We start from the raw sequence: 57671 nt of genomic DNA on the forward strand, positions 1-57671 counted from the left end.
GCGGCTGATACTGGTAGGCGTTATCTTTGGCGTGTTGTTTCGCAGCTTATCAGCGCTGGTTGCACGGCTCATTAACCCCGATGACTTCGTGGTTGTCCAATCGGCCAGTTACGCGCAGTTTAATACGGTTAATCCGCAGCTTTTGGGCATTAGCTTTGTTATTTGCGTCATCAGTGCACTGTTTATCTGGCGCTGGCGCTATCAATGCGATGTCTTGATGCTGGGCAAACCACAAGCAATTAACCTTGGTATCAACTATCAACGCCTTGCATTCGGGCTATTAACCGTCATCGCAGTATTGGTCGCGACGGCAACCGCCTTGGTCGGTCCGGTAACCTTTTTTGGCTTACTAGTCTGCGCTTTAACCAATCGCATCGCGCGGCACATGTATCATAGCGAGCGCCTGATATTGGTCAGTTTAGTAGCGATGATTTGCTTAGTACTCGGTCAGACGGTATTTGAGCAAGTGCTGGGTATGGCAGGGGTACTGTCGGTAGTGATTGAATTGGCAGGCGGCTTGGTCTTCTTAATACTAATTTTTATGACTCAGCGCCGTTAATTATGGCTCAGTAAGACTGCACGGATCAAAAAAACTTTAACGACAAGATATATAAATACATACGGATGCTAGTGGAATAAATTTTTGCAGCCTCTGTCTGCATCGGCGCAGCAAGCGAAAAAAACTTATTCCAGTAGCGTTATAGCGTTTTGAAATCGGACCAACTGTATGATTAAACTCGATAATATCTCCCACCATATTGGCAAACAACAAATCCTGCATGACATTACCTTGTCTTTACCACCCGCACAAGTGATTGCTTTAATTGGCCCCAATGGCGCAGGTAAATCGACCTTATTTTCGGTAATGGCACGACTGCAACCGCTACAGTCAGGACGGGTAAGTTTCGCTGTAGATAATGAGGAACGTGATATCGTCAGCTGTCATGCTCGAACACTGTCTAAAACGGTGGCCATGCTCGGGCAAGACAACCAAGTACAAGGGCGATTGCGCGTGCATGAGCTGCTGATGTTTGGGCGCTATCCCTATCATCAAGGGCAGCCAACGGCGAACGATGAGCAAAAAGTGCAGGATATTATCGAACGCTTTGAGCTAGAACCATTAGCCGAGCGTTTTTTATCGACATTATCCGGTGGTCAACGGCAGCGCGTACTGATTGCGATGATTGTCTGCCAAGATACGCCGTATTTATTACTTGATGAGCCGCTAAATAATCTAGATATGTACCATGCTGGGCGCTTGATGCGTGAGCTATGCGAGCTGAGTCATAGCCAGCAAAAAACGGTGGTGATTGTCCTACATGATATCAATCAAGCGGCGCAATTTGCCGATACTGTGGTCACGATGAAAGCAGGTCAGGTAATGGCCGTTGGTAAACCTGCCGATGTCATTACCCAAGAGACGATGAAGGACCTATATAACGTCGATGTGACGGTATTAAATCATCAAGGTCGGCCAGTAATTATAGATACGGTTTAAAGGTATAAACATCAGTTTTATCTCAATTTTTGTAAAACCTTCAAACGTTGCTGTCTACCCTTGGCCCATAGATACACACCTGTACCAGACAAGACCACCACCGCTAACCCAATCAATGCTAAGAATATTTGATAGGCCAAATGACCTATGCCGTGACTGATATGTCCCATATGCAGCGTCGATAACCATCGATCAGCTTTAGTGCCAAATGAGCTTTGATAACCGAAATTAACCTTTTCGACTTTGCCAGTCGCCGCATCGACAGTGATAGACGAAGCGCCGCTATCAGTACCTATATCCTTATCCATTTTAAAGCGCATCTGCCATTGATTGTCCTCTGCTACCCAGCGTATGCCCAATAACTGCTGCACGGTTACCCCATTATTTTGCGCGGCAATATTCGCCTGCTTGCTAACATACTCAATACTATTGGTCTTATTGACAATATCAGCAGTTGCGTTGATAACTGGCATAACATTTGGGAGAACTTGCGCGCCCGATTTATCTGGTTTATATGACTTACCTTTTTCTTTGCTTTCTTTACCTTCTCTGCTTTCAAGTCCGACCACCACTTGCATCATCGGCTGATAAACTTGCTGCAAATTAAAACCGACACTCGACCACGCAATGACAAATAGCATCAGCCACAACCATAAACCAAAGGCGTGATGCACATCATAATTGAGCTTAAAGGTGTTGGTTTCGCGGCGGATTTTCCATGCAGGTAGCCAGCGTTTTAATACAGAAGCGCGTTTTTTAATTGTTTTTCGATGCGCCGCATGACCCTTCTTCACGGTACGTGGCAAGGTTAAATAAAAGCCAATAAAGCAATTAATCGTCCATAGCAGTGCAATCACACCTAGCAGCAGCTTACCAAAATTACCGAGCAATAAATCACGGTGCAGCCAAAACACCTTCCACATAGTATTGCGCCACGCCCATTCATCTTTATCACGCGTCCCTAATATATCGCCATTATAAGGATTTATATAAACCTCTTGAAACGGCGCTTTGGGCTGATTTTTAGCGCTTTGACCTCGGACTCTATCGACTGAAAATACCGCAGATTTATCCGCTTTTAATGACGTTGGCATACTAGAAAAATTGTACTCTGGATAGGCGGCGACCACCTTATCGTGCAGGGTTGCAATAGGAAGCTGTGGCGCATCTTGCCGCTCAATCTGAGCCAATTGATGGTTAAACACATTATCCAACTCGTCATGGAAAGCCAATAACGAGCCAGTAAAACCCGCTATGATTAAAAAACCTGCCATTACAAGCCCAGTATAACGATGAATCCAAAGGCAAATACGGCGCATATTCAATGCAAAAGAAGATAATGAAAGTGAAGTCATGAGTGCTGATTCTTTATGAATATACAGGGTTAATGGTGCTACAGTCGAAGCGTAATTTTTAAAACAAGACAGTACAATTTCCGAAAAATGGCGATAAAAAAGCCAGCTCTTTTTTATAAAAAGCTGGCTCTTTTGCTACTAAAAAATAAATGCAGGCTTAAAACTGATAGGTTAAAGAAGCTTTGATATTACGACCTTTTTCAAAGTCAGTAGTAACATCATCAATCGGATTTAGACGAGATGAGTGGCTCGCATAAGCTTCATCGAAAAGATTATAAACGCCAAGCGTGGCTTTTAATCCATCAACTTGTTTTGGCGAATAGTTCATAAAGATATCATGAACATTATAGCTTGGTTTTTCAATGTCATTTTCGCCAGTATTTGGCATCACTGAAGCGACATAGGTACTGCGCCAGCCGATATCTGTGGTCTCTGTTGGAGCATAAGCCAGATTGACCATATATTTATCGCCTGATTCTGAGCTGCTTCCGGTCACTGACGGAATACTGTAGCCTGTGTCTTCACCTTTACTACGTGCGCGCGAATAGCTCAAACCCATACTAAAGTTATTCATTTTATAGTCAGCGGCGAGTTCAACCCCTTTAATTTTATAATCTTCATCTTTGTTTATTGCGCCTTGGCAATTACTTCCAGGTTCTGGTGCACAATCCAAGCCTGAACGTACAAACTCAATATAATTTTCGATATCGGTTTCAAAGTATTTACCGCTTAACTGTAACGCATCACCGGCTACCGTTAGGTCACGCAAGGTTTTAACAATACCAACCTCAGTATTAGACCCTTCTTCTGCTTTTAAGTCGTTGTTAACAACAGTTCCAACACCATTTCGATTAAAAATCGCTTGACTCAAATCAGGACCATTAAATAACTGCGTGTAGCTGGCAAATACTTGCGTTAGTGGTGCAATCTCATAGCTTGCGGCAAGTGCACCGACGACATTATCATAGGTTTTGCCACCAGCGATAAAATCAGGAGATTTGTAGCGGTCATAACGTACACCAGGCGTTAGGCTAAATTTACCCATTTGCCATTGGTCTTCTAGATATACAGAGGTGTTTGTTGCTTCATCTCTACCGCTCACCGGTATCGTAGTACCACGCTCTACACCATGGTAGTCAGATTCTTTTTTATAATGCTCTACACCAGCGATCAATTTATGAGTACCGGTAATACCCTCAAAGACACTACTATCAACTATACTAGTATTTTGTATTTTAGCGCCTGTGGTTTTAACCTGTGCATCAAACTCGAAACCTGGGTTTTTATTATAATCAGAATCGCGCAAAATACGGGTTTTGGTCTGATAAACATTGGTATCAACATCAATTAACTTGCTTGCCGGATTATAAGTATAATCTAGCCCATAAGTATCGCGTTTAACTTGTTGTGGTATTGGGGCGTCATTACGACTAGGAAAGTCAGGACGGAATGGGAAAATACCTTTCTTTTCAGTACTGCTAAAGTTTGCACCAATATGATGATCATCCGCAATATAAGCACCAGCTTTTAATAAAATATTTTCACTTTTACTGTCTTCAAACAGCTCACGACCGTTACCATCCTCGCCCGAATTAGTATCACGCTTGCCATAATAAGCCAGTAAGTCAACATTGTCCGTTGGTGCAGCAAACACCGTCGCTGATGTTAATAACTCATCATTATTACTGGCATAACCTGCGTGTAATTTGGCACCTATTCTTTGACCCGGTTTTAGCAAGTCAGCCGCATCAACCGTTTTAAAGGCAACCGCACCACCAATGGCATCATTTCCTAGCGTCACTGAGTTATTACCGACCGCGACATCCGCTTGCTTGAGCAAGTCAGGATCAAGGGTCAAATCGCCCATATGATAAAAAAGTTTACCTTCTTGACGGGCACCATCGATAGTGACTTTCAGGTTGCTGTCTTCAAGACCACGAATACGAATACGCTGATTGACTGCTGAGGTGCCACCTACGGTAACCCCAGGAACGACATTCAAAAAATCGCTCAAATGGCTGGCTTGCTGCGCTGGAGTATAGTCTTCGACATAAACCCCATCTTCTTGGACTTTTTCGCGGACTGAGCTATTGGCGGTCACCGTGATGGTTTGTAAGGTGGTACTAGGCAATTCCTCCGCCGCCATTGCCATCTGTGACCATAAAACAGCTGAAACCGTCATGGATAAGACCGTTAATTGATTAGAAAATGTTGCTGACTTAACTTCACGCATAACACACTCACTTTACTTACTATTAGGATTGAAGGAATTAAGAGCCACTTTTGAGAATTTATTTAAGAAGTTTTTTATAAAGCTTATAAGGACTTTACTCTACAACGACCGCTCTACCACTGCGCTAAAAAAATCTGTATCACCTATAAACTTGTAATACTCATTAATCTGCAACTCGTATTGCGAATCACATAGGTAAAGTTAATGATAATTATTAGCATTTAAATTATGACAGGCATAATAACGAAGTATTAACAATTTGGCAATAAATAATGTGAGAAATTCACTTCAATGATTAGGTTGTGAATGTAAGCATGCAATAAAGACTTGCTATCCATTCCCTATAAACAATTGATAATCTCAGGGTTTTTATCTAGAGAACTTGGACTGTGCGCTTTTAAGCTATCATTATTGCGATGTGAATAAATCTACGAGTATGAAAAAAAACGTTGCAATAGCAGAGCCTTTCACTATACCCTTAGATAGCTGACCAATTAGTCAGGTTTTTATTACAATGATTGGCAATCTTGATAAATAATGGTTAGGTATGATTATTTATTAGCACAAGGATAAGTGCGATTTTCTGTTGGCTACTGGATAGATAAGCAATATAAAACATTCTAGCGAGGGCATTATTTTTGTCGACTCTAGGTAGTGATGATATTGCTGAGTAAATGCCGCAGAGATTGGACTAAAAGTCACTTCAGGAGGAAGCCGAGATGAGTGAGCACACTCAAGGGAACCGCGATTTATTATATGGTTTGCACGATCGCCCCGCCCCTGCAAAAGCCTTTTTAGGCGCAACCCAACACGTACTTGCGAGCTTTGTCGGCATCATTACGCCCTCATTAATTATAGGCGGCGTGCTAGGTTTAGGAGAACACATCCCCTACCTCATCAGTATGTCTTTGATGGTATCAGGGGTTGCGACTTTTATTCAGACCCATAAAGTTGGACCCGTAGGCTCTGGATTGATGGCACTACAGGGTACCAGTTTTGGGTTTTTAGCGGCGGTATTGGCAGCAGGTTTTGTGGTAAAAAATAAAGGCGGTAGTCCAGAGGAAATTCTCTCTGTGATTTTTGGGGTCTCGTTTCTCGGAGCATTCGTCGAGATTTTCTTAAGCCAATTTATTACCAAGCTTAAATCCTTGATGAGCCCTATCGTGACGGGTTGCGTGATTGTCACTATCGGACTTTCATTGACTAAAGTAGGTCTGACCGATTTGGCAGGCGGCGTCGGAGCAGAGAACTTTGGGAGTATGCAGAACCTATTGCTCGGTGGCGGTGTACTGGTCAGCGTGGTGCTAATCAGTATTATTGACAATAAAGTTATTCGCTCAAGTGCCATCTTTATTGGGCTAATGCTAGGCTTGATTGCCGCGATGTTTATGGGTCGCATTGACTTCTCATTGGTCGCTGAAGCCCCTATATTTACCCTACCTGTTCCTTTTAAATTCGGCTTTGGCTTTGAGTGGCAAGCTTTTATCCCTATTGCTTTTATGTATATTATTACCAGTATCGAAACCTCAGGGGATTTAACAGCGACCTCGATGATTTCAGGCGAACCCATTAAAGGCCCGTTATATGAAAAACGTATCAAGGGTGGGGTGTTAGGTGACGGGGTTAACTCGCTGATAGCCGCGGTGTTCAACACCTTCCCAGTGACGACCTTTAGCCAAAATAATGGTGTCATTCAGATGACCGGCATCGCTAGCCGATATGTCGGCTTTTATGTAGGTGCGATCTTATTTACCATGGGCATGTTCCCTATCCTCGGCGCAATTTTTACGCAATTGCCAAAGCCAGTCGTTGGCGGTGTAACGCTGCTGATGTTTGCCACCGTTGCCACTGCTGGTATTCGTATCCTATCGACAGTTGAGTTTACCCACCGTAATATTTTAATCATTGCAACGTCACTAGGCTTATCAATGGGCGTGGCCTTTGTGCCGGATGTATTCGCCCAAACGCCCCAGTTATTCCGCAATATCTTTGGTTCTGCGGTGACGATGTCAGGTATCGTTGCTATCGCTCTCGATATGATTTTGCCAAAAAATTACGGTGTAGAGTTTGATGAGCCAGAGCAACACGCTGAAGAAAAGCTAAAGCCTGTTCGTAAAATGTCTGAGAGGGCTATTGAAGGTCAGATATTATAGTTGTCATAAAATGCCATTGAGCGCAGTGAGAGATTTTTTCTGCTTTTCAATCACTGCCTTAACGATAAAGTCGTCATAACGCTCTATCGTTAAGGCGATTTTCTGTATGTACCTTTTTATTTTGAATAGACTATATAAGATATTAAAGCCCGCAACCACGCAAAATAAATGGCACTAAAAAATCAGCAGCACGCGCTTCATCTTGCTTATCGTATTTATCTTTACCCATTAAACCGACGATTTCTATCTCAAACTCGGCATAGCGTTGCGTCGTTGCCCAAATCAAAATTAATAATTGTAATGGATCGCTAACACCAATCTTGCCTTGTTCATACCAAGTTTTCATGACCTGCGCCTTATCAACTGCCCATTCTTGCATCGTCGTTGACATAAAGTCGTGCAAGTGTGGTGCTCCGCCAATGACTTCAAGTGCAAACAGCTTATGTTGGTTTGGGTGCGCAAATGCTTGATGCAGTTTCGTGCGCACGAATTTTTCGATCACTTCCTTGGGGTCACTCTCGACTGTCATGGTCACCAAGCCCTCATTCCACTCTTGGATGATAGAGTGCAATACCGATTGGTACAGGTTCTTTTTATTTTTAAAATAATAATGAATATTGGCTTTTGGCAGCTCAGCTCTATCGGCAATACCTTGCATCGTCGCCCCGCGAAAACCTTGTAACACAAATTCTTCTTCTGCGGCTGCTAAAATGACAGCTTGATTGTGCGCACGAATGTCTTGCTGATTGCGCTGGACATTTTGCTCTACAAGCACTTCTGAACTCTCTGGTGTATTAACGTCGTTATTGTGCGCCGTGTCTTTTCCAGTTGTAATACTTTTAGTCGTATCTTTTTTAGTTATAACACTTTTAATTGTATCGCTGGTGGCCATGATTAGTAACGCCTGTAATGATGTTCAATGAGTGACGATGCGCCAATGTAGGTTTATATTTTAATAAAGCGTAAGGCTTATGGCCTGATTTTTATGAAATATATCTCACTAAAATAAATTATTTGCATAAAGTAGTTGACCAAATGGTCAGGTTTAAGGAGAATGGTTAATATTAAAGCAATTACTGATTGATGCATACCCATTTAGCATGAGATTTTTCATCAATAGATGCTAATCAATAGATATTAGCATGCCGCTATACATCAATATCAGCTTATTCAGCCCTATGGATTGGGGACAAAGGAAAAGGATGCCACTGTGAAATTATCGCTACAGCAATTTAACCACCTAGCGCCAGCCGACGCGACCTCACACCTATTGACCTGTTGCACCAGTACAGCGTGGGCAAAAGAATTAGTCAGTAATCGTCCTTTCACTGATATAGATAACTTACTTACTCATAGTGACAACGCGTGGCAACAAGCACAATCCAACGAGGCCAATTTGCTCGAGGCTTTTGACGGCCACCCGCAAATCGGCAACGTCGACTCACTAAAAGAAAAATACCGCAACACTCAAGACAGTGCCGCGCATGAGCAATCAGGCGCAAACGATGCCGAGGATGAGGTGATTGCCGCCTTGGCGCAAGGCAATCAAGATTATCTCGATAAATTCGGCTTTATCTTTATCGTGTTTGCGACTGGCAAGAGTGCCCAGCAAATGCTGGATTTATTGTTAACACGCCTGCCAAATAATCGCGCTACTGAGCTGGTCAATGCCGCTGCTGAGCAAAATAAAATTACCCGTTTACGCTTACAAAAACTGCTGGGCGCCGCTTAATGTAAACGCTGCCTTACTGGTTCACTATATAAAAGGAATTATCATGTCAGGTACTCTCTCATCCCATATCTTAGATACCCATCTTGGCAAACCTGCCGCTGACATAGCGGTGACGCTACACCGCGTAAGCGCAAGCGGCAAGGCATCACTATTAGCCAATGGCATCACCAACGCTGATGGACGCGTGACACCAGACAGCTGGTCATTTAACCCAACTATTGATATTGCTGAATATCACTTAGATGTTGGACGTTATACCTTAACGTTTGATACCCAAGCTTATTTTGATACACAAAACCTAACGGCTTTTTATCCGCAAGTAGTCATCGACTTTATCATAAGTGATAACGGTCACTATCATGTACCGCTACTGCTTAGCGCACATGGCTATAGCACCTATCGCGGCTCGTAAAGGTATTACGTTATCGTTTAAAAGCACACTGGATGAAAGAACATTGGACAAAAGGACACTTGCCACATGGGCGCATATCTTCTCGATTGGGTAGCTTTATTTTTTCGCTGGTTTCACGTTATCGCTGGGATTGCATGGATTGGCGCATCTTTCTATTTTGTTTGGTTGGATTTAAGCTTGCGAAAACCGCCACAGTGGAAAGCCGATAAAGGTATCTCAGGCGATTTATGGGCAGTACACGGCGGCGGCTTTTATGAGATTGCCAAATACAAGCTTGACCCTGAAGAGATGCCGAAGACCCTGCACTGGTTTAAATGGGAAGCTTATACCACGTGGCTGACTGGTATGGCGATGCTTGCTATCGTCTATTATGTCAATGCAACAGCTTACTTGATTGATCCCAGCAAGGTCGCTTTTGGTAGTAGTATTGGTGCCATATCGACAAGCTTATTATTCTTATTTGGCAGCTACTTTATTTATGAGGTGATTGTCCGTAGCCATTTAGGTAAAAACTCGTTTATTTTTAGCACTATTATTTTTATCTTACTAGTCATTGCTTGTTGGGGTTCTTATCAATTATTTAGTGACCGAGCCTCATTTATCCATATCGGTGCCATATTGGGTACAGTCATGGCAGGTAACGTCTTCTTTGGTATCATGCCAGCTCAGCGGGCGCTTGTAGATTGTGTGCGGCGTGGCGAAAAGCCGGGTAAAGAAGTCGCCGACTTAGCATCACAAGCCAAAAACCGCTCATTGATGAACAACTACTTTACCTTACCGCTTATCTTTACCATGATTAGTAACCACTATCCGATGATGTATTCTCATGCACACGGCTGGTTGGTATTGGTCTACGTCGGCATCATCACGGCGATTGTTCGCCATTACTTTAACCAGAAGCATTTAGACAATCATAAGCCGCGCTATTTGGTTATCCCTGCTGTTTTAACCGTTTTATTGATTATTTGGATGCGTCCAGAGCCAATTGAGCCGTTACCTGCTTCTAATACTCCAGCAGCTGCCGCGCCTGCCGCAAATGACAGCACACCACCAACGGCTGGCGATGACCTAGCAAGTAACGCGGTTAATTCTGATGGCAGTTCTAATGCCAGCTCTAATGCCAGCTCTGATGTTAAGTCTAATGAAAACGTCACTGCCGAGGCAATTCCAGTGACGGCCTCAGCTGACGATGCCATCATGAATGTTGTGCATACGCGCTGTAGCACTTGCCATGCTGCGCAGCCAACTCAGCAAGGATTTGCAGCGCCGCCAGCAGGTATTATCATCCAAACACCGTCAGATATGAAAATCCATAAAGACAAAATCATTACGGCGGTACAAACAGGCTATATGCCACTGGGCAATCTGACTCAATTGACTGATGCAGAACGCCAACAAATCGTTGCTTATACCTCAGGTTTGTAGTTTTAAATGTTAGTAGCTAATTAGCGTAGCGATACTCACTCTTATGTTGCTTTAAGATATTTAGGATATATTTACAATGAGTAAAAAAATAACCAGCGATTTTAATCACGATACCTATGCACGCGACCTAAAAGGCTATGCAGGCAATCCACCGCAAGCTAATTGGCCGGGCGGTGCAAAGATTGCTGTCCAGTTCGTTCTCAATATCGAGGAGGGTGCTGAGAACAGCGTTATTCATGGCGATGCAGAATCAGAGCGTTTTTTGTCCGATATCTTAGGCACACCCTCATTTAATAACCGTCATCAGTCTATCGAATCGGCCTTTGAGTATGGTAGCCGTGTCGGTGTGTGGCGAGTGCTGGATGTGTTTAAAGACTACGGCCTGCCTATTACTACCTTTACTTGCGCTGCTGCGGCTGAAAAAACGCCGCATATTATCGAGCGCGTCTTAGAGGACGGTCACGAAGTTGCCAGTCACGGACTGCGCTGGATTACCTATCAATATATGTACCGTGAGACCGAGCGCGAGCATGTGCGTCGTGCTACTGAAATCTTTGAGCGGATGCTTGGTGGGCAGCCGTTAGGTTGGTACACAGGTCGTGATAGTCCCAATACCCGTGAGCTGGTCGCCGAGCAAGGTGGCTATATTTATGACTCCGACTCTTACGCTGATGAGCTGCCTTACTGGCTTAATGTTAAGGTAGAAGACGGTAATAAAATCGCTCGCAAGCCGCATCTGGTTATTCCTTATAGCCTTGAAACCAATGACATGCGCTTTTCGTCAAGCCCGGGATTCACTCATGCTGAACCCTTTTATCAGTATCTAAAAGACAGCTTCGATACGCTTTATGAAGAAGGTCAGCAAACGCCAAAAATGCTGACCATCGGTTTGCATTGCCGTATCATTGGCCGCGCTGGTCGCATCACCGCGCTGAAAAAGTTTTTAAAATATATTACGGACAAACCTGATGTTTGGGTCTGTCGCCGCGATGAGATTGCCAAGCACTGGTATGAAAACCATCCTGCCACGGCTGATAACACCGCTGACTGGATGTAATCTTAAATTCAGATCATAAGTTCAGACACCAATTTATCGCGGCACAAAATCATTAAGGATTATTAACCATGTCAACAAAAAGTACTTATTATGCCCCAACTGGCGGCTTACCTCCGCAAACACAACTACTATCCGATCGCGCTATCTTCACCGAAGCTTATGCGATTATCCCCAAACGTGTACTAACCGACATTGTTATTAGCTACCTACCGTTTTGGGAAGGCATGCGCATGTGGGTGATTGCCCGTCCTTTAAGCGGTTTTGCAGAAACCTTCTCACAATACATCGTCGAAGTCGCACCAAATGGCGGCTCTCAAAAGCCTGAGCTGGATACCACAGCAGAAGCCGTATTGTTTGTCGTTGAAGGTGCAATGGATATTACTATTAAAGGCGAAGCGCATCATCTCGAAGCGGGTGGCTATGTATTTTTACCACCGGCATGTAAGTGGACGCTAAAAAACAATAGCGACAAGCACGTTAAATTCCATTGGATTCGTAAAGCTTATCAGTTTGTAGACGGTATTGATGCGCCCGAACCTTTTGTCACCAGCGATCACGATGTTGCAGCGATTGAGATGCCCGGTACTAATGGTGTATGGGCAACCACCAGATTTACCGAGCAATCCGATATGCGTCACGATATGCATGTGAACATAGTCACTTTCCAACCGGGCGGTGTGATTCCATTTGACGAAACGCATGTCATGGAACACGGTTTGTATGTGCTAGAAGGTAAAGCGGTATATCACTTAAACGGTGAATGGGTAGAAGTCGAGGCGGGTGATTTTATGTGGCTGCGCGCATTTTGCCCACAATCTTGTTACGCTGGCGGACCTGGTCCATTTAGATACTTACTATATAAAGACGTGAATAGACATATGCCATTTATTCGCCCGGAACGATAAGCCATCCACAACGATAAATAGTATAAAAGCATAATCGTTAATGCGAATACGGGTCTATAGTAAATTTACTGCTACTGCCAATTAAACGACCCTATCAATTAACTAACGTTACTAATTCAACTAACGTTACTAACCCTTATTAAGGTGAATTCATGAGTACTACAATCATAGCCAAACCTTTGACTAAAGCTGAGTTTGCACCTTATGGCAAGGTTATTGAGCCGTATGATAAAGACGAAGAAACGCCTGAAAATTGTTATGAGATTAACAATGGCTACGCCAAGCGCCACCATGCTATCGCTGAGGCTAAGCTCGATGGTGGCAATGTCGGTATGAGTATTTTCTGTGCTAAAAAGCGCGATTTTCCTATTGCCTTATCAGTAATGGAATATCACCCGTTTGGTACTCAGGCTTTCTTTTCGATGAATGGTCAGGATTATATTGTCGTGGTTGCGCCTAAAGGCAAGCCGCCACAGTCTGCTGATGATTTGACCGTATTTTATGCCAAATCGCATCAAGGCGTGCAATATGACGCCTATGTCTGGCATCATCCGCTGCTTGCACTTGGTTGTGACTCTAACTTTTTAGTGATTGACCGTATCAATGGCGAAGGCAATAACTGCTATGAGCTTGATATCAATGATTGGCAAGTACAAATTGAGCTTGCAGAATAGACCAGCCAGCTAATGGCGATTAGTTGGCTTGTTATGCTTAATAGCTCAGATTTAACAAATGATACTTGTTCAATAAAAAACATTATATCGATTACTGTGGAAACATTAAGTCGGATTACTTGTTTTTCTTGTACTACTGTACTAGAATACTGAAACAAGATATTATTTGCCCGACTATTATAAAGATTACATACTATGAGCACTAACCCCTACCACAGTTTATTAACTCATCTCGCAAATTGCAGTGACAGTGCCGCTATTGAGCGGTTATTCAGTGCGCTATTGACCGATAAAGAGCAGCAAGAAATCGCCAATCGTATCCGTATTTTTGACTTGCTTGAGCGCGGTGTGACCCAGCGTGAGATATCTGAGCAACTGGGTGTTGGTATCGCCACTGTTTCGCGCGGCGCTAAAGCCATGCAAGTGCATGATGTGAGCGCTTTATTAAAGACTCATAGAAAAAATACATCTATAAAAAGCACATCTATAAAAGACGCTTAATTCATCAAAAAGCACGATTTCTTTGTGCCTGATTTTTATCTGATAAATCATTGAACTATTTTGGACATTGTTATGACCTCTGCTACTTCCAAGCCTAATCAACCTGCTGCTATTGATATTCCTAGTAAGCCACAGCGCATTAAACTCACGCAGGATATCGATTTTTTCGCATTATTTAAACGTATTGAGCGCGCTTTTGAGACCTGTTATCTGCTTGAATCATTGGGTGAAGACGGTCATATGGCGCGCCATCATGCCATTGGTTTTGACCCGGTTATGACCATTGCTGCATTGGACCGTAGCACCTTAGCGATTACTGATAATAAAACTGCTGAAACCAGTCATTATCAAACGGACAATCCTTACGAGCTATTGCGTAAAATCACCCCGCAGCACGTTATTGCCCGTGACCAAAGCGGTGGACTGGTCGGTTATCTAGGCTATGACAGTGTCAATTTCTTTGAGCCAAGTCTCAATGCTAAAGCCAGTAACGACTTTGAACCCTTTAAATTTGGTGTCTATTTAGATGGTCTGACGCTTGATAAGATGACCGGTGAGATTTTCTATTTCTATTACCCGACCGCGCAGCAAGACAATCGTATCGAGCACATCAAAGCCTTACTAGATGCGCCCATTCCAAATTATGAGCCGCCAACCGTTGAGTTTTTGGGTGATGGTATGAGCCAAGAAGAGCATGCCAAAGTCGTCATGCAAGTCAAAGAAGACATCATCTCTGGGCGGATCTTTCAGTGTGAAGTTGGCTTTAAGTCCAAATATCATATTAGCGGCGATAAGATGCCGATTTATGAAAAGCTGCGGACCGTCAATCCGTCACCGCATATGTACTTTATGAAATTTTCTCAGCAATGCATCATTGGCGCCTCCCCTGAGCTACTGTTTCGCTTACGTCAAGGTGAGATGGAAACCTATCCTCTCGCAGGCACCGCCAAGCGCGGCGTCGATATCGCAGAAGACCGTAAGCTTGCCCGCGCTTTGCTAAATGATGCTAAAGAGATAGCCGAGCACAATATGCTCGTTGACCTGCACCGTAACGATATCGGTCGCGTCGCACGCTTTGGTACGGTAAAAGTACGTAGCCTAATGGACATCAAACGCTTCTCACACGTCCAACATATCTCCTCTGAAATCGTTGGGATTTTGCATCCTGATGAAGATATGTTTAGCGCCCTTGCCAGCAACTTCCCCGCCGGTACCTTATCTGGCGCACCAAAAGTCGAAGCAATCAAAGTCATTAATGAGCTAGAGCCTGATGGTCGCGGTGCTTATGGCGGTGCGCTTGGGTCATTTAACTTTAATGGCGATTGTATCTTTGCCATTCCTATTCGCAGTCTATTTATCAATGGTGAGTCGGCTTATGCGCAAACCTGCGGCGGCAATGTTTACGACTCCAATCCTGCTGATGAATACTTAGAAATTCAGCGTAAGCTTTCTGCCATGAAAGTGGTCTTAGACAGCTTTATGACAGCCTAAACTCCCTATATTTCAGCAAAGAGCTTATGACTTATGAATGTTTTAATTATCGATAACTACGATTCTTTTACCTTTAATCTTTATCAATATATCGGTGAGATTCTGCAAACCATGGACAGTGATAAAGACGGTACTAAAGAAGCAGCCAACGTCATCGTCAGGCGTAATAACGAGATTACCTTGGCTGATGTACAAGCGATGAATCTTGACCGTATCATTATCTCGCCCGGCCCTGGTGCCCCTGATGACCCCGCTTATTTTGGTATTTGTGCAGAAGTGATAGAGGTCATGGGCAAAACAACGCCGCTTCTTGGCGTTTGCTTGGGTATGCAGGGTATCGCCCACGTATTTGGCGGTGATGTGGTACGAGCCGGCGTACCGATGCATGGCAAGGTCTCAGCCATTCGCCATGATAATGCAGGTGTCTATCAAGGCTTGCCACAAGAGATAGAAATCATGCGCTATCACTCATTGATGGTAAAGGCAGATACGCTACCAGACTGCTTAACGGTCACTTCAGTCGTTGCTAATGATGAACATCATGATTTAAGTTTGGCTGAGTCAGCGCTAGCCGGTGATGAGATTATGGGATTGCAGCATACAGAATATCCGATTCAAGGCGTACAGTTTCACCCAGAGTCCTTTGCCACGGAAGGGGCTAAGCGCTTGCTAAGCAATTTTTTACTGCAAGTTTAAATTATGCAACTTAAGTAAATTGAATTTTAAGTTTAATGGACTTGTGTTAATCCTTCATTAACGCTTTAATGATAGACTGAAAACAACAAACAAAAGGCAGCCTTTAACAAGGTTGTCTTTTGTTATTTCAGCATAGTAATGAGTGATGAGCAATAGGCAACGAGCACCAAGTCAAAAAAGTGCCATTAGCTAAAAAGCTTACACAGTTTATTGTTTAAATTTTCTAGGAAATAAAATAGAGAGCGATATGGCAAACACCGGTAGCGCAATGTCAGCGCGTCAGTCATGGATAGGCACCATTCAAATTATCACAGCCGCTGTCTGCTGGGGTACCTTGGGGATATTCTCGACCTACCTCAATCAAATCGGCTTTAGTGGCTGGCAAATTACCATTTTGCGTATTGTGACCGCTGCCTTTCTTATTCTCATTATGTTACCAAAGCTATGGCCATACCTCATTAAGCTGCGTCCAAAACAATGGCTTGGACTGGCGATACAATCGTTGATTGGCGTACTCGGCATGTCGGTATGCTATTTCTTTGCGGTCATCTATGTTGGTGCAGGTCCTGCCGTTGCTTTGCTTTATACCGCACCCGTTTTTAGCTTATTATTTTCGGCAGTTTTGCTGAATGAATCCATTACTCGGCAGTCGGCATTACTGGCGCTCATGGCAGTATTCGGTGTTGGTCTAACCATGTTAGGAGATGCGGCACAAGTCAACTGGGGCATCGTGCTTGGGCTACTATCTGGCGTATGTTATTCCCTCTATGGCGTACTCGGCAAGCGCGCGATGCACTATGCGCACCCTGCTCCTTTGGTATTTTTTACCTCTATTGTTATCAGTGCTGGCGTATTGCTTTTACTACCCGAGACCTATAAAACGTATGGGCAATTATTAACCTTGCCTTTACACACTTGGGGCTACGCCTTGGGACTGTCGTTGATTGGAACCGTCGTGCCCTTTGCCCTCTATATGAAGGCATTAGAGAAGCTGCCTGCCACTCGTGCATCGGTGTTTACTATCTTTGAGCCTTTAACCGCGATTGCTTTAGCGACGCTATTACTGCATCAGTCATTGTCATGGATTCAATATTTAGGGGTGGTACTCATTCTACTAGCGGCTTTATTTAATGCGGTATTAAATGGTACGACCACTCGTGTACCGCGTTGGTTAAGAAGACGGCAAAAGGTTTAGTCTTACGTTCTATTCGTTTTTATAAGACAAAAAAAGCCCCAACCATAAGAATATCGTTGGGGCTTTTGCTTAACAGCTGGTAAAGGTCTTAAAACCTTATTTTATAGTAACTTATTTACGCTATAAAAACTTGATTAACACCTTAAATCATTTTTATTATTGCACGATACGCTGTAAAAACGCTTGCGTACGTGGATGCTTTGAGTCCTCAAACAACTGCCGCGCGCTGCCCTCTTCGACCACCACACCGTCTTCAATCAAAACCACATGATCAGCGACATCACGGGCAAAGTTAATCTCGTGAGTCACCACAACCATCGTCCAGCCTTCAGAAGCTAACTGCTTCATCGTTCCTAGGACATCCTGCACCAGCTCTGGATCAAGCGCAGAGGTTGGCTCATCAAACAACAGTAACGACGGTTCAATAGCCAGCGCACGCGCAATACCAACTCGCTGCTGCTGACCACCAGATAGCTGAAACGGGTACAAATCCGCTTTATCCGAGAGCCCGACCTTTTCGAGTAATGCTAAAGCCTGCGCGCGTGCTTGCGCTTTACTTTGCCCTTGTACCACCGTCGGCCCAAGCATTAAGTTTTCAAGCGCGGTCTTATGCGGAAACAAATTATAAGACTGAAATACCATCCCAGCTTTACGTTGTAATGCCAGCAGGGTTTTCTTTTTAGGCTTGGTGGCAAAGTCGACCGTCAAGCTACCATCGTCGAACTTAATAACGCCTTGATCAGGAATCTCTAGCGCATTTAGACAACGCAAAAAGGTGGTTTTACCCGAGCCTGATGGTCCTAATATGACCACGACTTGACCTTTGTGAATGGTCAAATCAATGCCCTTGAGCACTTGATTACTACCAAAGGCTTTGTGAATATTACTGACTTGAATCATAAAAGTTCCTGATACGCGGTTAATGCTAAAACTGTCATAAAACGAGTAGATGAGCAGATAAACTACTTAGCCACATAGCGGTCGAGTCGGGTTTCAAGCTTACCTTGGATAAAGGTCAAGAACAGACAGATACCCCAATAAATAACCGCCGCTTCAGTATAAACCAGCATAAACTCATAGTTACGCGCGGTGATAATCTGGGCTTCTTTAAATAGCTCAGTGACCAGTACCAATGATGCCAACGACGTATCTTTAACCAAACTAATAAAGGTATTGGATAAGGGTGGCACTGAAACGCGTAACGCTTGCGGCAAAATCACATGGCGAAAAGTCTGTAGATACGTCAAGCCGACGGTTGAGCCTGCTTCCCATTGCCCTTTTGGAATAGACAAAATCGAGGCACGTACCGTCTCTGACGCATAAGCACCGATATTTAACGAGAAAGCTATAATCGCAGATGGAAATGGATCAAGCTTTAAGCCAACACTTGGCAGCCCATAAAAAATAATAAATAGCTGCACGAGCATCGGCGTGCCGCGAATGGCTGACACGTAAATGCGCGCAAGTCTATAGATAATCTCATGGAACCAGCCAGCACGCGGCACGATACGAATCAGCGCCACTGTCAGCGCAATGGCCATACCAATCGCAAATGAAATCAATGCCAGCGGTATCGAATAATAGATACCGCCTTTGAGCATTGGCCAAAACGAATTGATAACGATTTGCGCCCGCGCAGGGTCCATAAATGGCAGTAGTGCCAGTAGTTCAGCTAACATAGACGTGATAGAAGCGAGCATTATTTTTGTTGACTTATATCAGCACCAAAGAATTCTTCGCTAAGTTTGGTTAGCGTTCCATCGGCGATTAGCGCGGCCATGGCTTCGTCTAGTTTTGCAACAACGGCATCATCACCTTTTAGCAATACCAATCCCGAACCGGTCTGCTCACTAACAGGGGCTGTCAGTTTAATCTCAAGCGCACTGTCGGGGAATTTCTTTAGATAATCCAATACGGCAAGATTGTCATTCATAGTAAAGTCAGCGCGGTCTTGTTTGACCAATTGAATCGCTTGCGCCATACCGTCTACAGGGACAACTTCTGCGCCATAACGTTCTGCTAGCTCGCCATAGTTACTGCTAAGCGACTGCGCTGAACGTAGACCTTTTAGGCCTTCCCACGAGCTATAACGATTATCATCAGTCGGTGCTAAAACCACCGCGCCTGACCAGCTGTAAGCGGTCGCTTTATCATATTTTGCTAAACGCTCAGGGGTGGTTAGACTGACCTGATTGGCGACCATATCAAAACGTTTGGAGTCAAGTCCTGCCAGCATCGCATCCCACTGGGTTTCTTTAAATTCAACCTCAACGCCTAGTTTGTCAGCAACGGCACGCGTCACTTCGACATCATAACCGGTAAGCTTACCGCTCTCATCATGATACGTGAACGGCGGATAAGTGCCTTCAGTACCGACGTTGATGGTGCCGCCATTATTGATACGCTGGAGCAAATCAGAACCACCTGTTGCGGCACTGTCAGCTGCATTGGTTTCGGCGTCAGTAGTAGGTGACTGATTACAAGCGGCAAGCAGTACGGTGCTGGCGGCAAGGGCTAAAAGAGTACGACGTTTCATAAGACGTCCTTATAAAGTAGGTGAATAATGCAAAAAAGTATTAGACCAACAAATAGGGAGAAAACGAGCAAACAGTTTTGACTAAAAAATCGCGCCTATTGACTGTCATGCTTGGCTTTGGCTTCCCGATTTGAGGATGCTAAAGATATTTTTCAATACTGTTTTTATATTATGTTGCATTGGTCACGCTAAGTGACGGTTAACATTAATAATAATTTTAACCGACCATGCTGATTATGCAACACTGACTTACTCCTATACTAACGTAATTGGGTAAGGATAAACGTACAAAAACAGTGAGCATGGGTAAGATTGCTAGCATCTACTGGCTGATAAATATTTATGTCTCAACTTTTAAATAAAGCCAGCTATAAAAAAACCGCGCCTATCATATAAGATAAGCGCGGCTTTTAAGAGACAGCGTTAGTTTTTAAGAAATGCTTAGTTCAAAATCCCATAAGCACATAGCGCATCAGCCACACGCTTAAAGCCAACGATATTGGCACCGGTCATATAGTCGATATAGCCATTATCAGTCTGACCATAATTTTCTGACGCTTCAGCGGCGCAGTCATGAATGTTTTTCATGATGCACTTTAAGCGCTCATCGACTTCTTCAAAGGTTTTATATTGGCGTACTGAGTTTTGCGACATCTCAAGACCAGAGACGGCAACACCGCCCGCATTAGCCGCTTTACCTGGCGCATAGTGCACACGGTGCAGACGAACGTAATCAATCGCTTCAGCAGTCAATGGCATGTTAGCGCCTTCAGCAATATATTTGATGCCGTTTTCAACCATTAACTTGGCATCGTCTTCGTTGACTTCGTTTTGGGTCGCTGATGGAATGGCGATATCACCTTTGATATGCCATGGCTTTTGCTTGGCCAACCATTCACCACCATACACATCGACATAGTCACACAATGGCTTGCTTTGGGCTTTTTGCTGTTTTAGCCAATCAATTTTTTCTTGATCCATGCCGTTTGCATCATAAAGCGTCCCTTGTGAGTCAGATACCGTCAGTACCGTTGCACCCAGCATATGTGCTTTTTCAGCAGCATGTAGTGACACGTTACCGGCACCTGATATCAGTACCTTTTTGCCTTTGATATTGTCGTTTTGCGCAGCAAGCATACTCTCTAGGAAATAAACCGCGCCATAGCCAGTCGCTTCGGTACGCATCAAGCTACCACCAAAACCCACGCCCTTACCAGTCAAGACACCGCCGTGCTCACGCGTCAGGTTCTTATACATCGCAAACATATAGCTGACTTCGCGTCCGCCGACACCGATATCACCAGCCGGCACATCAATATCTTTACTGATGTAAGGATGCAGCTCACGCATAAAGGCGTAGCAAAAACGACGGATTTCGCTGTCAGACTTACCCTTAGGATCAAAATCAGAACCACCTTTAGCGCCGCCCATTGGTAAACCTGTCAAAGCATTTTTAAAAATCTGCTCAAACCCTAAAAACTTTAGTACCGATTGGTTGACGGTAGGATGGAAGCGTACGCCCCCTTTATAAGGACCTAAGGCATTACTGAACTGCACACGCCAGCCGCGGTTTACCTGTACTTCACCTTTATCGTTTTCCCAGTTGATACGAAAAGCGAAAACACGGTCAGGCTCAACCAGGCGCTCAAATATTTTAAAAGTATCATATTCCGGGTGGGCGTCGTATAGCGGAGCAATGGTGATTGCAACTTCTTTTACCGCCTGAATAAACTCAGGTTGGTGGGCGTAACGTGCTTCGACTTTTTCGATTGCCTGACTGATACTCATATAGGTTCCTTAGGGTAAAAATTGTAATCATGCTGATTTACACCGGCGTTTTATCGCTTAACCGCAAACGATGGGATGCAAAACGCGAGCGTGGGATTGAAATCGTGCCTATACGCTGCTGGGTGCTAGGTATAGGAACTGGTGGGATTAGAAGCCAACTGATTGTGTTTCTAAATCATAAACCCAGAAGCACAAACAAGTTTTATCTCATAACTATATATCATTTTTTTGGTGTATAAGTCTAGTAAATATCGCCATCATGAAAAGTTATAATGGACATTTTTCTCATTATAGGCTATCGACGACGTGGTCGTGAAAACTCATCGGTCAAAAAACCTTTACATTTATTTGGCTTTTTTCATGCCAGTACATAGGACGATGACATGGCATTCACTGTTTTATTTAACGGTGTAGATTATTAAAAAAGATTCAAACTGGTAAAACACACCAATACTAATCAACTTATATTTACTAATAAAAGACTGTCTAAAATAGATAGTCAAAAAAGTGCACTCAAAGGTCAAAAATAAGCAACTTTCAGCCTTTAACGAGAGTTTCTCTATATCAATGCTAATAGTAAGGGTTTATAATATTACCCGCTCATCAAAGACTATTGAAGATTTTATTCCTTCTTATTGTGTCAATTTTTCCATTTAATCACTCGTTACAGAGAAATTGTTATGCGTACAGATTCATTCCAGCAAATCTTAGAAGACCTAAACAGCTCATCAGCCGATGTGGAAGCATCTGCCCTTATCTCTAACGACGGTCTTATGATTGCATCAGCCTTGCCGACAGGCGTTGATGAAGACCGTGTTGGCGCGATGTCTGCCGCTTTATTGTCATTAGGTGACCGCGCAGGTCGTGAATTGGCTCGTGGTAGCATCGACCGTATTATGATCCAAGGCGAAAAAGGCTACGTGATTATGACCTCATCAGGCGATGAAGCGGTATTAACCATTATGGCAAAACCAAATGCCAAATTAGGCTTGATTTTCTTAGACATTAAACGGGCCTCTGAAGCCCTTGCAAAACTGATTTAATTGCTAATTTTAAAGGTTTGTCGATACAGTGTTATGCCACATTCATACGATAAATCGCTTTAGAAACAATATTTTAATAAACAACACTTTAAATGAAAATTGACGCTCTGTCTTATAAAAATTATTTAAGGTAATGCACACTGTTTATATTGAATGCTTGATTGTTGAATAGGTGGTTGTTGAATAGCTGATTGTTGAATACGTGGTTGTTGATATAGATGATTAAGATTGATACCTGCTTAGTTTCTGGGTGCCTTTTGCAAGAGTAATCACTATAAAGCCAGTATCAAGCATATATCGAGCCTTACTTAACAGTTTTAGCAGTTAAGTGTTTTATTTGAGTTTAATCATTTGGTTTCAGACAGCGGCTTATGCAATAAGTTTTAAAGATAGATGTCAGGCCATAAACTGAAACCAAATCCGCTTTTTAATAATTATTAAAATAATGATAAATAAAGGAGATTACAATGGGTTCTCCACTCCCCGACGCCATGAAGCCTGAGATGCCTGCCGAACAAGTCAGCATGACTTATCACGATGGCACTTCGCGCACTGTTTATGATACTGGTATCGAACGCCCTTACCCTGACGGTAAGCTGATTGTGTCACGTACCGATTTAAACGGTGTTTTGACGCACGTTAATGATGCCTTTGTCGAGATTAGCGGCTATGACGTCGATGAATTAATCGGCAAGCAGCATTATATTCTACGTCACCCTGACATGCCAAAAGCGGCCTATAAAGACTTATGGGCGACCGCTGCTGCTGGGCAAAAATGGCATGGCTATGTAAAAAACTTATGCAAAGATGGCAGCCATTATTGGGTGTATGCCACTGTGGTGCCAAACGTACGCCGCGGCGAAACCGTTGGCTATACTTCGGTGCGCCGTAAGCCATCACGCAGCAAGATTGATGCGGCAATCGCTCAATATGCCCAAATGAAACAAGACGAGGAAGGCTAAATCATGACGACACATAATATGTTAATCGCCCCTGATTTTTCGCCTGAGCGTTTTGCAGGCTGGCACATGTTTAACACTTTGATTCAAAAGCGTGCCAATCTCAATATGCACCTAAATATACCCGACTCGCAGGCTGAGCAACAAGGCATTATCAATCAAGGCGATATTCAGGTTATTTATGCCAATCCTTTTGATGCTGCGACCCTTATCCGTGAGCAAGGCTACCGTGCGGTTGCGCGCCCTATCGGCAAATCTGATGAGATGGTCATCGCCGCTGCCGCCAATAGCGATATCAATAGCCTAGAGGACATCAAAGCTGGCGCTACCGTGGCGATGGCCGATAATCGTGATGTCAAGCTCATTGGTTTACGTCTGCTTGAAGCGGTCGATATAGCAGAAGCCGACCTTAATTGGACGGTGACTGAGACTTATCAAGCGGCAGCGCGCCAAGTGATTAAAGGTGATGCGCAAGTGGCATTCTTTATGGCGGAGATTTTCCATAGTTTTTCACGTCTAACCAAAGCACAGCTATCAGTGCTAATCGAGAGTGATTTGGCAGATATCAGCCACGTCTTACTGATTAAAGACGGCTTCCCTGATACTGATATCTTGATGGATGCGATTCTTAATCTGCATAACGATGATGATGGTAAAGAAGCCTTGGCTGAACTTGGTATGCCGCAAGGTTTTGAAGCCATGGATGAAGAAGACGCTGAATTTATGATTGATTTGATGCAAACCTTACTTGATTAGCAGATTCATTGTTCATTGTTCATGATTCATGGTTAATTGGCATCTTACTTAAGTCATAGTGGTTGTTTAATAGCGCTAAACAATAACTGTTAAACCGCACTTATTGAATAATAGCTATGACTAACAGGACACGCTTATGTCTGATTTAGATCTCATCAAAGAAAGTGAAATGGCGGCGCGGCGCGTCTATCGTCTTTACTCACGTAAGATATTTATCGCCCCCAACAATCGCCATTTTCACGAACAACGTATCAATGCTGCCCTACTTCTAAACGAAAAAGAGCCGCTACAAGGCGCGGTGGCCGATTTCTTTTATGGCTGCTGGTATGACATCCCCTATGATGTCACCAATATGTTTACCCGCTTGCAAGGTCGCATGCTACCGCATATAGAACAAGGCTTTCGCGATTGTATTGATAAAAAAAGCTATATTCAAAAAAACAGCATGCTAGCAACGCGCTGGAGCGTACTGGTATCGCCATCGTTAAATGAACAAAGCCAGCGGCTGCGCATCAGTAGTGATGACGCCAAAGAAATAGCCAAAGATATCACCAGCGACTTGATGCTTGCGCGCGATAATCAAGACTGGGACACCATAGAGCAAATCGAAAACGAGTTTTTTGCCCATTGTATCGCGCGTCATGACCGTTTGGCCTTCTCCTTGGTGTGGTTTCGCTTGGGTAAAAGCGATTGGCAATTTGATGAGCGCTGGAATCATTGTCAGCAAAAACTTGACCAAACTAAAAATGTACAAGACGCTTAAAGCCTCAATCATTTTTAATACCATCATAAAAAATACATCTAACGGGTAGCCGCTATGTCTTCTTATTTAAACGCTGATAAAACCTATCTGACTTTGACCCCAGCCGGCATTTTTGAGGCATTTTCGCAAAGTGAACCAACGGCTGAGCAGTTATCACTACAAGACTTATTGTCTTATAACGAGACTTTGTTAGCCGCTGATTGGCTCGAGCGTTATTCTGACCAATGGCTAGACAGCTTTCTAGAGCATGGCTGGATTGAGAAGCTGTCGCTATTTTTGCCCGCGCCAAACTTGCCATTAGACCAGTTTTTACCCTATGTGGTTTCAAGCTTATCTGGGAAACGCCGTGCGGCAATTGGTTCTGATGAAGGTTTTTGTTTGGCGCGGATTGGCTATAGTCAAGAAGAAGCCGATATGCTGAGTGTGGCGGCGGCTGACTTTTCAGGCTTTATGCTGCGCCAAAAACAACGCGGCTGGGCAGTAGAAAGCCAAGCTATCTCTTTCTTTCAGCAAGTCGATTTGCTGATTCCTGAAACCAGCTTTGTATTTTTATGGATTGATGGCTCAGGCTACGTGCTTATCATCGATGGCGAACCTTTAACCAACAATCGCGCTTTTGTTGAGCTGGTATGGGCACTAAAAACCTCTGGGCTTAGATTTACGAATTAAACCCGTTCTTTATTAAAGCCATCATTAATTAAATCCGTACTGAATCAAGCTAACTTTTTCATATAAATGCGCCCTTTAACCATAAGCGGTGCATTTTTATATCTATAGCTTAAACATTATAATAATAACTATCTGTCTAAAATCGGCTTCTATTTTTTATAAAATCACACAGTAATAATAATACCCTTAGAATTAACAACAACTTGTCAAATGTTAGGTCATACTAGCGGTAACCATTTGATTATTTTGCATACTGTATAGCTATACAGATTTTTATAACATTTCCACATTCTTATATTTAAATATTGCTACATTTTCCCATCTCCAAGCGTTAACCCACCCTTTTACTAATTACCATCCCCGAAAGTGGCAGCCTTTGCCAAACCTTGCATTCTTGCTTATTTTTTAGGACAGTTTATGACTTCGCTGACTACCGTGCGCGTGCGTTATCAAACGATTGAAATTGGCAGCACCGACATCCACATTTGTACTTTACGTGACAATCAACAATTTAGTGACCCTGATAATGAGGCATCAGACCTCGGTATTTGCTCGGCGTCATGGCCGATGTTTGGCGTGATTTGGCCATCAAGCTTGGTGCTCGCCAATCATATGCTTGATTATGATATTGCGGGCAAGCGTATCTTGGAAGTTGGCTGCGGCATGGCATTATCAAGCTTATTGCTTAACCATCGCCATGCCGATATTACAGCGACTGATTATCATCCAACAGTTGAGTATTTCCTTGATAGAAATACCACACTAAATAATAATAAAGAGATTAACTTTGAGCGCTTAGACTGGGCCGAAGACAATAGCCATCTTGGCAAGTTTGATATCATTATCGGTAGCGATTTGCTTTATGAAGACCAGCATATCGATATCTTGGCGGAGTTTATTGAGCGCCATGCACTGCCAACTTGTGAAGTTATTGTCGTTGACCCTGGGCGCGGGCGCAAAAACAAGTTGACCAATAAGATGGTTGAATTTGGTTTTAGCAGTAAGCACGTTAAACCTGAGGACACCACTTATCTTGAACTACCATTCAAAGGGCATATTTTGACCTTTTCGCGTTAAAATCTGAAAAACCAATAACTTATATAATAAAAAAAGACGCCATTTCACGGCGTCTTTTTTATGCATTTTATTGCATGATTTATTGCTAGTCTCATTTATAAGTTTACGAGTTTATGAGTTTATAAGCGTCTATCCAAAGGTGGTTGCACACGTGAATACATTATTAATGAGATGCCATTAGATATCAGCTCAACGGCTAATAGGACGCCAAGAATATAGGTCGCTGACTGCGGATAGCTGGTAAATATCATGATAGCCAACGCAATCGAGATAAGCCCTGAGATTAATATCGGCACAAAAGCAACGGTTCTACGTAAACCAAAAGCCACTATCACTCTGACAATACCCGTTGCCATAAATAAGATAGCAATTACCATGGTCAAGGTTAAAATACCTTGTAGCGGGTTTTGTAGCAGCTCAATACCGATAAATATGCCAAGCACACCGCCAATGGCCGCTAGCACTTTACCCGTCGTGGTATAAGCACGGAACAGGGCAATAAACTGTAAGATACCGACAAGAAGAAAGACGAATCCAGCCAGTTGTTCAGCAGCGAAACTGGCGCTAAGAGGATTGAAAAAAGCAAAGATACCGCCAAGAATACTAATGATACCAACCACCAGCCACAATGTACGACTCATAAGACTCTCCTCCTATTTAATAAAAATTAAATTATATCGCAGAGTATTTACACTCTTGTATGACGGTCGTAATAGATTCAAATAGTCCTGTTACTATCTAAGCTTGGGCATTGCATTGTCATCATAAGCCTGCTAATCGCTATTTTACTCACACCCCTATGTCTTATCTTTCAGCTACCTAATGATAAATCATGCCATCGCAAGCACTTGCCAACCAGCCGTTGCTTGATACTTATCTTGATGGGCAAAGAGCGGATGTTTTTGCGCTTCTGCAAGCGTGAGCACTGGCGTCACGCAAGCATCAACGGCGCTAAATATTTCTTGCCAATGCGCTAATGTTTGACTGGCAAACTTTTCTGTCATAGCTTGCTCGGCTTTTTTACTTTCAGCGGTATTTGGCATAAAGCCGCGCTGCCAATGCGCATTACTATATTCAGTTAACTCTAATGTCGCACATAATAACTGCCAAAACTTTAGCTCTAACGAGCCGACTGACATATGGCGACCATCTTGGGTTTTATACAACCGATAGCAAGGTAACACGCCGCCTAAAAAATCATTCTGAGGCTCTGGGCGTTGTCCATTTATGTTTTCCATCATATCGGCAGTTGCTTTTGGCATTACTAAATGATGATATAAGCTGTGCGTCATGCTGACGGCGATATGGCGTCCGCGCCCGGTGTTTTTGGCAGCAAATACCGTGGCCAATAAGGCAATGACGGCGGTATCACTGCCGCCAGCCAAATCGGCAAACTGCATATTGGGCATGGCTTGCTCGCCTGTAGCGGTCTTTAATTGTGCCAAAGTCCCACTCATCGCCATAAAATTGATATCGTGACCCGCTTTGGCCGTCCAAGATTCAGCCGTTTCATCAAGGCCATCAGCAATCCCGTAACCAGTGATAGAGACCATGACGAGCTTTGGATTGATAGCATGTAAAGTGGCAGCATCTAAACCCATACCTAGCAGCACTTCAGGACGAAAGCTATCAAGCATGACATCGGCATCCTTGATATGGGCTTTGATAGTTTCAATCCCTGCTGCACTGCGAAAATCGATTTTTTCGCAGTGCTTGCTATGGTTTAAAGCTTTAAACAATTCACCAAACGCCCGTCCTGGGTCACCGTTTTCTGGTTCGATTTTGACAATCTCTGCTCCCAAATCAGCAAGTAATCTGGTGGCAAATGGACCGGGTAGATTACGGGTCAAGTCGACTACCTTTAAGCCGTGTAAGCAATCAGCCATCATGTCTGTCATTGAATGATTGTTAATCGAAGAGCTGGGCGTTGAATTACTATTAACCATCTGCAAACACCTCGCCTTTATTAGCCATCTCAACCAAAATCTGGGCAGGCTCAAAACGTGCGCCATACTTTGCGGCAAGTTTGCGACTACGCTCAACGAACTTCTCTACACCTGTGGCATTGATAAATTGTAAGGTGCCGCCTTGATGCGGGGCAAACCCCCAACCAAAGATAGAGCCTACGTTAGCTTCAGCGACAGAACGCAAAACCCCTTCTTCATAGCAGCGCGCTGACTCATTGGCTTGGATATAAAGTAGACGATCAATCAGCTCTTGCATGTCAGGCTGCTCAGCAAGTGGCGGATATAGCTCAGTCAGCGCGGGCCATAGCTGTTTATCATTTTGACCCTCAGCATTTTGCGCATAATCATAAAAACCTTTAGCGACTTTTTTACCTAAGCGCTCATGGTCTTTTACCAGCGTAGTAAGCACCGCTTCTGCAGGGTGGCTGACCCAGTCTTTACCCTCAGCAAGGGTATCTTTTTTGGACTGCGCCATAATCAACATCGATAAATCAAGCGAGACTTCGTCCTCCAGCGCCAGTGGCGGCATCGGCATGCCAGCTTTAAGACCTGCGACCTCGATACGGCGCGGATGCACGCCCTCGCCTAACATCGCGATGCCCTCTGACACATAAGTACCAAACACGCGCGAGGTATAAAATCCGCGACTGTCATTGACCACGATAGGCGTCTTGCCAATTTGCAGCACAAAATCAAAGGCTTTGGCTAAAGTGGCATCATCGGTCTGCGCGCCCATGATAATTTCAACCAAGGGCATCTTATCGACTGGCGAGAAAAAGTGCAGCCCGATAAATTGCGTCGGACGTTTGCTTGCTTGCGCCAAGCTGGTGATAGGAATGGTTGAGGTATTAGACGCATAGACGACTGATTCAGGAATAATTGCTTCGGCCTGCTCGGTGCACTTGGCTTTAATATCGCGATTTTCAAATACCGCTTCAATGACCAAATCACAACCTGCAATATCGTTATAAGATGTCGTGGTTTGGATTTTACTTAATAACGCTACTTTTTTAGCTTCGGTTGCATAACCTCGGTCAATGGCTTTATCCAATAGCTTTTCTGAATATTGTTTGCCTTGATTGGCGTTCTCAATACTGGTATCTAATAATATGACATTGACACCCGCTTTGGCAGCAACATACGCAATCCCTGCGCCCATCATCCCTGCGCCAAGTACCGCAACCTTATTTACTTTTTGACGCTCAAAACCCTTAGGACGTGACTGACCTTTTTTAATTTGATTAAGCTGCGTCCACATCGAGGTAATCATATTTTTCGATTCAGGCGACAGCACACAAGCGACGAAGTAATTGGATTCCACTTCAAGTCCAGCGTCGATATCGAGCAAACTGCCTTCAAAAACACAAGACATAATATGAATAATAGCGGGATAATTGCCATGGGATTTTTGATAGGCCATGGCTGGGGCAATAGACAGCATTTGCGAGTTTTTTGGCTGATTGGCATTGCCACCTGGAATTTTAAAACCCTTGATATCCCATGGCTGCTGCGCGTTAGGATTGGCTTTAATCCATGCTTTAGCTTGGCTGAGCATATCAGCTTCATCACTCGCGAGGGCATCGATAAAGCCCAGCTCCTTTGCCCGGCTTGCACTGACTATCTGACCTTGAGTCATCATCTCAAGCGACTTTTGCATGCCGATGAGGCGCATCAAGCGCTGAGTACCACCGCCACCCGGTAATAAACCTAGCTTTACCTCCGGCAGACCAAATTTGGCGGTAGGCGCATCGATAGCGAGTCGATAATGACAGCCTAACGCCACCTCAAGGCCACCGCCAAGCGCAGTGCCAGTCATCGCAGCAACGACAGGTTTACCGCATTTCTCAAGCTGACGCATGCTTGATTTGAGGTTCTCAACCAGCTCAAAAGCTTGCTCATGAGTTTGAATATTCGCCAGCTGATCGATATCAGCGCCCGCAATAAAACTGTCTTTACCTGAGGTGATAATTAAGCCTTTAGCGGATTCATCATTGATAAAAGCGTCGCTCAAAGCTGCAAACGAGTGATTAAAATTATCATCAATCACATTCATCTTTCGATCAGCTTGATCAATAGTGACGGTCACAATACCTTCATCATCACGTTTAGCAGAAAAGTTTGCCAGCTCATTAATTATTTGGGTGCAGTCCATGCTCATTATTCTTCCTTTCTGATATTAAAATGTCTTATTTAACCACTATTACTAACGATAACTTATACACGCTCAATGATGGTCGCGATGCCCATACCGCCACCAACGCATAAGCTAATCATGGCGGTTTTTAGGTTACGACGCTCAAGCTCTTCAAGGACGGTAGTAAGCAGCATCGCACCCGTTGCACCCAGTGGATGACCCATGGCAATCGCGCCGCCATTGACGTTGACTTTATCGAGTGAAATGCCCAAATCTTTTGCTGTTTTCATCGGTATCGCCGCAAAGGCTTCGTTAATCTCCCATAGGTCAATATCAGCGGCGGTCATACCAGCTTTTTTAAGCGCTTTTTGGCAAGCAGGCGTTGGACCAGTCAGCATAATAGACGGCTCAGAACCGATAACTGACGCCATAATGACTTTCGCCCGTGGACGCAAACCTGCTTTTTTACCCGCCGCTTCACTACCCAATAAACAAAGCGCGGCGCCATCAACGATACCCGATGAGTTACCCGCATGATGGACATGATTGATACGCTCAATACTGGTGTATTTATCTAATAAGACACTATCAAAGCCCAGCGCGCCAAGCTTGGCAAAAGACGGTTTTAATCCTGCTAACGTCTCAACCGTGGTGTTAGGGCGAATGGTCTCGTCTTTATCAAGTAGCAAACGCCCATTTAAATCATGCACAGGCACTACCGCATTATCATAGTAACCAGCTGCCCATGCGCTAGTAGCACGCTGATGTGATTCGGTGGCAAAGGCATCGACATCCGTACGACTAAAGCCTTCGAGAGTAGCAATGGTATCGGCACCCACCCCTTGCGGCGCAAAGCCCGTGGCAGCATTCACGCGCGGATCGGTTGCCCACGCACCGCCATCTGCGCCCATTGGTACACGGCTCATTGATTCAACGCCGCCTGCTACCACCATATCCTCCATCCCCGACATGATTTTGCTGGCTGCTAAATTAATGGACTCAAGCCCTGAGGCGCAAAAACGCGACAAGGTTACCCCAGCGACGCTTTCATGCCAGCCTGCATCAAGCACCGCAATACGGGCAATGTCTGCGCCTTGTTCGCCTACGGGCGTCACGCAGCCAAGCACCACATCATCAACCAAGCTGGTATCTAAATCGTTGTGCTGCTGCATGGCATTAAGTAAGGTGCGAACCAGCCAAATGGGCGTTACTTGATTTAAGCTACCGCCCGCTTTGCCTTTGCCGCGCGGGGTACGAATGGCGTCATAAATATAAGCCGTCTGAATCATGCTATGTCCTTATAGTCTTAAAAATTTATAATCTTAGAAGCCTGTAATCTTAGAAACTTGTAGTTTTAAAGATTGGTTTAAATGAAAAATTACATAAAGCGTGACGCCAGCTCTTTCATAATCTCATTGGTACCACCGTAGATTTTCTGTACGCGCGCATCGGCATATAAGCGCGCAATCGGATATTCCATCATGTAGCCATAACCGCCAAATAACTGTACGCACTCATCCATGACGATACATTGTTTTTCGGTTACCCAATATTTGATTAAAGCAGCATGCTGTACCGTTAGTTTATTCTCTACCAAGGCTTCGATAGCAGCATCGCAAAGGGCACTAGAGGCAATATAATGGCTATTACATTCGGCCAATTTAAAGCGGGTATTTTGAAAGCTCCAGACAGGCTTGCCAAAAGCGGTGCGCTCTTTGGTGTAGTCAATGGTCAAATCCAATGCCAGTTTCATCGCCCCAATCGCTGCCAATGCCACAATCAAACGCTCTTGCGGTAACTCTTGCATCAATTGCGCAAAACCTAACCCTTCGACCGTACCCAATAAATTGGCTTGCGGCACGCGCATATTATTAAAAAACAACTCAGAAGTATCTTGTGATGCCATGCCAAGTTTTTTGAGCTTTTTACCGCGCTCAAACCCCGGTGCATTGTCGGTTTCGACCACAATTAAGGAGACGCCTTTAGCGCCAAGGGAGCGGTCCGTTTTGCAAGCGACGATGATTAGATTACCCAGTTGACCATTGGTAATAAAGGTCTTTGAGCCGTTAATAATATAGTCGTCGCCGTCTTTGACTGCATAGGTTTTGATGTTTTGCAAATCTGAGCCTGTGCCCGGCTCAGTCATAGCAATCGCGCCGATTAACTCGCCGGTTGCCATTTTGGGTAACCACGCCTGCTTTTGCGCTTCAGTACCGTGATGTAAAATATAAGGCGCGACAATTCCTGAATGTAAAAAGCCACCGAAACCTGCTTGATTGGCTTCAGATTGTGCATAAATCAGCGCCGCTTCATGGCGAAAATCACCACCGGCGCCGCCGTATTCTTCTGGCATTGAGGCACATAAAAAGCCCATTTCGCCAGCTTCCAGCCAAGCCTCACGATCGAGCATGCCATTTTCACGCCATTTTTCATCATGCGCTTCCCAATCTCTAAAGACTTTAAGCGCACTCTCATGCAGCATCTCAATCTCTTCGTCCATCCATTTTGGCTTAAAGCAGGCAATAGTCATTGATCCATCCTTGGTTTTAATTGGTCATCATTAGTATTCATTAATAGGTATAAGCTTGATATTGCTTTCATTATTTATCAAGCCAGCCACGATTTTTAGCGTAAATAAGCTATTCGGGCTTATCAATATCATAACTGAGTTATTGATTGATAACTATCGGCATTTTCTTGGCTAACAATAGTAGTCTGCTTAGCGCTAATCAGTTAGCAATATCAGGTATCTCAGAAATTTTATACTTATAACCAATGACTCTTATGATGGTTTCGCGCCAAATCCTCGAGTGTATGGGTTGTGTGTTTTAGTCAAACTATCTGACTTCTTTGGGTTAATATAACCTCTACTCGCTATCCACATTTATTAGGTATTAGGACAGGCTACGATAATTTGGCACAGCAGATACTCTCAATTCTTTATCCCAATTATTTATAAGCCTCCTTATAAAAACCCTTTATAAACAAATAAAATATCAACAATAAAATAGGCAGAAAGTTATGGAAAATCCAAAACAGACATTATCAAAACAGCCACTACGCATCGATATCGTCTCAGACGTGGTTTGTCCTTGGTGTATTATCGGCTACCGTCAATTGGCTGAGGCGCTTAAGCAAACCAATACCGAACATGAAATACATTGGCATCCGTTTGAGCTAAACAGCAATATGCCAAGCGAAGGACAAAACTTACGCGAGCATATCATGGAGAAATATGGCTCAAGCAAGGAAGAGTCGGACGCTAGCCGCATTAGAATGACTGAGGCAGGCTCCGAAGTCGGGTTTGAGTTTAATTTCAATGACGATACCCGCATGCACAATACTTTTAATCTGCATCAGCTGCTGTACTGGGCAGGTCAGCAAGGGCAAAAGCCGATGCATGATTTAAAGCAGGCGTTATTCAGCGCTCACTTTACCCATGGTCGCAATATTTCTGATAATACGGTGCTTGCTGATATTGCCGCGGAAGTAGGACTTGATCGTAGCGAGGCACTCGCGGTATTAGAAGAGAAGCGTTTTGCTAAAGCGGTGCGCGCAGAAGAGCAGCATTGGCAACAGCAAGGCATTCAAAGTGTACCGGCGATGATTTTTAACGAGCGACATTTGGTCAGCGGCGCACAAGGCGTGGAAAATTACGTCAATATTTTAGAGCAATTGGCCACTATGCAAGAGTAGGTAATAAAGGAGCACTGCTTAATTTAACGGTTATTTAACATTTAGCTGTCATTGAAATTTCAGTAATTACTTAAACATTTAAACATTGGACATCGTCATTGGCATGTCTCTTAGGAATAGTTTTATATGAGCAAAGACAAGCTGATCACCTTATCAGATGAAGCAGAAGAAATCGTTTTGGATAAGCTGAGAGATTATATGAACGCAGAGTTTGATGTCGATATTGGTAATTTGCCCGCTAAATTTTTATTAGACTTTATTATCGAAACCATAGGTCCACATTTATATAGTCAAGTGATTGATGATCTTGAACCTTGGCTATACGATAGGTTTACGGCCGTACTAGAAGATATGCATAGCTTTAAAAAAGACTAAACGATAAACATAAAAATGCCGCCCTATAATAAGAGCGGCATTTTTGTTTTATAACACTGTTATTTTATAAGGCTGAATTTACAACCCCTAAAACTAATAATGATGCTTAAAAATGAATAACCGTACGGATACTCTCGCCTTTATGCATCAAATCAAAGGCTTCATTGATGTCTTCTAATGGCATGGTATGGGTGATGAAATCCTGTAGTGGGATGTCACCTGCTAAATAACGCTCAACATAGCCTGGCAGCTCTGAGCGACCTTTTACACCGCCAAATGCTGAGCCGCGCCAGACGCGACCAGTCACTAGCTGGAATGGACGGGTTGAGATTTCTTGTCCAGCACCAGCAACACCGATGATAACCGATTCGCCCCAACCTTTATGGCAGCACTCAAGTGCTGAACGCATGACATCGACATTACCGATACATTCAAACGAATAATCAACGCCGCCATCGGTTAATTCAACGATGACGTCTTGGATTGGTTTGTCATAATCTTTTGGATTAATACAATCTGTTGCGCCCAATTTTTTGGCAAGCTCAAACTTGCTTTCGTTGATATCAATCGCAATAATACGGCTGGCCTTTGCCATTTGTGCACCGATAACTGCTGATAGTCCAATACCGCCTAGACCAAAGATAGCAACCGTCGCGCCCTCTTCAACTTTTGCCGTATTCATGACCGCACCCATTCCTGTGGTGACACCGCAACCAAGTAGGCAGACTTCTTCTAGTGGTGCTTCTTTGTTCACTTTCGCTAAAGAAATCTCAGGCAACACCGTATATTCAGAGAAGGTTGAACAGCCCATGTAATGATAAATAGGCTCACCATCTTTATAAAAGCGCGTGGTGCCGTCTGGCATTAAGCCTTTACCTTGGGTTTCACGTACCGCTGAACACAAATTGGTTTTACCTGAAGTACACATTTTACAGACGCCGCACTCTGCGGTATATAAAGGAATGACATGATCGCCCACTTGCACGCTGGTTACGCCTTCACCGATTTGCTCAACGATACCACCACCTTCATGACCTAAGATAGCTGGGAATACGCCTTCTGGATCTTCACCAGATAAGGTAAACGCATCGGTGTGGCAGACGCCACTAGCAACGATTTTTACCAGCACTTCGCCTTTGCGTGGCAGCATCACATCCACGTCTTCGATAGATAGTGGCTCATTTGGCCCCCAAGCAATGGCGGCTTTAGATTTAATAAATTTATCTGACATAATATTCTCTCTTTTTTAATTAATGTTATCGCTTATTGAGCACAGACCCATTCATCTTATAGTGCTGACTTAGTAGACACAAGCCACTGTTGTGAGAGCCCGTACAGCTTTAAACTTTTATACTGACCATTATAGTCGTTTCTGAAATGATAACAATGTGCTATATTTGCAAATATCTTTTACACAGTGGTAATAATCATGCGCTGGGATGGTATTAGCGAGTTTGTCTATGTAGCAGAGCACGAGAGCTTTACGCGTGCGGCAAAAGAATTGGGCATTTCTACCGCGCAAGTTAGTCGGCAGATAAGCGCTTTAGAAAAACGACTGAACATTAAATTACTCTATCGTACGACGCGCAAGGTATCACTGACAGAAGAAGGCCGCGTGTTTTATCAGCACTGCCGCGGTGTGCTCGATGGCTTGGATGCTGCTGAGCAAGCAGTGAGTAACTTACAATCAAAGCCGCAAGGCAGGATTAAACTGACCGCTCCTGTCACTTATGGCGAGCAGCAACTGTTGCCACTGGTCAATGATTTCATGGTGCAATATAGTGATATCGAAGTGACGGCTTTTTTGAGCAATCAAAAAATTGACTTAATTGATGGCGGTTACGACTTGGCAATTCGTATTGGCAAATTAAGCGACTCAACCATGATGGCAAAAAAACTTAGCCGTCGTACCAACTTCGTCTGTGCCGCACCTACTTATCTTGAAAAATACGGCACACCGCATTCTTTGAGCGATCTGAGTCAACATAACTGCTTACTTGGCACGCGTGATTATTGGCATTTTATAGAAAACGGTAAGAACGCTGATAAAGAAAAAAACCTGCGCGTGTCTGGCACGGTGCAATATAACAGCGGTCACAGTCTAGTCGATGCGGCGTTAAAAGGTCTGGGTATCGTGCAGCTGCCTGACTATTATGTGCAACAGTACTTAGCATTAGGCGAGCTGGTCAGCTTATTGGATAACTATAGAGAGCCTGAAGAAAGCATTTGGGCTATTTATCCGCATAATCGTCATTTATCGCCAAAGATTAGATTGCTCGTAGATTATCTGGCAGAGCGTTTGGCTTAATAAAGCTTGAAAGTGTCAATTTGAAATAAAAGCTGCTCATTATTATAAGTTTAATAGACGCATTATTTGTAAGATTTAGACCGTGTTATTGGAGCGTTTAACTCTACTTTTAACTTCTTCGCACATTCGATAATCTTTTTTCGACCAGCAGGAATAGCACCATATTCAATCGCTGTCTCTCGCATTTGCACCGTCACATCATAGTGCGGATAACTGGCATGACGGTGGAATAAATGCGAATCTACTTCAATCAGCGCAGCAAAATCATGCAACTCTTGCAGGGTATCTGCCAGCATATGGCACCACTTATAGCCTTTAAATTCTATCTGCATAAAATCGACGTATATCGCCATAGAGTCGCCTCCTTTATTATCATTAGCTATTTTATCATGTGCTAAACAATGCTTTCACAAAACAGCCATTAGAACAATTCACGTGCATCTTTCTTAAGCTGTTTCAGTACGGTTTGGTATTCGCTATCATTGGTTTCAAGGCTGCTTAGACGTCCATAACGTAGTTGACGATAGTCCTGCCTCATCTGGATGATTTTTGCTTGGACAATTTCTGAGTGACCGCTATCTGTTAGCTTACTCACTTTACTGCTCTTCTTACTACTTTTAGCATTGGTCTCAGCGTCGATATCAGTATTTGAATCAATTTCTCGGTCATTAACGGCTATTGCCAAGCGCTCAAGCCAAGCTAGCTGCCCTTCGCTCTCTTTACGAGTAAGCGCTTTATCACTTTTACCAATACGTTTTGATAACTGTGCAAGTGGCAGGTCTGCTGGATGCCAACGCTTACGGCGACGTTGCCAAATGACAAAGACCAAAATCACCATGACGGTAATAGCACTCGCCGCTAGCCAAATAATTTGCTGCGAGATTGAACGGATGTTAAACCATTTGAGTAGCGAGTCAGCTTGCTTGTCCTGATCGTAACCAACGACGTCTTTTTGCCAATAGTAGCTCGCTTGGTCGGAGAGGCGGCGTAAGGTCTGTAGCATTTGATACTGCTGATAGCTGATTTGTGCCCCAGCACCATCACCGAACATTGTCGCCCCTTGTGCCTGTGTCAGTGCATCCATACCCTGCTCGACACGCTCAGGCGCAACAAATGCCGTTGGATCGACACGTATCCAACCTTGACCCTCAAGCCAAACCTCCGTCCAAGCATGTGCATCCTTTTGCCGTACTTCCCAAACATTACCACCGCGGCTCAGCTCGCCACCTTGATAGCCCGCGACGACACGCGCTGGAATGCCAGCGGCGCGCATCATAAAGGTGAAGCTGGAAGAATAATGCTCACAAAACCCCGCTTTGGTCTCAAATAAAAACTCATCAATACGGTTATTATTCAGTCGTGGCGGAGACAATGTATAACGAAATTCCGTTTGGTTAATCCAGCGCTCAAGTGCTTGCATGTAGCGTACTGGGTCTGAGTCTGATTGCGCAAATAACTGCTGCGCCAGTGTTCGCGCTTGCGGATTGCCGTCAGCTGGCAGCGTAAGATTTAGACGGCGCGACTCATCAGAGAGAACAGGGTCAATACGCATCGGTGCAAATTGCAATACCTCGTAGCGCAGCTGCTGGGTAACCGGCTGGTCTTTTAATAAGGTAAAGTCTGAGGTGATACTGACGTCTTGGCGCTGAGCAAAAGGATAATCAAGTCCAAACAGCCAGTTTTGCTGCGTTGGCTCTAGGATAATCTCATAACTGGTCGGCGCAACTTTTACTTCATCAGGGATAGTTGCAAAGGCACTCTCAATCCAAGCAGGTGCTTGCGGTGCAGGCTGCCATTGTCGTTGCTGCGCGCTAGGACGCCAAGTGACTCCATCAAAATCGCTAAAGACCAAACCACGCCAATAGAGCTGCTGCTGTGGTGGGCGGTTATCTGCAAACTCTACCCGAAACGCAAGCTCGGTCGATTGTCCTAAATTGGCAAAGTCACCGGGCGACATACTATCAGAGACACCCGTGGTCGCTTGCTGACCTGAGAGCTGCACTGACCATAGCGGTGGCAAGCGCGGAAAAAACAAAAATAGTACGATTAATAACGGCAACGCCCCAAGACCTAGTACACCTAAAGTACGCAAGCGACCATCACCACGAGCATTGCCATCGTCATTTAAAGCAATAAATGCCAACAACACAATGACCGCCCCGACGATTACTTCTAACGTCGTCACAAGGCCTTGATCCATCAAAAATAGCGCGGCAAGGACAAACAGTGAAAGATTCAATACCACATAAGCATCACGGCGCTTATACATCTCCCACAACTTACTGATGAGACATAGCACCAAAAACGCTACGCCCATATCGAGACCGAAAGCGGTATTATAAGTCAGCCACAGACCTGTAAGCCCCAATAAGAAGCCGAGCATTTGCATGCTTTGATAGACACGTTTTAGATGCGCTAATTTTTTAAATCGCGCTTTCACACGCGGCAGCTGAGCAATAATACTGACCACTGCAAAACCCATTAGCCATAACGGCAAATGCGCTGCATGCGGTAAGATAATAACAACTTGAGCAATTAATACCCAATAATAGGCTGGTAAGGCGAGTAGCTTGCGAGTCCATTTAGCATTGCTGCCCTGCATAGCATGAGCATAGGTATGAGCATTGATATTTTGACCCAAAGCCAACTGCTCAAAGCTTATAGATTCTATAAAGTCTGATTTGTTAGAGCCAATAGAGGCATCGATTACTTTTTTTGAAAAAAATCTTTTAGAATTGCTCATATTAGTCATGGCGCTTTTGCCAACCTTAGCAAGCACGCTTGCGCAAAGCCATTACCGTCACCCATCGTTGCAGCAGAATGCTCATTAAAGGGCGTGTCGCCGGCTAAACGCATGTTAAATGGCACACCCAGCTCACCTAATGTCACTACGCCATAAGCCAGTTGTGCGAGTTTTTGTTCATGACGCGCCGCTGGCATATCAGCATAATCCAACGTTTGCTCATGACCGACAGGGTCGGCAAAATGCTTGGTAAACATTCCCTGACCGCGCGCCACATGACCCCAAGAAACCCTTGCTAGCGACTCACCCTCGATATAGTTATCTAGCCGCTCAAAATCGTCCTGACCTTGCCTAGTCTGTCCACCCGTTGGCAAATCCTCCTGACTGGCAACGGCATACTGGGCCTGCCAATCAAAGACTTCAGGTTTTGGATACACCCAAGCGCTACGGGCAAAATAGACATAAGACCATGCGCGCATAATACCTAACGGATAAACGGTTTTGATGATTAATCTTGGTAATGTCAGCTGCCCACGACTGTGCGTTTGTACAGGCAAACGAATCACTTGCTCGCCTTGCAGTCGTGTCACCAATATCGACTCTTGAGTACTAGCGCTATTTTTGATTTTCTTATTGGCTTTTTTATCTGTCTTACTATTAAGCTTGCTATTAGCTTTGCCGTCAGTCTGCTCAAAGCTAAATAACAGCTGCCGTCTTGGTTGACGGCTCTCACTAATCAACTGCAAGGTCACCCAGACAGGCGCACCTGCTTCTGCCATGGTTACTTCTATTAATTGTACTTTAAGACCTGAGATATGGGCAAAGGTCACATGAAAGCTGATAAGCCAAACGCTGACCAGATAAAAACACAGACCCAACACCAAGTTATTGCCATAGTTGATACCAGCAATAAAGGTGATGATTAATAACACCGCATATAGCAGCCCTTCGCGGCTAAAAAAGATATAGACATTACGCAAATTGAGCGTGGCGCTATCGCTTTTTGGTGCCCGCGCGGCAAACCAACGGCGTAATGCAGAACTAGCTGGTATGGTGAAGGCTTTTGGCAAAAGGCTCATGACTACCCTATTCTGACCTTAAAATTAATAGTCTTATCGCTAATAAACGAGCAGCTTTGGAAGTAAATCTATTATGAGCAAACAAATGGTCAAACAATAACAGCCACTTCTGCCAAAATGCGTTGAGCGATGGTCTGCATCGCTTGCCCACCAGTCACATGCGCGGGTACAAAACGCTGACCGAGGCGATGATCGGTGACGGCAGCAAACACGGCTTGGATATCTTCAGGCGTGACCTCCATATGCCCCGACACGTAAGCATAAGCCTGTGCAGCACGCTGTAGCGACAGCACGCCACGCGGTGAAAGACCGTGATACTCAGAGCTTGCACGTGTTTTGGCGACCAGTCTTTGCAGGTAATCTAACACTACATCCGCGACATACACTTGCTTGACGCCTTGCTGCGCTAATAATACAGCCTGCGTATCAAGCACAGCGGGCAGCTCTTTTAATAGCTCGCGGCGGTCTTGACCTTTTAGAAGCTCGCGCTCCGCGGCAGGTGATGGATATCCTAGCGACAAGCACAATAAAAACCGATCTAGCTGCGATTCAGGCAGTGGATAAACGCCCGCTTGCTGCAATGGGTTTTGCGTAGCAATGACAAAAAATGGCTGCGGTAACGTATAGCTCTGCCCATCTTGGGTTACTTGCCGCTCTTCCATCGCTTCTAGTAGCGCACTTTGGGTCTTGGGACTAGAGCGATTGATTTCATCAGCCAGCAACAACTGAGTAAAGATAGGACCGGGACGAAATTCAAACTGCTGTTTGCTTTGGTCATAGATGCTCATGCCCAAAATATCAGCCGGCAGCATGTCATTGGTAAACTGTACGCGGCTAAAGCTCAGACCGAGTAATTGCGCTAAGCCTTGCGCCAACGTCGTTTTCCCCATGCCCGGCAAATCTTGCAACAATAGATGCCCGCCAGCCAGTATGCCGCTCAGCGCCAACTTGATGGCTTGCGGTTTATCTAGCACAATTTGATTTAACTGCGTCATTAGCTGCGCAATTTTTTGCTGGTTACGGGGATAGTCATTGGCGGCAGGGTTCATTATCAATTCTTAGCTCATTTTTTATGGTGATGATTATTTTAAATAGCCATTTTAAATAGCCATTTTAAATAGCCATGTGAAACAGCCCTGTCAAATAATCAGGTTAAATCGGGCGTTACTTTATATCATCAGCGGTTGGCACCGGTGCACGAAGCGTTGATAGATAAGCAATCACATCGGTACGCTCCTGAGCATCTGGCATCGGATCTGAGAGCATTTTCGAGTCTGGCATGGCTTTTTCTGCATCAGCGATATAAGTATCTAGCGTCTCAGCATTCCATACCCAACCTGATGTCTTAAGCCCTTCACTATAAGTATAATCTGCAAGCTCGGCCGCTTTGGCACCATATATATTCATCAACTGCGGACCTTTTTTATTGAGTCCAGGATTTAGCTGATGACATTGACCGCAAGCATCTTGATATATAAGCGCACCATTATCGGCGTCGCCCTCGGTATAAAGTGGCAACGTTACAGGATCGCGATAGTCAGGCGGCGTTTTCTCACAAGCGCTGAGCAATAAAACAGCGGCAAACATAACGCTTAATTGATATTTTTTGAGTATAGACATGTTGTAGAAATCTTTAATTGAGGGGCATTGGCTATGTATGCGTCTACCTCGACCATTATACAAGGCAAAGAGTGATGAACCTACATAGCACTGCGTAGGAAATATAGGGGTAACTGCTAAAAATTAATAATTGCTGATTTTGCTAACATAAAGGTTGCTTAGCTCGCCTTTAGTTAAAATCCAATCGCCTTTTAAAGCTCAGTTGCCAGTTAAAGCCCAGTTGCCTGAAATTTTTCACCTATTAGGTTTAGGTTTATGCGTTAATTTAGGCTTAGATAATAGCTTAACTCTCACTAGCCACTTTGATGCTATTGCTAGGCGCTTCGAGATAAAAGCCTTGCAGATAACGCGCGCCCACGCTCCAAGCAACCGACATGGTCGCAGCATCTTCAATATAAGGCATCAAGACATCGACGCCAATCTCATTGGTACGGACGATAAGCGATTTAACTGTCTCTAGATTTTCAGGGGTATCTATCCCTTCCACGTAACTACGGGCTAGACGCACCATATCAGGTTGCACGAAATTGGCAACCTCAACAGCCTTAGCAGACGAGCCAAAATTACTGATACATAACTGGCAATTTACTTGATTAAGGGCGGTAAACTGAGATTTAGAGACGGTTAAATGGTCAGCAATATCGTTTTCATTAAACTGTAAGGTTAATGCACCCGCTTTACCGCCCACCGCATTGATTAATTGACTGGCCACACTTGGCAGCTTTTTATCTATCAAAGAGGCGTTGGTCAGTTGTACCAGTAAGCGCGCTTCTGGATGGGATTTACGCACGTCATTGATTTTTTTACAGGCATTGATGAGTATCCAGCGGTCTATTTTTTCAAGCAAATTATGCACTTTGGCCACTGCCATAAACTGGTCGGGCGTCAATATCGTATTGTCCGCATCCGCCAGTGGCAAGCGCAGGTATACCTCAAAGAAATCACTGCGATCATGATTAATGTCATATATCGGCTGAAACAACAGCTCAAAGCGATTATTGGCAATCGCATCGACCAAAGACTCGGCCAGCGCATGATCATCACTATTGGCATGTTCACTGGCGTCATATAGATGATATCTGCCGCCATGATTGGAGGTTTCAATCAGAATTTGATTGATCGCATCCATCGCCCGCTCGAGTAGCACTCTCGGTTCAGGAGTGTTTTTTTCTATCTTAACGATAGCGATACTTGCTGTGGTATTTGTCGTCCGCTTATCGACTTCGATAAACAGCTCACTGATGGCTGAACCAATTTTCCCAGCCAGTTTTTCAAGATCTGCGGTGCTTTGATTCTCCACCAAGATGGTAAAGACCGTATCACTAAAACGGCTTACATGGCTTTCTTCTAAGAGCTCGTCTGTTAACAGCTTATCTAAAGCATAGGCGACTTGCTTAACGGTGGCATCTATCCCTTGCAGACCCAGACTGCTTCTAATTTTGCCCACATTATCGAGCTGAATATAGAATAACCCTGCCGTCGACGCACCCTGTTTTGCTTGTTGATATAATGCCGCGAGCTGCTCTTCAAAGCTGCGGCGATTATGAATACCTGTCAGGCTGTCTTTACGCTCAGCCTCAGCCAAACGCTTCGCAACTTCAGCGCTATTACTGTTGTTTTGCTGAATAATAATTTGGGTAACGGGCTCACCATCTAAAGTTGCCGAGGCCAACTGTAATTTTGCCTCAAAGGTAGAGCCATCTTTACGTTTGCTCTCAAAATTAAACTCAACGTCTTTACGGCTTCCTTTATCAAACTGACGTAAAAACTGTTTAAAGGCTTTAACATTATCACCGCCTGCAATCAAATCAATCACAGGTATACCGATAATGTCATTCATCGCCTCAAAGCCAAACAACTGCAGATAAGGGTCATTGGCAAAAATATGAATCCCTTGGTCAATATAAGCGACCGCACTTTTTGAGTTTTTAATCAGGACGTTGGCACGTTGTTCTGCTTCAGACAAGACATGACGCAAGGTTTTAAGCTGCTGACGACAGCGCAAACTCTCATGCTGCAAACAAATCGCCATGACGACTGCCATCTCTTGCTCTACGCAAAGGGCTTTAACCATCGTACTATTCATCACAGCCGGCAAGCCGTCTTCGTTTTGAGCGCTGGCAGCAGCCTCCTTATTCATCAAGCAAATCGTTGGCAAGTCTATACTCTGCTCTTGAACGACACCAACCACGTCAGTAAAGCTCATATCATAAGCCTGACCAAACACCAATACATCCCATGATTGACGTAGCGACTTTAATAGCTCTTCTTTATCATCCAATAAACCTAAGTTCACATTGTCATAATATGACCCTAGCAATGCTACCAGTCGCTCAGCGTAAAGCTGGTCGTCATCGATTACTAATAGGTTTAAGACGGACTGAGTACGCATAGGAAGCCTTTTAAATCATAATAGCGGTTTTGTCATTATAAACAATAATCTAACCGACTGCTGCTTAAGTTACAATCACTAAGTGTTGTTTATCAAATTGTTGTTTATCAAATTGTTGTTCATTCAATTACGGTGATTAAGTCGCTCTTATTAAGCTGCAATCATAATGCCATCTTCTCATGAATTAAATCTGATGAATTAAATGCGCTCAGCACAATGTTAGAGTTTAAGTGTTCAGCGTTCAACGTTAAACACTGAGTATGGCAAAGTTATCTTATGCTTTGATAAGTAGGCAGTTAAAGTTGCGCCACTTCATATTGGCTAAACTCATCTGTCATCATTAAACGCCGCACTAAGCGCAACGTTTTTTGTTTGGTATTGATACGCATCATCACTCTATCCCCCACTTGAAAATGAGACGTCGGCACAATTAGGCTAGAAGGCGTTTGCAGCTGCTCGTCATCACCAACGACAAACGCGGGCACAAAATGCCGACTGCGACTATCTCTATCTTGCAGGCGAATACCACAAGCAATGAGCTGATGCCCCAGTACTTGCCAATCAATTTCCGGTTTTTCTAGATCTAAATTGAGCCAGCGTACCACGCCTATAGACCAATCAGTCGAAGCTGGATTTTCAGAGCGACACAATAAGAAAAGACTCATCGTTCGCAGTGGCGGCGGAGCAATAGAGTTCAGGGTATCATTTTCTGCAACTTCGACTATAGCCTTTACTTTTTTGCTGTTATATTTTGCTTTAGGGGTATTTTCTCCAGCTCTGCTTACGCTGATAGCTGGCTCCACTGAATCTGGCAGCAAGCGCAAGGTACGAAAGTCGGACAAAGCATTGTCACTATCAAACGTTTCTACCCCTAACATTGTATTATTAGAAACGGTATTAGCAGACAGCTTTTTTGGCACGGTATCATAGCGAGGTTGCTGATGCTCAGGCAGATATTTTGCCGCAGTGAGAGTCGATAAGCTTTGCTCATGACTAACGCGGTAATGAATGTCATTAAACCCTGTAATGATATGGGCCTGTTGTTTGGCGCTTTGTCTAATCGGTAGCGTCAATGGCGGCTGAATATAGCGATAGCTCAAGGTTATGGCAACCGTATTCATTAAGGATGATTCAACCCCTTCTCGACCTTCCTCGATGAGGGTGTCCCTACGGAATTTTAGGTAGGTAACCAGCGGCGCCAACTCTATAAACACACAATCATGATGAGCATCATAAGGGTTAATGGCAGAATGGGCGGTCAAATAGGTGGGTGGATTGTCACTGTGCAGATTGACGAACACCTTTGTTTCCGTCTGCGGCTCTATAGATGCGACGAGATGTTCGCTCCACTCTAGGAGCAAACGCTGCACCATTAGCACAGTGGCGCGTCGCATAGCGCGTACGTTCAATAAACTATGCAAGCATAGCTGACCATATAATTGATGAATATTATCCGCGCAATAGGTCGTAATATAAGAACTCAAATCGATATCAACGGTTTGCTGTTGGCACGCCATATAATAGAGCTGATTAATATTAGACCATAAATATGGCACAGGCTTCTGATAACAAAGCGCCTCTTCGAATAACAGCTTTTGATACATCAACAGCGTTTGGTAAGTAGCAATGGCTAACGTGATTGATAAGGCTTTCTCATTGGTCAGATAGCGCTGCAAAAGACCGTTTGATGCTTGCAGCTTTTTATCTTTTAAAAAGGTGATTTCTCGCTGTATAACACCGTCATAGACCATAATCATTAAATAATACAGCGACTTCACCTGCACCACATAGCCGAGCTGATAGTCGTTAAAAGCATTTGCCTCATATATATAGTGTTGGCGCAGCATCGCAATCAGCTTATTAGCTGCCTCCAGCACAATATTGAGTAATGTCAGACGTTGCCGATCATCTATAGCTGCCACGCGCAACTCTGTAAGGACTTTTTCTAGCTGCTCTGTTTGCTGCGCCTCCGTTTGCATGGGCAACAGCGCCGCCCATTTAAGCAAGTGCTGCTCATCTTTATTAAACGACTTCGTTAAATCAATTGATTTCGTTAACGTCCGCGATAAGCGCGCATCAATGCTTAAATACTGTTGAAACGTCGATAAATTTACCATTACTATCCTTAGTAATTACGCAAGTTATCAATAGGTCTATGCAGGTTTAATGCTTTATTTACCTCAGCAACATTAGCCCTAGGCATGACTATTACCTGACCTATTAACGATTTTTTAGTACTGTTTTTTAATGGCTTTTCTTTATTTGGCGCTGGCTGCTGCGCTTTTATTAAAAACTATTTTAATCGTTCTTTGTTTACTAAAACAAAAATATACTATATTGCCCATTTTAAGCATCGTTGTAAATATCAATCGGCACTTTAAACGGTTTATTTGGCAACTCTCTGACCAGTTTTGGCACTAAGTAACCGGGCAATACGGCGAGTAACGACCAATAAAGCGCAATGGCGGCGCGCACATCACTATCAAAATGAGCCGCGCCTGCCACTTTATCCAACACATGCAGATAATATGGCAGCACGCCGGCCGCAAACAAGCGCTGATTGAGTGCCGTTTGCACCGCCACGCTGTCATTGATACCCTTTAATAATACCGCTTGGTTTAATAAGGTCACGCCAGCCGCGCGCGCACGCTGCAAGTACTCAGCGGTCAGCGCATCAATCTCATTGGCATGGTTACAATGGATGACCATGACGATTTGACAGCGGCTTTGCGACAATCTATCCAATAAGGCATCATCTAAGCGCGCTGGAATCACCAATGGCAAACGGGTATGCAGCCTGATGGTGGTCAGTTGCGGAATCGCCTCTAAGGTATCGAACCAAGCAAATAAGCGTCTGTTGGTGACATTTAACGGGTCGCCGCCGCTTAAAATCACCTCATTGATTTCAGGATGGGCGCTGATATAGTCGATAATGTGTTGTTTGGCATCGGCGGTTGGCATATTGGCGCTATAGTCAAAATGCTGGCGAAAGCAATAACGACAATGAATCGCACAGGCACCGGTAATCGTTAACAATACTCTTGACTGGTATTTATGCAATAGGCCTTTCACCGGATTGTGCGTATTTTCACTTAGGGGGTCGGCCACGTAACCGGTGACAGCGATTTGCTCTTTTTTATTGGGCAATACTTGTTTGAGCAGAGGGTCATTACTGTCACCGACCGTCATTTTTGCCACAAAAGCGCGCGGTACACGCAGCTGAAAGTGCTCAGGTATATAGACCTCTGAGCGCAGTGATTCCAGCTTTAAAAGTCCAAGCAGCTCATCAATAGAGGTTATCGCTTCGGATAATTGCGTTTGCCAGTTTTTTTGTGTGATTAAATGGTTTATCATGACAACCTTATACCTGTGCCCAAAAGCCGATATTATACGCTCTTAGTGCGTAAGCTATCAAAGCGTACGAATTATTCATAAAACACTGAGCATCATAAGCGATTTTAGCGCAGCAAGGCCAAAACCCCACATCCAATTAGTGATGACAATACTTACAACCCTTAGGAGTCTTCCGTGGCAAGTTTTTCTACTAACGAATTTAAAGCTGGTCTCAAAGTCATGCTCGATGGCAACCCTTGTGCCATTCTTGAAAACGAGTTCGTCAAACCTGGTAAAGGCCAAGCTTTTAACCGCGTTAAGCTGCGCAACCTTCGTAGCGGCAAGGTATTAGAGCAAACGTTTAAATCAGGCGAGAGCTTGGAAGCGGCTGATGTGCTAGACACTGAAATGAACTATCTATACAACGATGGTGAATTTTGGCACTTTATGCACCCTGAAAGTTTTGAGCAGTTACAAGCTGACAAAACCGCGATTGGTGATGCGATAAAATGGCTAAAAGACAACAGTAACGCCCTTTGCACCATTACCTTATTTAATGGTGTGCCATTATCTGTAACGCCGCCTAACTTTGTTGAATTGCAAATCACCGAAACTGATCCTGGTCTCCGCGGTGATACGTCAGGCGGCGGCGGTAAACCTGCCAAGCTAGAGACAGGCGCGGTGGTACGTGTGCCATTATTTGTTCAGCAAGGTGAAGTGGTTCGTGTTGATACGCGTACCGGCGATTACCAAACGCGCGTTAGCTAAGCGTTTTTATGCCTGACATGTTTTATTAAATAAAAAAAGCTTAACCGCTCATAAGTGGTTAAGCTTTTTTAGTGCTGAATGCTTTAACATCTATTCTTTTTTAGAATGCTCTACCCTTAAATATTATTCTTCCATCGACTGTTTATGCATCAGCCAGTACTGCACTAGAGCATTAAGTTGCTCTTGTTTAAATGGTTTGGTGCAATAGTCCTGCATCCCCACATCAAGGTACTTTTTGCGCTCGCCATCCATCGCATTGGCGGTCAAGGCGATGATAGGTGGCAGTGCTTGTGGGTCATAAAGCTCATGTAGCTTAATGGTTGCCTGTACGCCATCCATAATGGGCATATGATGGTCCATCAAAATGACATCATAGAGCTCAGGATTTAAAGCAAAAATCTCAATCGCTTGTTGCCCATCCCCAACATGAGTGACGGTATGACCGCTATTATTAAGCGCTTTTTTGGCAATCATGGCATTAACGCTGTCATCTTCGACTAACAAGATATGTCCGACAAGCTCATGACTTGGCGTTGCCATGGTAAAGTCATTTTCGTCTTGCCATGTCTCGTAACGGGCCTCATCGATAGTCGGTAACGGCAGTAATACAGTAAAGGTTGTGCCGATACCGACGGCGCTGTCCACTTCAATATAGCCGCCCATCAAGTCTACCAACGACTTGCAGACAGACAAACCAAGTCCCGTACCGCCATACAGGCGATGCGTATATTTATTGGCTTGATCATAAGCGTCAAATATCGCTTCTAACGATTCAGGTTTAATGCCGACACCCGTATCTGTGACCTCAATACAAAGCGTCATATCTTGATGATTGACCACACCACTATTATCGGTATCATAATGAGAAGCCTGTTCTTCCTGCTTTTCTAATACGTGGTTTTCTAATACATGGCTTCCTAAATAACTATCTTCATGACAGCCAGAGTTATAACCGCCCTGTTTATCATCACAAGGATTGTTTTCCATGTGCTTAACGTCAATCGTCACTCGACCGCCTTCGCGGGTAAATTTGATGGCATTATTGACCAGATTAACCATGATTTGCTTAAGTCGTACGGGATCGCCTTTGACATACGGCGATAATGACTCGGTGTAATGGTAATCTAGAATCAAGCCACGTTGACGGGCTTTGACCGCAAACAAACTCACCACTTCATTACATAAACTCGATAAGTTCATCGGAATAGAATCGATAGTCATCTTGCCCGATTCAACTTTTGATAAATCCAAAATACCGTTAATAATCGCCAGCAAATGCTCATTTGAGACTTTGATATTATCAATATACTCTTGCTGCTCAGCGCTCAGCTCGGTCTCGCTTAACATCTCAACCATACCGATAATACCATTCATCGGCGTGCGTATTTCATGGCTCATATTGGCCAAAAACTCAGACTTCATCTCATTGGCATGTTTGGCATGACGCTGCTGGTTTTGTAGCTGCAAGGCATCGGCGGCCATCATCGCAAACTGTGCCAATAGCTCGGCGTGCTTGTCCGCAAACTCATGGTGCGGCTGTACATCCATCAAACATAAAGAGCCCAAACGGTATGTTTTACCGTCCTCATTCATGATAATGGGCGCGCCAGCATAAAAACGCAGATGTGGCGATTCTGTGACTAAAGGGTTTTGATTAAAGCGGCTGTCGGCTGCTAAATCAGGGACGACAAAAACCTCATCTGAGAGTATAGTATAATTGCAAATCGCCACTTTACGCGTTGTCGTACAAACTCCACCAAGCCCATGACCCGATTTTAAGTATTGGGTGTCTTCATCCATAAAAGTGATGGTGACTATCGGCATATTAAAAAACAGTTTGGCAAGCTCAGTTAAGCGTGCAAAAGCAGGTTCCTCATTATCATTCATTACCTGATATTTTTTGAGTCGATTGATACGCTCAGCGTCATCTGCTGCGATGGGATAATCGTTCTTTGGCAAGTTGGATGTAGACAAGATGGACTCCATTAATTCATATCAGACGCTTGGCTTAACCGCTGCCTGCTTGAGCAATAATTGTAATGCCTCGCTGACCATCAGCATCGCCACTACCGAGGTGACGACTACCGCCGAGCCATAACCGCCGCAGTGCAAGCCACCTGTTTGACAGCTTTTATCGACGCGCGGTGGTTCTGTTGAATAGACACACTTAATACCGAATTTTTCTTTCAGCGCGCTATTGATGCCTTTTTCGTGGCGCAGCTTATTGCGCAGCTTGGCCAATAGCGGGTCTTGATAACTGTCGCGTAAATCACTTACCTTAATCTGGCTTGGGTCTATTTTACCGCCTGCCCCGCCCGCACAAACCAATTTTAACTTGTTAAAGCGACAATGTAATGAAATCGCAAGCTTGGCATTCATATCATCAACACAATCTAAAATCACAATCGGATTATTTTGCGCCGCCGCTTTCGCTTGTGCGCGACTGGGCAATAACTCAGCGACGTTCTCAGGGGTCAAAAAGTCATCTATCAAATGTAGCGTGACTTTTGGATTAATCTCACGGATACGGGTCGCCATCGCTGCAATCTTACTTTGCCCAAAGGTACTGTCTAACGCCGGCAGCTGGCGATTGACATTAGAGGCAACCAACACATCCAAATCAATCAAAGTAATAGTGCCCACTGCTGTACGCGCCAATGCTTCTGCTGCCCACGAACCTACCCCACCGACACCAATCACATAAACATGCGCTGCGGCAAAGGTATCGACTGCCGATGCGCCATAGAGAGTTTGCGTGCCTTTAAAGCGGCGCTCGTATTGCTCATCTGCATCGTCCGCCATATCTGCGCTTGCAGAAGCAAGTTGCTGTTCATTATGATGTTCATTAGTAGTAATGATATCTAGATTAGCTAAAGTAGCTGTTTGGGTTGTGGTTTGCTGCAATTGCGCCTCTTCAGTCATAACAAGTTAAAGCCCTTTTAAAAGGTGATTTATTATTCAATTATTTATTACTAAACTGTCTATTATTAAGCAGTTTTTTTATCATTATCAGGCTGGATAACGCCAATCAGTCTGCAAAGCGTTGCAACTGTTGTGCCACAATTGCTCAGCAAGAACGGCTGGCGGCACATCGAGTAGCTTACTTAAACTCAGTAATACCCATGGCAAATTGGCAGGGACATTTCTATTATGAGCGGGCGCATTGCCCCATTCATTATCTGGGCTTTGCCCGAGCGCCGACTGACTATTGCCCGACTCTTGACACATGATAGGCGTCATATCTGGACAGTCCGTCTCAATCACCAAACACTCAATACCATAACTAGCGACAGCTGCTTGAATAGCGCGGCGTAGCTTCTTGGCGTTTGGATTGGTCACTTGACCAGTTACCCCAAGCTTAAAGCCCAGCTTTACAAACGCTTTCGCCTCTTGCTCACCACCACTAAAACTATGGGCGATACCGCCAAGCTCATGAGCATCATAGTCATGCGCTTTGAATAATGCCAATGCTTCAGCGTGCGCTTTACGGATATGCAGCATCACGGGTAACTTATGGCGCACAGCCATGTCTAATTGAGCATTAAAAAAATACTGTTGCTTTGCGAATATCTCAGGCTGTTTCATCTCATCAGTAAAAGTATCGAAACCAATCTCACCGATGGCCAATGGACGCTTTTTATCCAGCATCTGCGCCATACTTTCTAGATGCGCCTCAGTATGCTGCTCAATATAAAAAGGATGTAAACCTAGGGCAATATGCGCCTTTAAATGGGGCTGTTGCGGCGCATCTGCTTGACCTGCAATAGACGATGGATACCGCTCATTGATTAAGCGTTCAGTATCATACAAGCGCTGAAAATGACGCTGCAAATACCCTACCAATACCAGATGGCGTATCCCTTGCTGATACGCTTGCTGTATCTGCTGGTCTCTATCAGCATCAAATACCGGTGCATCAAAATGAGTATGGGTATCAATTAAAGGAAGAATAGCAGGTAATTCTGTATTAGCGTTAAATGATGCGCCAATGACCGTCATCAATAAACTCCAAATTTCTTAATGGTTAAAGCAATTTATTTCAATAGCATTTTTTATCGGCAATAAAGCCATTATTATTAATCACAGCTTCTATTTTAGCGCTGATTCATCTTCTTTAGTGAATTTATTAGCAACTTTATTATTCACTTCATTTTCAGCGTTAGCCGCTAGTTTGCTATCTGCTTTTAGACTACTACGGCGCGGGAGAAGCAATAGCGCTAAGCCAACTGCCCCTAAACGCAACCACTTCTTTTTACGATTATTGCTATTACTATTACTACTATTACTACTATTACTACTATTAAGATTGCGCATTATTTTCACCGACGTGTTTTTACAAAGGCACTTTCACCAAGGCACTTTCACCAAAACCTATTATACGTTGGTTAATCGTTGTTTATGCATACTAGATTTATTCAAACAGGCGTCATTCAAAAGAAAGGTTATAAAAATTACTAATGAAAGCAATAAGTTATTATCCTAGGTTGCATTATACGCGCATCAAAGAGGCACTATGTATATCTGTGTTATGAATACGCAAACTAATGTACGGCGTCACTATCGTGCCGTACATTTAAGTATGCTTGTTATTGAGTATGAGCTTAAGAATTGAAACTATTGAGGCTTAGGCCCGTATCTGACAACTTATCTATTATGAGCGTTTAGCGCTTTAACGGATAAGTTGTGATACCGCTGCCGCTTGGGCTATCTACTTTGGTAAAGCCTTGAGAAGTCGTTTTTGGCGTTTGGTCACGTTTAGGCACCAGTGGGTTAAGTGGCATCAATTCATAGTCGGCACTGATATTACCATTCCAACCTTCTGTACCACTAAGCGGTAACTGTTTAATCGTGCCGTTTTTATCGATAACCAGTTGCAGGACGCGCATCTGATTGTATTTACGCTCGGTCACACTGGCTACAGCCCCGCCATCGCGTAAGATAGTCGGCTGTAAAAATATGATTAAGTTACTCTTCTGGTTACTGTCATTGTCAGAACGGAACAGTCGACCAAACAAGGGCATATTACCCAAGCCGGGCACTTTTTGTTGGCGCGTGGTGGTGTTATCGCGCATCAAACCACCTAAGGCGATGGTTTGCTGATCATCGGCTAAAATCGTGGTATTAATCAGGCTTTTATTGGTAATAAGACCGCTGGCATTGCCGGCGCTGCCCGGTACGACCGACGAGACTTCTTGTGAAACTTCCAAACGTACGGTGCCATTATCACCAATATGAGGAATGACGTTCAGGTTGATACCGATATCTTGCCGGTCAATGGTCTGGAAAGGGTTGGTCGAAGAATCGCTGCCTGTGGTATAAGAGCCGGTGACAAAAGGCACGTTTTGACCAACCAAAATGCTTGCCTTTTCATTATCCAAGGTCAGAATCGAGGGCATCGACAGTAGATTGGCACTGGTCGATGAGTCAAGAGCTTGTAAGATAGCGCCATAAAACTGAGTATTGCCTTGGCTGTCTTTTTTACTATCACCGATTCCAATCAAAGCACCCGCAATCGAGCCTGCTGCCGCACTGATACCTGCTCCACCCGATAAGGCGGCGGCTGCAAGCGAAACCGCACTCGCGCCAACGTTATTAAAGTTGACGACGCCATAACCACTATTGGCATTACCGAGCGCCCATTGCACGCCAAGTTGGGTAGCATCATCGCCTGATACTTCGACAATTGCTGCTTGAATCAAGACCTGAGCGCGGCGGCTATCGAGCTGATTGACGGCGTCTTCAATCTCGAACATCAGCTCTGGCGCGGCATTAACGATGACAGCATTTTGGGTTTCATCAGCGATAATACTAAAAGGTCGACCACCAATACCAGTACTTGCGCCACCCGAGCTGCTAGTCGATAAAGCGGCCGCACCGCTATTGCCACTAGTATTGTTGCTAGCACCATTACCCACACTTGCATTAGCGCCGCTATTGAGTGTTGAGCCAGTACCACTGGCACCGTTTAAAGAAGCAGACTCTAAGGTTGACGTCGCACCAGAGCTATTAATAGATTGACTGGCAAGCAAGCCGCGCAGCATCTCTGCAATATGACCGGCGCTGGCATACTTTAAGCGAAAGACCCGTAGACCACTCAAACGCCTCGTGGGCGTAGTATCAAGCTGATTGACCATTTCTTGCACTTTAGCAATCATCTCAGGACTGCCTTTCACCAATAATCTATCGCTAGACGTATCAGCAATGACCTTTAGCTGATTGTTGCCACCTTGGGCTTGCCCGCTACCCGCGCTTGCGACCAAAGCACTGATCAGCTCCATCATGCGCTCAGCATCGACATGACGTAGCGGTATCACTTGCAAACTGTCATTAACGTTGCTGTCTAAATCACGGATAAGCGCCGTCAACTGATTAAGACTATCAGCGCGATCAGATAACACCAAAGCATTAACGCCCGGCACTGCTGCTGCGTGAGCTGACTGCGGCATCAGCGGTCGAATCACGCCGAGCACTTCTGCTGCTTGGGTATTGGTCAAATAAATCACCCGCGTCGCTAGCGCTTCACCGACGCTATTACCCTGTAAATCTACCGCAACGCCAGATTGTTTGGCGACGTTATCAGGCACCAGCTTAATCGTCGTACCTGAGTCGATAGCGGCAATACCATTGACCTGCATGACACTTAAGAACAGCTGATAAATCTCGTCACGCGACAATGCTTTGTTAGAAATGACGGTAACATTACCATTGATACGCGGATCAAGCACAAAGTTTTGATCGGTAATAGTTGCCACTTCATTAATAAAAGCTTTGATATCGGCATCTTGTAGATTCACCTTCCAGCTTTCTGCACTCACTAGCCCCGTACTCGCTGCCCATAGCGGAATAGCTAGGCACAGCGGACGGCACAGACGCATCAAACGCTGCAAAATATGGTGTAAAGGCGTGACCGAGAAATTTTGAGAACTGACCATATTGATAATTACCTACAGTGATGTCGCGGATATACTAAGTTTCATGAGTGCTAAGTTTCATAAGTGTTAAATACAATATGTGCTGGATGTAATATGAACTGAAACTGAATTGGATAGCTAATTAATGTTCTTTAGCGACTTGCCAACTATAAGAGCAAGCAAGTCTGTATCTAAAAAATCGGCTTTAAACTCTAAGCTAGAACTGCTGGCGAATGGTAATCACTTGATCGCCACGCTGTACTTCTATTTGTGCTTCACCGGCTTGTTTTACTTGCTGTAAGACGCTGGCATCTTGCCCAGGATTACTGCCAACGCTTTGACCATTAACGGTCAGTACCTTATCACCAGGCTCCAGCCCTAAGCGATTACGTAATTTAGCTGGCATAGCGGCTGTGACCTGATAGCTCTCACCTGACGCCATGACGCCCATTCGACTTAAATAACTGGCGGGATTGGATTGTAATTCGGTGACGGCTTCATCGATTGCTGACTTTGGCTCGCCCTCGCTGCTTGCCTCCCCATTTGGCACCGTTTCAGGATTAACTTGGTCTGGTGATGATAGGTTAGGTGAATTAGGCAACATAGTATTATCTGGCAAACGCTGATTGCTCACCGCACCTGCCAGCATAGCGCTTTGGTCGAGTGGCATAGCTTCTGCCATTCTGATGACAGTTTCTTTATCATAAGCATCAGCGATAATGACTTCATTCCAATCGACGGCAACCAGCGTATAGTCACTGTCTTTTAAAGTGTCACCGATACGGTAGTTTTTCACTTCACCATTGACATCCAATAGGGCCGAAGACAGACTCTCTGGTATCGCAATAAGTACGCCCTTTAGCCCAATATTAGGCGGCGGTTGTACTGCGGCAGCGATAGGATCAGGGTCAGCAAAAATGGCAAACAAACCACTATAGTCGGTATTTGAGTTCGCTATATTCTGTAAAGGCGCAAGCGGTAACGCGGGCGCTAATGGAGCAGCTAGCAGCAGCCACAGTAACCGCGCCGCTGTCCAACACAACCAAATAATGGCCAATAACAACAACCACGCTGAAAAGCGATTGAGCGTATTGATAATAGGTTTTATTCGGCTAGAGATATCGGTAGCATTCATCATCTAGCGTGCCCCCAAGCCATTGAGCAGCGGCTGCCGCACACTGACTACGGGCGTATCTTGCGGTGCTTGTCCTTTATATTCTGGCATATTTTCTAATAGACGCTGGGTTAAGCTGACGTCTAACATATTATCGCCATCGATATACAGATCGCCCAAGCGCTTATCTTGATTGTTTACCAGATTGATATGCAGCAGATTTTTACTGTTCTTTTGCTCGGCACTGAGCTCAGCACGCAGCGCTGGCATGGTGATATAAAAAACCTTACCGCCGCTAGGATAGCCCACTTCA

Annotated in this window: 51 protein-coding genes (2 of these 51 only partly in view); 23 read left to right on the plus strand and 28 right to left on the minus strand. The window is 44.4% G+C overall.

Annotated features, from left to right (window positions below):
* Nucleotides 1-559, plus strand: partial view of an iron chelate uptake ABC transporter family permease subunit gene (locus tag ACP7AA_RS01745; RefSeq protein ID WP_426222458.1) — the 3' portion only. Its footprint begins 536 nt before the window's first position; only the last 559 of its 1095 coding nucleotides appear in the window; its start codon lies beyond the left edge, outside the window; its stop codon occupies nucleotides 557-559.
* A gap of 168 nt (nucleotides 560-727) precedes the next feature.
* On the plus strand, nucleotides 728-1498 hold the full coding sequence (locus ACP7AA_RS01750; RefSeq protein WP_271134551.1) for an ABC transporter ATP-binding protein: 771 nt from the start codon (nucleotides 728-730) through the stop codon (nucleotides 1496-1498).
* 17 nt (nucleotides 1499-1515) lie between these two features.
* Here the strand turns inward: ACP7AA_RS01750 and ACP7AA_RS01755 are convergent, their stop codons facing one another.
* Both ACP7AA_RS01755 and ACP7AA_RS01760 read right to left on the minus strand, forming a co-directional pair.
* The gene (locus ACP7AA_RS01755; RefSeq protein ID WP_426222459.1) at nucleotides 1516-2853 is read right to left on the minus strand and encodes a PepSY-associated TM helix domain-containing protein; all 1338 of its coding nucleotides are present in this window, start codon (nucleotides 2851-2853) and stop codon (nucleotides 1516-1518) included.
* A 157-nt stretch (nucleotides 2854-3010) separates the two neighbouring features.
* Nucleotides 3011-5086, minus strand: coding sequence for a TonB-dependent receptor domain-containing protein (locus ACP7AA_RS01760; RefSeq protein ID WP_426222460.1), 2076 nt, complete (start codon nucleotides 5084-5086; stop codon nucleotides 3011-3013).
* A gap of 719 nt (nucleotides 5087-5805) precedes the next feature.
* Between ACP7AA_RS01760 and ACP7AA_RS01765 the strand changes: the two genes are divergently transcribed.
* A complete protein-coding gene (locus tag ACP7AA_RS01765) occupies nucleotides 5806-7239 on the plus strand; it encodes a nucleobase:cation symporter-2 family protein (protein ID WP_426222461.1) in 1434 nt (477 codons plus the stop codon).
* A 142-nt stretch (nucleotides 7240-7381) separates the two neighbouring features.
* On the opposite strand, the gene ACP7AA_RS01770 is transcribed toward ACP7AA_RS01765, so the two are convergent.
* Nucleotides 7382-8131, minus strand: coding sequence for a TetR/AcrR family transcriptional regulator (locus tag ACP7AA_RS01770; RefSeq protein WP_426222462.1), 750 nt, complete (start codon nucleotides 8129-8131; stop codon nucleotides 7382-7384).
* Nucleotides 8132-8449: 318 nt separating this feature from the next.
* On the opposite strand from ACP7AA_RS01770, the gene uraD reads away from it, so the two are divergent.
* From uraD to ACP7AA_RS01820, 10 genes are all read left to right on the plus strand, one after another.
* Nucleotides 8450-8971, plus strand: a complete 522-nt coding sequence (gene uraD, locus ACP7AA_RS01775) for a 2-oxo-4-hydroxy-4-carboxy-5-ureidoimidazoline decarboxylase (protein ID WP_426222463.1) — start codon at nucleotides 8450-8452, stop codon at nucleotides 8969-8971.
* A gap of 43 nt (nucleotides 8972-9014) precedes the next feature.
* The gene (uraH, locus tag ACP7AA_RS01780; protein ID WP_201619685.1) at nucleotides 9015-9383 is read left to right on the plus strand and encodes a hydroxyisourate hydrolase; all 369 of its coding nucleotides are present in this window, start codon (nucleotides 9015-9017) and stop codon (nucleotides 9381-9383) included.
* 66 nt (nucleotides 9384-9449) lie between these two features.
* The gene (locus ACP7AA_RS01785) at nucleotides 9450-10808 is read left to right on the plus strand and encodes a urate hydroxylase PuuD (RefSeq protein ID WP_426222464.1); all 1359 of its coding nucleotides are present in this window, start codon (nucleotides 9450-9452) and stop codon (nucleotides 10806-10808) included.
* Between the two features lie 76 nt (nucleotides 10809-10884).
* Entirely contained in the window at nucleotides 10885-11865 is a 981-nt protein-coding gene (puuE, locus tag ACP7AA_RS01790) for an allantoinase PuuE (RefSeq protein ID WP_298872027.1), read from the plus strand.
* A gap of 68 nt (nucleotides 11866-11933) precedes the next feature.
* Nucleotides 11934-12770 carry a bifunctional allantoicase/(S)-ureidoglycine aminohydrolase gene (locus ACP7AA_RS01795; protein WP_298872030.1) on the plus strand — a complete coding sequence of 279 codons (837 nt, stop codon included), beginning with the start codon at nucleotides 11934-11936 and terminating at the stop codon, nucleotides 12768-12770.
* Between the two features lie 152 nt (nucleotides 12771-12922).
* Nucleotides 12923-13444 (plus strand): ureidoglycolate lyase, encoded by a 522-nt coding sequence (locus tag ACP7AA_RS01800; RefSeq protein WP_426222465.1) that lies wholly within the window; start codon nucleotides 12923-12925, stop codon nucleotides 13442-13444.
* Nucleotides 13445-13639: 195 nt separating this feature from the next.
* Nucleotides 13640-13945 carry a Trp family transcriptional regulator gene (locus tag ACP7AA_RS01805; protein WP_426222466.1) on the plus strand — a complete coding sequence of 102 codons (306 nt, stop codon included), beginning with the start codon at nucleotides 13640-13642 and terminating at the stop codon, nucleotides 13943-13945.
* A 72-nt stretch (nucleotides 13946-14017) separates the two neighbouring features.
* Nucleotides 14018-15436, plus strand: a complete 1419-nt coding sequence (locus ACP7AA_RS01810; RefSeq protein WP_426222467.1) for an anthranilate synthase component I family protein — start codon at nucleotides 14018-14020, stop codon at nucleotides 15434-15436.
* Nucleotides 15437-15469: 33 nt separating this feature from the next.
* Complete coding sequence (locus ACP7AA_RS01815; RefSeq protein WP_426222468.1) at nucleotides 15470-16132, plus strand: anthranilate synthase component II; 663 nt, start codon at nucleotides 15470-15472, stop codon at nucleotides 16130-16132.
* Nucleotides 16133-16379: 247 nt separating this feature from the next.
* Nucleotides 16380-17327 carry a DMT family transporter gene (locus tag ACP7AA_RS01820; protein ID WP_298872041.1) on the plus strand — a complete coding sequence of 316 codons (948 nt, stop codon included), beginning with the start codon at nucleotides 16380-16382 and terminating at the stop codon, nucleotides 17325-17327.
* A 156-nt stretch (nucleotides 17328-17483) separates the two neighbouring features.
* On the opposite strand, the gene ACP7AA_RS01825 is transcribed toward ACP7AA_RS01820, so the two are convergent.
* The 4 genes from ACP7AA_RS01825 to gdhA all read right to left on the minus strand — a co-directional run bounded on the left by ACP7AA_RS01825 (nucleotide 17484) and on the right by gdhA (nucleotide 21651).
* Nucleotides 17484-18227 carry an amino acid ABC transporter ATP-binding protein gene (locus ACP7AA_RS01825; RefSeq protein ID WP_426222469.1) on the minus strand — a complete coding sequence of 248 codons (744 nt, stop codon included), beginning with the start codon at nucleotides 18225-18227 and terminating at the stop codon, nucleotides 17484-17486.
* Between the two features lie 62 nt (nucleotides 18228-18289).
* Nucleotides 18290-19027 carry an amino acid ABC transporter permease gene (locus ACP7AA_RS01830; protein WP_271133624.1) on the minus strand — a complete coding sequence of 246 codons (738 nt, stop codon included), beginning with the start codon at nucleotides 19025-19027 and terminating at the stop codon, nucleotides 18290-18292.
* Nucleotides 19027-19863: an amino acid ABC transporter substrate-binding protein gene (locus tag ACP7AA_RS01835; RefSeq protein ID WP_201563174.1), complete on the minus strand. Its 837-nt coding sequence runs from the start codon at nucleotides 19861-19863 to the stop codon at nucleotides 19027-19029. The genes ACP7AA_RS01830 and ACP7AA_RS01835 overlap by 1 nt, the downstream gene beginning before the upstream one ends.
* Before the next feature lie 441 nt (nucleotides 19864-20304).
* Nucleotides 20305-21651, minus strand: a complete 1347-nt coding sequence (gene gdhA / locus ACP7AA_RS01840) for an NADP-specific glutamate dehydrogenase (protein WP_426222470.1) — start codon at nucleotides 21649-21651, stop codon at nucleotides 20305-20307.
* 680 nt (nucleotides 21652-22331) lie between these two features.
* Between gdhA and ACP7AA_RS01845 the strand changes: the two genes are divergently transcribed.
* The 6 genes from ACP7AA_RS01845 (at nucleotide 22332) to ACP7AA_RS01870 (ending at nucleotide 26918) form a co-directional block, all read left to right on the plus strand.
* On the plus strand, nucleotides 22332-22694 hold the full coding sequence (locus tag ACP7AA_RS01845) for a roadblock/LC7 domain-containing protein (RefSeq protein WP_010201036.1): 363 nt from the start codon (nucleotides 22332-22334) through the stop codon (nucleotides 22692-22694).
* A 467-nt stretch (nucleotides 22695-23161) separates the two neighbouring features.
* Nucleotides 23162-23656: a PAS domain-containing protein gene (locus tag ACP7AA_RS01850; RefSeq protein WP_201619697.1), complete on the plus strand. Its 495-nt coding sequence runs from the start codon at nucleotides 23162-23164 to the stop codon at nucleotides 23654-23656.
* 3 nt (nucleotides 23657-23659) lie between these two features.
* A complete protein-coding gene (locus ACP7AA_RS01855; RefSeq protein ID WP_426222471.1) occupies nucleotides 23660-24409 on the plus strand; it encodes a PhnD/SsuA/transferrin family substrate-binding protein in 750 nt (249 codons plus the stop codon).
* 136 nt (nucleotides 24410-24545) lie between these two features.
* Entirely contained in the window at nucleotides 24546-25172 is a 627-nt protein-coding gene (locus ACP7AA_RS01860; protein WP_201563180.1) for a hypothetical protein, read from the plus strand.
* 54 nt (nucleotides 25173-25226) lie between these two features.
* Nucleotides 25227-25841 (plus strand): hypothetical protein, encoded by a 615-nt coding sequence (locus tag ACP7AA_RS01865; RefSeq protein WP_201619700.1) that lies wholly within the window; start codon nucleotides 25227-25229, stop codon nucleotides 25839-25841.
* Nucleotides 25842-26258: 417 nt separating this feature from the next.
* Complete coding sequence (locus tag ACP7AA_RS01870) at nucleotides 26259-26918, plus strand: class I SAM-dependent methyltransferase (RefSeq protein WP_201619701.1); 660 nt, start codon at nucleotides 26259-26261, stop codon at nucleotides 26916-26918.
* Nucleotides 26919-27037: 119 nt separating this feature from the next.
* Here the strand turns inward: ACP7AA_RS01870 and ACP7AA_RS01875 are convergent, their stop codons facing one another.
* The 5 genes from ACP7AA_RS01875 to ACP7AA_RS01895 all read right to left on the minus strand — a co-directional run bounded on the left by ACP7AA_RS01875 (nucleotide 27038) and on the right by ACP7AA_RS01895 (nucleotide 33549).
* The gene (locus ACP7AA_RS01875; RefSeq protein ID WP_426222472.1) at nucleotides 27038-27559 is read right to left on the minus strand and encodes an HdeD family acid-resistance protein; all 522 of its coding nucleotides are present in this window, start codon (nucleotides 27557-27559) and stop codon (nucleotides 27038-27040) included.
* A 189-nt stretch (nucleotides 27560-27748) separates the two neighbouring features.
* A complete protein-coding gene (locus ACP7AA_RS01880; RefSeq protein WP_426222473.1) occupies nucleotides 27749-28864 on the minus strand; it encodes a CaiB/BaiF CoA transferase family protein in 1116 nt (371 codons plus the stop codon).
* Nucleotides 28857-31043, minus strand: coding sequence for a 3-hydroxyacyl-CoA dehydrogenase NAD-binding domain-containing protein (locus tag ACP7AA_RS01885; protein ID WP_426222474.1), 2187 nt, complete (start codon nucleotides 31041-31043; stop codon nucleotides 28857-28859). Before ACP7AA_RS01885 ends, ACP7AA_RS01880 begins: the two co-directional genes overlap by 8 nt.
* Before the next feature lie 56 nt (nucleotides 31044-31099).
* Nucleotides 31100-32305, minus strand: coding sequence for an acetyl-CoA C-acetyltransferase (locus ACP7AA_RS01890; protein ID WP_426222631.1), 1206 nt, complete (start codon nucleotides 32303-32305; stop codon nucleotides 31100-31102).
* Between the two features lie 92 nt (nucleotides 32306-32397).
* A complete protein-coding gene (locus ACP7AA_RS01895; protein WP_201563192.1) occupies nucleotides 32398-33549 on the minus strand; it encodes an acyl-CoA dehydrogenase family protein in 1152 nt (383 codons plus the stop codon).
* A gap of 491 nt (nucleotides 33550-34040) precedes the next feature.
* Here ACP7AA_RS01895 and ACP7AA_RS01900 point away from each other — a divergent pair, with 491 nt between their 5' ends.
* Both ACP7AA_RS01900 and ACP7AA_RS01905 read left to right on the plus strand, forming a co-directional pair.
* Nucleotides 34041-34715: a DsbA family oxidoreductase gene (locus ACP7AA_RS01900; protein WP_426222475.1), complete on the plus strand. Its 675-nt coding sequence runs from the start codon at nucleotides 34041-34043 to the stop codon at nucleotides 34713-34715.
* Between the two features lie 126 nt (nucleotides 34716-34841).
* Complete coding sequence (locus ACP7AA_RS01905) at nucleotides 34842-35090, plus strand: DUF2164 domain-containing protein (RefSeq protein WP_201563196.1); 249 nt, start codon at nucleotides 34842-34844, stop codon at nucleotides 35088-35090.
* A gap of 106 nt (nucleotides 35091-35196) precedes the next feature.
* On the opposite strand, the gene ACP7AA_RS01910 is transcribed toward ACP7AA_RS01905, so the two are convergent.
* Nucleotides 35197-36306 carry an S-(hydroxymethyl)glutathione dehydrogenase/class III alcohol dehydrogenase gene (locus tag ACP7AA_RS01910; protein ID WP_426222632.1) on the minus strand — a complete coding sequence of 370 codons (1110 nt, stop codon included), beginning with the start codon at nucleotides 36304-36306 and terminating at the stop codon, nucleotides 35197-35199.
* Between the two features lie 213 nt (nucleotides 36307-36519).
* On the opposite strand from ACP7AA_RS01910, the gene ACP7AA_RS01915 reads away from it, so the two are divergent.
* The gene (locus tag ACP7AA_RS01915; RefSeq protein WP_426222476.1) at nucleotides 36520-37398 is read left to right on the plus strand and encodes a LysR family transcriptional regulator; all 879 of its coding nucleotides are present in this window, start codon (nucleotides 36520-36522) and stop codon (nucleotides 37396-37398) included.
* Between the two features lie 62 nt (nucleotides 37399-37460).
* Here ACP7AA_RS01915 and ACP7AA_RS01920 read toward each other — a convergent pair whose 3' ends face one another.
* The 8 genes from ACP7AA_RS01920 to epmB form a co-directional block, all read right to left on the minus strand.
* Entirely contained in the window at nucleotides 37461-37751 is a 291-nt protein-coding gene (locus ACP7AA_RS01920; protein WP_426222477.1) for a DUF4031 domain-containing protein, read from the minus strand.
* 68 nt (nucleotides 37752-37819) lie between these two features.
* The gene (locus ACP7AA_RS01925; protein WP_426222478.1) at nucleotides 37820-40141 is read right to left on the minus strand and encodes a transglutaminaseTgpA domain-containing protein; all 2322 of its coding nucleotides are present in this window, start codon (nucleotides 40139-40141) and stop codon (nucleotides 37820-37822) included.
* A gap of 5 nt (nucleotides 40142-40146) precedes the next feature.
* Nucleotides 40147-41220, minus strand: coding sequence for a hypothetical protein (locus tag ACP7AA_RS01930; RefSeq protein ID WP_426222479.1), 1074 nt, complete (start codon nucleotides 41218-41220; stop codon nucleotides 40147-40149).
* An 89-nt stretch (nucleotides 41221-41309) separates the two neighbouring features.
* Nucleotides 41310-42269 (minus strand): AAA family ATPase, encoded by a 960-nt coding sequence (locus tag ACP7AA_RS01935; RefSeq protein ID WP_426222480.1) that lies wholly within the window; start codon nucleotides 42267-42269, stop codon nucleotides 41310-41312.
* 115 nt (nucleotides 42270-42384) lie between these two features.
* Nucleotides 42385-42840, minus strand: a complete 456-nt coding sequence (locus ACP7AA_RS01940; protein ID WP_426222481.1) for a c-type cytochrome — start codon at nucleotides 42838-42840, stop codon at nucleotides 42385-42387.
* A gap of 283 nt (nucleotides 42841-43123) precedes the next feature.
* Nucleotides 43124-45232, minus strand: coding sequence for an EAL domain-containing protein (locus tag ACP7AA_RS01945; protein WP_426222482.1), 2109 nt, complete (start codon nucleotides 45230-45232; stop codon nucleotides 43124-43126).
* A 296-nt stretch (nucleotides 45233-45528) separates the two neighbouring features.
* Nucleotides 45529-47349, minus strand: a complete 1821-nt coding sequence (locus ACP7AA_RS01950) for a hypothetical protein (RefSeq protein ID WP_426222483.1) — start codon at nucleotides 47347-47349, stop codon at nucleotides 45529-45531.
* Between the two features lie 229 nt (nucleotides 47350-47578).
* On the minus strand, nucleotides 47579-48586 hold the full coding sequence (epmB, locus tag ACP7AA_RS01955; RefSeq protein ID WP_426222484.1) for an EF-P beta-lysylation protein EpmB: 1008 nt from the start codon (nucleotides 48584-48586) through the stop codon (nucleotides 47579-47581).
* Nucleotides 48587-48760: 174 nt separating this feature from the next.
* Between epmB and efp the strand changes: the two genes are divergently transcribed.
* Nucleotides 48761-49333, plus strand: coding sequence for an elongation factor P (efp, locus tag ACP7AA_RS01960; RefSeq protein ID WP_201563216.1), 573 nt, complete (start codon nucleotides 48761-48763; stop codon nucleotides 49331-49333).
* A 123-nt stretch (nucleotides 49334-49456) separates the two neighbouring features.
* Here the strand turns inward: efp and ACP7AA_RS01965 are convergent, their stop codons facing one another.
* From ACP7AA_RS01965 to gspN, 7 genes are all read right to left on the minus strand, one after another.
* Complete coding sequence (locus tag ACP7AA_RS01965; protein WP_426222485.1) at nucleotides 49457-51307, minus strand: ATP-binding protein; 1851 nt, start codon at nucleotides 51305-51307, stop codon at nucleotides 49457-49459.
* Nucleotides 51308-51328: 21 nt separating this feature from the next.
* A complete protein-coding gene (locus ACP7AA_RS01970) occupies nucleotides 51329-52135 on the minus strand; it encodes a tRNA threonylcarbamoyladenosine dehydratase (protein ID WP_426222633.1) in 807 nt (268 codons plus the stop codon).
* Nucleotides 52136-52342: 207 nt separating this feature from the next.
* Complete coding sequence (locus ACP7AA_RS01975; protein ID WP_426222486.1) at nucleotides 52343-53332, minus strand: TatD family hydrolase; 990 nt, start codon at nucleotides 53330-53332, stop codon at nucleotides 52343-52345.
* Between the two features lie 90 nt (nucleotides 53333-53422).
* Complete coding sequence (locus tag ACP7AA_RS01980; protein ID WP_426222487.1) at nucleotides 53423-53647, minus strand: hypothetical protein; 225 nt, start codon at nucleotides 53645-53647, stop codon at nucleotides 53423-53425.
* Nucleotides 53648-53994: 347 nt separating this feature from the next.
* Nucleotides 53995-56265 (minus strand): type II secretion system secretin GspD, encoded by a 2271-nt coding sequence (gspD, locus tag ACP7AA_RS01985; RefSeq protein ID WP_426222488.1) that lies wholly within the window; start codon nucleotides 56263-56265, stop codon nucleotides 53995-53997.
* A 196-nt stretch (nucleotides 56266-56461) separates the two neighbouring features.
* A complete protein-coding gene (locus tag ACP7AA_RS01990; protein ID WP_426222489.1) occupies nucleotides 56462-57382 on the minus strand; it encodes a type II secretion system protein N in 921 nt (306 codons plus the stop codon).
* Nucleotides 57383-57671, minus strand: the 3' portion of a protein-coding gene (gene gspN, locus ACP7AA_RS01995) for a type II secretion system protein N (protein ID WP_426222490.1). The gene runs 563 nt beyond the window's last position; only the last 289 of its 852 coding nucleotides appear in the window; the start codon falls outside the window, past its right edge; the stop codon is at nucleotides 57383-57385.

The sequence above is a fragment of the Psychrobacter sp. DWR1-2-3 genome (genome assembly GCF_049896465.1).
In the GTDB taxonomy this organism is placed as follows: Bacteria; Pseudomonadota; Gammaproteobacteria; order Pseudomonadales; family Moraxellaceae; genus Psychrobacter; species Psychrobacter maritimus.

Excerpts from the sequence above, each read along its gene's own strand:
- ACP7AA_RS01750 (WP_271134551.1), top strand. The coding sequence starts at position 728 with ATGATTAAACTCGATAATATCTCCCACCATATTGGCAAACAACAAATC.
- ACP7AA_RS01755 (WP_426222459.1), bottom strand. The coding sequence starts at position 2,853 with ATGACTTCACTTTCATTATCTTCTTTTGCATTGAATATGCGCCGTATT.
- ACP7AA_RS01760 (WP_426222460.1), bottom strand. The coding sequence starts at position 5,086 with ATGCGTGAAGTTAAGTCAGCAACATTTTCTAATCAATTAACGGTCTTA.
- ACP7AA_RS01765 (WP_426222461.1), top strand. The coding sequence starts at position 5,806 with ATGAGTGAGCACACTCAAGGGAACCGCGATTTATTATATGGTTTGCAC.
- ACP7AA_RS01770 (WP_426222462.1), bottom strand. The coding sequence starts at position 8,131 with ATGGCCACCAGCGATACAATTAAAAGTGTTATAACTAAAAAAGATACG.
- uraH (WP_201619685.1), top strand. The coding sequence starts at position 9,015 with ATGTCAGGTACTCTCTCATCCCATATCTTAGATACCCATCTTGGCAAA.
- ACP7AA_RS01785 (WP_426222464.1), top strand. The coding sequence starts at position 9,450 with ATGGGCGCATATCTTCTCGATTGGGTAGCTTTATTTTTTCGCTGGTTT.
- puuE (WP_298872027.1), top strand. The coding sequence starts at position 10,885 with ATGAGTAAAAAAATAACCAGCGATTTTAATCACGATACCTATGCACGC.
- ACP7AA_RS01795 (WP_298872030.1), top strand. The coding sequence starts at position 11,934 with ATGTCAACAAAAAGTACTTATTATGCCCCAACTGGCGGCTTACCTCCG.
- ACP7AA_RS01800 (WP_426222465.1), top strand. The coding sequence starts at position 12,923 with ATGAGTACTACAATCATAGCCAAACCTTTGACTAAAGCTGAGTTTGCA.
- ACP7AA_RS01805 (WP_426222466.1), top strand. The coding sequence starts at position 13,640 with ATGAGCACTAACCCCTACCACAGTTTATTAACTCATCTCGCAAATTGC.
- ACP7AA_RS01810 (WP_426222467.1), top strand. The coding sequence starts at position 14,018 with ATGACCTCTGCTACTTCCAAGCCTAATCAACCTGCTGCTATTGATATT.
- ACP7AA_RS01815 (WP_426222468.1), top strand. The coding sequence starts at position 15,470 with ATGAATGTTTTAATTATCGATAACTACGATTCTTTTACCTTTAATCTT.
- ACP7AA_RS01820 (WP_298872041.1), top strand. The coding sequence starts at position 16,380 with ATGGCAAACACCGGTAGCGCAATGTCAGCGCGTCAGTCATGGATAGGC.
- ACP7AA_RS01825 (WP_426222469.1), bottom strand. The coding sequence starts at position 18,227 with ATGATTCAAGTCAGTAATATTCACAAAGCCTTTGGTAGTAATCAAGTG.
- ACP7AA_RS01830 (WP_271133624.1), bottom strand. The coding sequence starts at position 19,027 with ATGCTCGCTTCTATCACGTCTATGTTAGCTGAACTACTGGCACTACTG.
- ACP7AA_RS01835 (WP_201563174.1), bottom strand. The coding sequence starts at position 19,863 with ATGAAACGTCGTACTCTTTTAGCCCTTGCCGCCAGCACCGTACTGCTT.
- gdhA (WP_426222470.1), bottom strand. The coding sequence starts at position 21,651 with ATGAGTATCAGTCAGGCAATCGAAAAAGTCGAAGCACGTTACGCCCAC.
- ACP7AA_RS01845 (WP_010201036.1), top strand. The coding sequence starts at position 22,332 with ATGCGTACAGATTCATTCCAGCAAATCTTAGAAGACCTAAACAGCTCA.
- ACP7AA_RS01850 (WP_201619697.1), top strand. The coding sequence starts at position 23,162 with ATGGGTTCTCCACTCCCCGACGCCATGAAGCCTGAGATGCCTGCCGAA.
- ACP7AA_RS01855 (WP_426222471.1), top strand. The coding sequence starts at position 23,660 with ATGACGACACATAATATGTTAATCGCCCCTGATTTTTCGCCTGAGCGT.
- ACP7AA_RS01860 (WP_201563180.1), top strand. The coding sequence starts at position 24,546 with ATGTCTGATTTAGATCTCATCAAAGAAAGTGAAATGGCGGCGCGGCGC.
- ACP7AA_RS01865 (WP_201619700.1), top strand. The coding sequence starts at position 25,227 with ATGTCTTCTTATTTAAACGCTGATAAAACCTATCTGACTTTGACCCCA.
- ACP7AA_RS01870 (WP_201619701.1), top strand. The coding sequence starts at position 26,259 with ATGACTTCGCTGACTACCGTGCGCGTGCGTTATCAAACGATTGAAATT.
- ACP7AA_RS01875 (WP_426222472.1), bottom strand. The coding sequence starts at position 27,559 with ATGAGTCGTACATTGTGGCTGGTGGTTGGTATCATTAGTATTCTTGGC.
- ACP7AA_RS01880 (WP_426222473.1), bottom strand. The coding sequence starts at position 28,864 with ATGGTTAATAGTAATTCAACGCCCAGCTCTTCGATTAACAATCATTCA.
- ACP7AA_RS01885 (WP_426222474.1), bottom strand. The coding sequence starts at position 31,043 with ATGAGCATGGACTGCACCCAAATAATTAATGAGCTGGCAAACTTTTCT.
- ACP7AA_RS01895 (WP_201563192.1), bottom strand. The coding sequence starts at position 33,549 with ATGACTATTGCCTGCTTTAAGCCAAAATGGATGGACGAAGAGATTGAG.
- ACP7AA_RS01900 (WP_426222475.1), top strand. The coding sequence starts at position 34,041 with ATGGAAAATCCAAAACAGACATTATCAAAACAGCCACTACGCATCGAT.
- ACP7AA_RS01905 (WP_201563196.1), top strand. The coding sequence starts at position 34,842 with ATGAGCAAAGACAAGCTGATCACCTTATCAGATGAAGCAGAAGAAATC.
- ACP7AA_RS01915 (WP_426222476.1), top strand. The coding sequence starts at position 36,520 with ATGCGCTGGGATGGTATTAGCGAGTTTGTCTATGTAGCAGAGCACGAG.
- ACP7AA_RS01920 (WP_426222477.1), bottom strand. The coding sequence starts at position 37,751 with ATGGCGATATACGTCGATTTTATGCAGATAGAATTTAAAGGCTATAAG.
- ACP7AA_RS01925 (WP_426222478.1), bottom strand. The coding sequence starts at position 40,141 with ATGAGCAATTCTAAAAGATTTTTTTCAAAAAAAGTAATCGATGCCTCT.
- ACP7AA_RS01930 (WP_426222479.1), bottom strand. The coding sequence starts at position 41,220 with ATGAGCCTTTTGCCAAAAGCCTTCACCATACCAGCTAGTTCTGCATTA.
- ACP7AA_RS01935 (WP_426222480.1), bottom strand. The coding sequence starts at position 42,269 with ATGAACCCTGCCGCCAATGACTATCCCCGTAACCAGCAAAAAATTGCG.
- ACP7AA_RS01940 (WP_426222481.1), bottom strand. The coding sequence starts at position 42,840 with ATGTCTATACTCAAAAAATATCAATTAAGCGTTATGTTTGCCGCTGTT.
- ACP7AA_RS01945 (WP_426222482.1), bottom strand. The coding sequence starts at position 45,232 with ATGCGTACTCAGTCCGTCTTAAACCTATTAGTAATCGATGACGACCAG.
- ACP7AA_RS01950 (WP_426222483.1), bottom strand. The coding sequence starts at position 47,349 with ATGGTAAATTTATCGACGTTTCAACAGTATTTAAGCATTGATGCGCGC.
- epmB (WP_426222484.1), bottom strand. The coding sequence starts at position 48,586 with ATGATAAACCATTTAATCACACAAAAAAACTGGCAAACGCAATTATCC.
- ACP7AA_RS01970 (WP_426222633.1), bottom strand. The coding sequence starts at position 52,135 with ATGGCGGACGATGCAGATGAGCAATACGAGCGCCGCTTTAAAGGCACG.
- ACP7AA_RS01975 (WP_426222486.1), bottom strand. The coding sequence starts at position 53,332 with ATGACGGTCATTGGCGCATCATTTAACGCTAATACAGAATTACCTGCT.
- ACP7AA_RS01980 (WP_426222487.1), bottom strand. The coding sequence starts at position 53,647 with ATGCGCAATCTTAATAGTAGTAATAGTAGTAATAGTAGTAATAGTAAT.
- gspD (WP_426222488.1), bottom strand. The coding sequence starts at position 56,265 with ATGGTCAGTTCTCAAAATTTCTCGGTCACGCCTTTACACCATATTTTG.
- ACP7AA_RS01990 (WP_426222489.1), bottom strand. The coding sequence starts at position 57,382 with ATGATGAATGCTACCGATATCTCTAGCCGAATAAAACCTATTATCAAT.